The sequence below is a fragment of the Curtobacterium sp. MCBD17_003 genome, assembly GCF_003234885.2.
Classification (GTDB): Bacteria; Actinomycetota; Actinomycetes; order Actinomycetales; family Microbacteriaceae; genus Curtobacterium.
This window is the reverse complement of sequence record NZ_CP126275.1, coordinates 732861-788605: the sequence shown is the minus strand read 5'-3', so window position 1 is coordinate 788605 and position 55745 is coordinate 732861. Positions and strand designations below refer to the sequence as shown.

Genomic DNA, 55745 nt, shown 5'->3' with positions numbered 1-55745 from the left:
AACCGGATCCCGTAGTGCGCCCACTCGACGGCGAGCGACATCGTCATCGCGTTCACGGCGGCCTTCGACATCGCCGACGGCACGACGTAGGCCGAACCGGTCTCGACCCACGTGGTCAGGAGGGACACGACGGCGCCGGGGAGGCCCTCGCGGATCCATCGGCGACCGACGGCGTGCGTGACGTGGAACGAGCCGTTGATCACCGTCGAGGTCACCGCGGCGAACGCGCGTGCGGACAGCGACTCGGTCGGGGCGATGAAGTTCGCGGCGGCGCCGTTGACGAGCCCGGTGAGGGGACGACCCCCGGCGTGCATCCGGTCGACCGCGGCGTCGACGGCCTCGGCGTCCCGCACGTCGACCGAGTCGACGACGATCCGCGACGGGTCACCGAGCATCGCGATCTCGCTCGCGGCGGCGTCGAGCACGGCACGGCGGCGGCCCCAGAGCACGACCTCGGCCCCGTGGGCGACGAGGGCGCCGGCGATCGCCTTGCCCAGGCCGGACCCGCCGCCGGTCACGAGGATCCGATCGCCCTCGAGGAGGGTCGGCGAGTAGGGATCGCGCCGCTCACCGTCCGCTGGTCCACGTGCCAAGGTCCACCACCGTTCCGGTCCACCTGGCAGCCGGTGTCGTTCGGGTCGACACCGTGTCACTGCCGTTCAGCACGCTACCAGGAGGGCGGTCCGCGCCCGTCCGGTCACGGGCCGGTGACGACCACCTTGCCGAGGGCGTCGCGGGACTCGATGAGGCGCATCGCCTCGGCGGCCTCGACGAACGGGAACACACGCCCGACGACGGGGTGGATCCGTCCCGCCGCCATGAGGTCCTGCACGGCGTCGCGGACCATGCGCAGCGTGCCGGGGTACTCGGCGTCCATGGTGTCCATCGAGATCCCCGTGACGGACAGGTTCCGCAGGAGCAGCCGGTTCACCCGGACCTCGGGGATCGAACCGCCGGCGAACCCGATGACGACGAGCATCCCACCCGTGCGGAGCGCCCGCAGCGAGTCGGTGAAGCGGTCGCCGCCGACGGGGTCGAGCACGGCGTCGACCCCGTGGCCGTCGGTCAGGCGCAGGACGTCGTCCTTCCAGGGGCCGTCCGACCGGATGACCTCGTCGGCACCCGCCCGGCGCGCGAGCTCCGCCTTGTCGTCCGACGAGACGACCGCGATCGCGCGGACGCCGAAGGCGTCGGCGAGGTCGAGCAGGGCTGTCCCGACGCCGCCGGCCGCACCGTGGACGAGCACCGTGCCTCCCGGACGGACGCCCGACCGGTGCAGCGCGAACCAGGCGGTCGAGTAGTTGAGGTACACCGCCGCCCCCTGAACGAACGACATGTCGTCGGGGAGTTTCGCCGTGTAGTCCGGCGCGACGACCGCCCGCTCGGCCATGCCGCCCCAGAACACGATGCTGCCGACGCGGTCGCCCACCGCGAAGCCACTCGCCGGGTCCGCCTCGACCACGACACCCGCGATCTCGCTGCCGAGCACGTAGGGGGTGGGCGTGCCGTACTGGTAGCGGCCCCGGCTCTGCAGGACGTCGATGACGCTCAGGCCCACCGCACGGACCTCGACGACGACCCGGACGCCGCCCGCACGGTGGTGGTGGTGTCCGGGTTCCGGGACGTCTCGGACGACCGCCGCGTCGGGACCGTCCAGCCGCTCGATGACGATCGCCTGCACCCGTCGAGCCTAGCCGCGGCTCCGAACACGGCGGGACCGCTCGTTGGAGGATCACCACCGTCCGGTCGCCGAACCGTGGTGGGACCTCCACCGATTCGACCCCCGGACCCGCTGCGAGGATGGACCGCATGACCAGCACCCGCGTCGCCGTCACCGGCCTCGGCGCCGTCTCCCCCGTCGGCGCCGACGCCCCGAGCACCTGGGCGGCGTTCCTCGCCGGTCGCTCCGGTGTCGCCCTGATCGAGGACGACTGGGCGGCGGACCTGCCGGTCCGCATCGGTGCGCGCGTCGACGCGGACCTCGGCGCGCACCTGACGGTGCGCGAGACGAAGCGCATGGACCGCGCGGAGCAGATCGCCATGGTCGCCGGCCGGGAGGCGTGGGCCCACGCCGGGTACGACGGCCCCCTCACCGACGACGACCGGGACCGCGCCGCCGTGGTCGTGGGCACCGCGATCGGCGGCCTGCACTCGACCATCGAGCAGCAGCACGCGCTCGAGCGGTCGGGATCCCGGAAGGTGCTCCCCCACACCGTCACGATGATGATGGCGAACGGCGCGGCGGCCTGGCTCTCGATGGCGATCGGCGCCCGCGGCGGAGCCAGTGCGCCCGTGTCCGCGTGCGCGTCGAGCACCGAGGCCCTCGGGCAGGCGCGGATGCTCATCGCGTCCGGCGCGGCCGACGTCGTGCTCGCCGGCGGCACCGAGGCCTGCGTCGAGGGCCTCACGCTCGCGGCGCTCGCCCAGACCCGCGCGTTGTCGCGGCGGCAGGACGACCCGAGCCGTGCCTCCCGGCCGTTCGCGGCCGACCGCGACGGCTTCGTGCTCGGCGAGGGGGCGGCGATGCTCGTGCTCGAGTCCGAGGACCACGCCCGCGCACGCGGCGCCCGGGTGCTCGCGTGGCTCGACGGGTCGGCCGTGACGAGCGACGCCCACGACATCGTCCAGGCCGACCCGGACAACCAGGCGCGCACCATGACGCTCGCCCTGCGGGTGGCGGGTGTCCCCGGGTCCGAGATCGGGTTCGTGCACGCCCACGCGACCTCGACGCCGCTCGGGGACCTCAACGAGTCACGCGCGATCCTGTCGTCCGTCGGGGCGCACCCCGTCGTGACGTCGACGAAGTCCATGACGGGGCACCTGCTCGGGGCGTCCGGCGCGCTCGGGGCGGTGGCCGTGGTCGAGGCCCTGCGGACCGGGACGGTCCCGCCGACGACGAACGTCGACGCCGTGGACCCCGAGGTCGAGGTCGACGTGGCGACGACACCGCGGACGGTCGACACCGGGGTCGCCCTGCTCAACTCGTTCGGCTTCGGCGGCCACAACGCGTCGCTCGTGTTCGCGCGGGCGTAGGGCGGGCCTCCCGCGGAGCTACCGCGCCACGTCGTCGCCGAGCCCGAACACGCGCCGTGCGTTGCCGCTCGTGAACGCCTCGCGGTCGGCGTCCGAGTCGAACTCGGCGAGGAACCGCTCGACATCCGCGCGCGTCGGCCGCTGGAACGGGTAGTCGGTCGAGAACACGAGGCGGTCGACCGACGTGACGGTCAGGGCGTGCCGGAGGAGCGCGGGGTTGAACATGCCCGACGTCGTCACGACCACGTTCGACCGCAGGTACTCGACCACCGGGCGGTCGAGCCCAGCGGTGCGCGCGAGGCTCTGGATGCGGTCGACCCAGAACAGCAGGAGTTCGCCCCAGTGCCCCAGGACGATCTGGAGGTCCGGGTGCCGGTCGAACGTGCCCCGGGCGATCAGACGGAGCGCCGCCACCGCGGCCTCGAGGTGCCAGCCCCACCCGAAGGTCGACAGCGCGAGGTCGGTCATCGGGTCGAAGCCGGAGTAGGACGCCTCGCGCACGGCCCGCGGTGGGATCTGCGGGTGGATGAACACCGGGAGGCCCCGGGCGGCCGCCACGGCGAACAGGTCGTCGTACCGTGGGTCGTCGAGGGGGACGTCGCCCGTGCGGCCGTAGACCATCGCCCCGACGAACCCGAGGTCGGCGGCTCGCTCGAGCTCGGCGACGACGGCGCTCGGGTCCGCCATCGGGAGGGTCGCCATCGCACGGAAGCGGTCGGGACGGCGTGCGACCGCGGCGGCCGCCGCGTCGTTGAGGTCGCGGCTCGCCGCCACCGCGTCGGCGGGGTCGAGTGGTCCGGTCGCGGGCGGGGCCACGGACAGGACCTGCAGGTCGACGCCCTGCTCGTCCATGACGGCGAGGCGCGCGGCGTCGAGGTCCTCGAGCAGGGCGAGGGTGTCCCCGTGCTCGTTGAGGACGAGGCTGTCGTCCCGACGGTCCCCGGGGAGCCGTTCGAGGGCCTGGCGGAGGTCGGGGGTCGTCCAGTGTTCTTCGATGGCGATGACGGTCACGCTCCGGAGCCTGCCACGTGCGCGCCTCGCGGGTTCGTCGCGCGCTCAGCCCACGGGGACGCCGACCCGACGTCGCCCGACCCGTGCATCGGGGTGCCGACGGTCAGCGGCGGTGCGCGACGATCGTGCGTGGTGCCGGTGGGAGCGACGCATTCGACCGGGAGGCCCGGAACGCGTCGAGCGCGAGGGTCGCGGACCGCCGCGCCACGGCCTCCCGGTCGGCCGTCGCCACGGACGGGGCGGCACGTCCGGCAAGGAGCACGAGGACGACGTCGTCGACCCCCACGTCGGTGCGCAGTGCGCCGACGAGCTGCGCCCGCCGCACGAGATCGGCGATGATCCGGAGCAGTGCCGTGCGGTGGGTGTGCAGGGCCTCGCCGGACGGGTCGGCCGCGGTCATCGCTTCCGTGAAGCCCCGGTTCCGCGCGTTGAGCACGGCCAACGCGACGACCATCGAGCAGAAGCCGTGCCACGGGTCCGGGTCGGCCGCGCCGTCCTCGACGGCCGCACGACAGGCGCGGAGCTCGTCAGCGAAGGCAGCGTCCACGAGCGCCTGCTTCGTCGGGAACCGGCGGTAGAGGGTCGCCGGCCCGACGTCGGCGCGCCGAGCGACCTCGCGCATCGTGACCGCGAGGCCGCGCTCGGCGAACAGCGCACGCGCGGCGTCGAGTGCCCGATCGCGGTTGTCCTGGGCGTCGGTCCGCAGGATGTGAGGCAATGGGTCCCCCGTGGTTCCCACTTCGACCAAGTGGACGGGAGCGTCCACTACCGTCCCGAGCGTACCGCGGGTGCGGTGCCGGGAGCGGAGGACGACGTGCGTGCAGTGGTGATCGAGCGGTTCGGCGACCCGGACGGGATGGTGGTGGCGGACCTCCCGGCCCCGGTCGCCGGACCGGGGCAGCTCGTCATCGGGACCGAGGCGATCGGCGTCGGCGGGGTCGACGCGGTCATCCGGCGCGGCACCCTCGGCGGCCGCGGAGCCGCGGGCGGCCTGGTGCCGGGCAGCGAGGTCGCCGGCACCGTGACGTCCGTCGGCGACGGCGTCGACACCGCGTGGATCGGCCGCCGGGTCTGGGCGTTCACGGGCCGCGGGGGCGGGTACGTCGAGCAGGCCGTGGCGAGGATCGGGGACGTCGTCGCCCTGCCGGCCGACCTCACCTCGACCGACGCGGTGACCCTGGGGAGCGCCGCCCCTGTCGCGCACTTCGCGCTCGAGCACGCCCGGCTGGTGCCGGGAGCGTCCGTGCTCGTCCGCGGTGCGGCCGGGAGCATCGGCATCGCCGCGGTGGAGCTCGCCGTCCGTGGTGGTGCCGGCACCGTCGCGGTGACGACGTCGTCGGCGGAGCGGGGGCGGCGACTCCGCGCGCTCGGGGCCACCCATGTCCTGGATCGCGCAGGCTCGGGCGATGCTCTGGCGCCCGACGCGTTCGACGTGGTCCTGGACGTCGTCGGCGGCGCGGACGTCGGGCGGTTCATCGACCTGCTGGCCGCGAACGGCCGCATGGTCATGGTCGGCGCCGTCGCGGGGATGCCCCCTGCTGACTTCGGTACGGCGCTCCTGCGGTCGTTCCAGCGGTCACGCTCGTTCGCGACGTTCAGCCTCGACACCGTCCCGACCGCGGCACGGGACGCGTTCCGCGCCGACGCGTTCGCGGCGGCCGCGCGCGGGGAACTCCATGCCGTGGTCGACACGGTGCTGCCGCTCGGACGGGCCGCGGAGGCGCATCGGCGGATGGACGCCGGCAGCGTCTTCGGGCGGATCGTCCTGACACCCTGACGGCACCCGCCCGACCTCGTGGTGTCGGTGGTCGGGGCCACGATGGAGGCGATGACCGGCACCACGACGACCGCCCCGCGGCAGCTCCTCGACGTCCGACGCATCTACGCCGAGCCGGCCGCGCTCGCGATGCCGCGCGGGGCCGAGATCCTTGCCGAGTGGCCGGACGCCGAGGTCGTCGAGGTCCCGTCGCACTGGCATATCCCGGAGGTCCACGGCGACGAGACCAACGTGCGCCGGTGGGTCCGGATCAAGACCGAGGCCCTCGTGCTCGGCGTCAAGAAGTCCCTGGTCACCCGACCGAACGGGCGCAGCGCCGACTTCATCGCCCCGTCGACGGCGAACGGGTGCGCGATGGCGTGCGCGTACTGCTACGTCCCGCGGCGCAAGGGGTACAGCAACCCGATCACCACCTTCGTGAACATCGAGCAGATCCAACGGCACATCGCCCGCCACGTCGCCAAGCAGGGGCCGAAGGTCGAGCCGAACCAGTGCGACCCGGAGGCCTGGGTCTACGACATCGGCGAGAACTCGGACTGCTCGGCCGACGCCCTGGTGAGCGCGAACGTCCACGACCTCGTCGACCTGTTCCGCATGATGCCGACCGCCAAGGCGTCGTTCGCCACGAAGTACGTCAACCGCGACCTGTTGGACTGGGACCCGATGGGACGCACGCGGGTCCGGTTCTCGCTCATGCCGGCCGAGCTCGCCAAGCTCACGGACATCCGGACGTCACCCATGGCCGAGCGCATCGCGGCGATCGACGACTTCGTCGACGCCGGGTACGAGGTACACCTCAACTTCTCGCCGGTGATCCTCACACCGACGTGGGAGCAGGACTGGCAGGCGCTGTTCGAGCACCTCGACGACGTCCTGTCCCCGCGGACCAAGGCGCAGCTCGCGTGCGAGGTCATCATGCTCACCCACAACGAGGGTCTGCACGGGGTGAACCTCGGTTGGCACCCCAAGGCCGAGGACGTCCTGTGGCGCCCCGAACTGCAGGAGACGAAGGTGTCCGAGAACGGCGCCGTGAACGTGCGGTACCGGCGGGAGCTGAAGCGGGCTGCGGTGGACCGGTTCACGACGCTGCTCGCCGCGACCATGCCGTACTGCCGCGTCCGCTACGCGTTCTGACGGGCCCGGCCCCGCGCCTCCCGTCCGTCCGTCCGTCGTCGGTTCGCGACGAACGCTGCGTCAGCCCCCGACGAACGCTGCGTCCGTCGCGGCGAGCACCCGGAGCACGTTGCCGCCCGCCAGCGCGCGGAGGTCGTCGTCCGACCAGCCGCGCCGCCGGAGCTCGTCGGCGAGCACCGGGTACCGCGAGACGTCGCGGAGGTCCGGTGGCAGGACGGGCGTGCCGTCGTAGTCGCCCCCGAGCCCGACGTGCTCGATGCCCGCGACCTGGCGTGCGTGGTCGACGTGGTCCGCGACGTCGGCCACGGTGACGATCGGGCCGTCGGCCGGGCGGCTCGGCGGGTCGGCGGCCTCCCACGCGGCCCAGGCCGCGGAGACGAACGCCGGCACGAACGTGATCATGACGACTCCGCCGTTGTCGGTGAGTCGGGCGAGCACGTCGTCGGGGACGTTCCGCGGGTGGTCGTTCACCGCGGTCGTCGACGAGTGGCTGAACAGCACCGGGGCGGTGGCGACGTCGAGCGTGTCGCGCATGGTGTCGGGGCTCGTGTGCGAGAGGTCGACGAGCATGCCGATCCGTTCCATCTCGGCGACGACCTCGCGCCCGCGGTCGGTCAGGCCGCCGTGCGCGCGCGCCCCCGTCGCGGAGTCCGCCCAGGCCGTGTCCGCGGTGTGCGTCAGCGTCATGTACCGGACGCCGAGCCGCGCGAACGTCCGGAGCACGGCGAGGTCGTCGCCGATCGCGTGCCCGCCCTCGGCTCCGAGCAGGCTCGCGATGCGTCCGGCGGTCACGGCCGCGCGGACGTCGTCGGCCGTGCGCGCGAGCCGGAGGTCGTCCGGGTAGCGGGCGATGAGGCGGTGGACCAGGTCGATCTGCTGGAGCGTCGTGCGGACGGGGTCCGGCTCGTCGACGTCGACGTACACGGACCAGAACTGGCCGACGACACCGCCCGCACGGAGCTTCGGCAGGTCGGTGTGGAGCGTGAGCGCGGTGCCGTCGACGCCCTCGACGGACGAGCTGCGCCGCATCTGACACTCCCACGGCAGGTCGTTGTGGCCGTCGATCACGGGGAACGGCAGGGTCGCGAACGGGTCCGTCATGCTGCCGACGGTACTGGAGGCACGACGACCCTCCGCGAGATCGCGGTCGGTGCCGTTCTGGCACCCTCCGGAACGACACCGACCGCGATCTGGCGGGCGGGGTGCGCCTGCGGCGCGTCAGCCGGCGTCGACGCGGGCGCGCAGCTCGTCCCGCCAGGCGCGGGTGGCCGCCTCGGTGCCGAGCGTCGGCGCGGACCCCACGAGCAACTGCGTGTACGGGTGCTGCGGGTCGTTGATGATCGCGTCCGTCGTGTTCGTCTCGACCACCCGACCGCGATACAGCACGACGACGCGGTCGGTGATGCCGGCGACGGAGCCGAGGTCGTGCGAGATGAACAGCAGTGACACGTCCGGCCCGGCGAGCCCCTGGAGCAGTTCGAGGATCTGCACACGGTTCGCCGAGTCGAGGGCGCTGACCGGCTCGTCGAGGATGAGCAGCCCGGGTCGGGTGACCAGGGCTCGGGCGATCGCGATCCGCTGCCGTTGCCCGCCGGAGACCTGCCCGGGAAGCCGGTCGAGCAGGCGCTCGTCGAGCCGCACCTTCGCCAGGTACTCGCGGACCGTCGCCGCGATGGTCGTCCGGTCGTACCGGCCGCTCGTCACGAGGGGTTCCGCGATCGACTGCTCGAGGGTGAAGCCGGGGTCGAGGCTCCGCATCGGGTCCTGGAACACGTACTGCACCCGGCCGGAGCGGCGGAGCCCCTGCCGCTGCTTCGCGCTCGCGCGGGTGACGTCCTGTCCGTCCAGGATGATCCGGCCCCCGCTCGCCGGCACGAGTCCGAGCACCGCGCGCGCGAGCGTCGACTTGCCGGACCCGGTCTCGCCGATGAGTCCGACCACCTCGCCAGGTGCGATCGTCAGGTCGGCGTCGTGGATCACCTGCTGTCGCCGCGCACCGCGTCCGTACGACACCCGCAGACCCTCGATCTGGAGGACCGGGGCGGCTCCGTCGGCGCGGGTGGCGGTGCCACCCGCGGTCGCGTCGGTCGTGGTGCTCATGCAGGGGCCTCCGTCCGGGAACCGCGGCCGACGCTGGCCGCCGGGTCATCTCCGGGGGCCCGGAGGAACCGCTCGAGGCCGAACCGGTGGTGCTCGTCGAGCAGGAGCTGCGTGTACTCGTGCTCCGGCCGGTACAGGATCTGCTCGGTGGGGCCCTGCTCCACGACGACGCCGTTCCGCATGACGAGCACCTCGCCGCAGAGCTGCGCGACGACCGCGAGGTCGTGCGAGACGACGATGAGTGCGAGCCCGAGGCGGTCCTTGAGGTCGGTGAGCAGGTCGAGGATCTCCGCCTGCACGGTGACGTCGAGCGCCGTGGTGGCCTCGTCGGCGATGAGCACCGCGGGTTCGCAGGCGACCGCGGCGGCGATGAGGATGCGCTGGAGCATGCCGCCGGACAGCTCGAACGGGTACTGGTGGAACACGAAGTGCGGGTCGCGGATGCGCACGGCCTCGAGCAGGGCGACCGCGGCGTCCTCCGCCTGCCGCCGGGGCACGCCCTTCTTGACGCGGAGGATCTCCTCGAGCTGCTTCCCGACCGGGATCGATGGGTTGAGGTAGGTCGCGGGGTCCTGGAACACCGCGGAGATCGTCGTGCCGCGGAGCGCCGTCCAGTCCTTCCGGCTCAGCGTGGCGGTGTCGCGGCCGTCGATCGTGACCGAGCCGGCCGTGACCTCGAACAACTCCGGGAGCACGCCGAGCAGCGCGCGGCACGTGATCGTCTTGCCGCTGCCGGACTCACCGACGATGCCGAGCGCCTGCCCGGGGCGCAGCGAGAACGTGACCGACTCGACCGCGACGACGTCCTGCAGGTGGTCGTGGATCCGCAGGCTGTCCACGACGACGACCGGTGCGGCGGTGTCGGTCGTGTCGGGCCTCCCGGCCGTGCCGTCGGTGGACGCGCGCGCCCCGCCGGACGTGGGAGCGGGGCGGGGCGTGGGAACGGACATCAGGAACCGGCCTTCCGGGCGACGGGGGCGACGGGGGTCGCGATGCCGCGGGCGCGACGCCGAGCTCGCTCCAGGGCGCGTCTGCGGAGCATCACGCGGCCGGACTCGCCCGACGCGTCGCGGAGGACGTCCGCGAGCAGGTTGAGGGACCACACGGTCGCCATGATGAGCACGATCGGCCACACCGGCGCGTACGGCTGGTACGACAGGTACCCGAGGTCGGACGCGAGCATCCCGCCCCAGGTCGGTGCCGGTGGCTGCACGCCGATGCCGAGGAACGTCAGGCTCGCCACGATGACGAGTCCGACCCCGGTCGCGTTCGCGAAGGCGATCCCGACCGGCGCGACGACCTTCGGTGCGATGTGCTTCCGGAGCACCCAGCCCGTGGACGCGCCGCTGAGCACCGCCGCCTCGACGAACTGCGAGCCCGACACGGACAGCGCTGCCGCGCGCGAGACACGGTAGAACATCGGGGCGAGCAGGATGCCGACGCTGAACATCGCCTGCGCGAGCCCGTTGCCGAGCAGGGCCGTCATGGCGACCGCGAACACGAGGAACGGCAGCGCGATGAGGGTGTCGACGACGCGGAGGCTGAGCCACTCGAACACGCGCCCCAGGTACACGGACAGCAGGCCGGGGACCGTGCCGACGACGAGCGCGATGGCGGCCACCTCGAACGCGCTGAGGACGCTCGCCGGGGCGCCGGCGAGCAGGCGACTCAGGACGTCGCGACCGAGGTAGTCGGTGCCGAGCGGATGCGCGGCCGACGGTGCCGCCAGGAGCCGCGACCCACCCTGCAGGGGATCGTGCGGCGCGAGCAGGTGGCCGAACACACCGAGCAGGACGACGAGTGCGAGGACCCCGGTGCCGACCCAGAACGACGGGAGCCGGATGAGGCGAGCGAGCATGTCAGACCCCTCTCGCGGCGGACGGCTGGATGCGGTTCAGCGCGATGTTGACGAGCAGGTTGAACCCGACGACGAGCACGATCGACACGACGAGCACCCCCTGCACGCTCGGGACGTCGCCGTGCAGCGCGGACGTGCTCGCGAAGACGCCGTACCCGGACAGGCCGAACACGGTCTCCGTGACCACCGCACCGCCGAGCAGGTTCGGGAACGTCAGTCCGAGGAGCGCGAGGGCCGGCCCGCCGCCGTTCCGGAGGACGTGCACGAAGAAGATCCGCCGCGGACTGAGCCCGTGCACGGTGGCGCCGAGCACGTAGTTCTCGTCGTACGCCGACACGAGTCCCGCGCGGAGCTGCCGTGCGATGCCGGCGACCATGTCGAGGCTCAGGGCGATCGCGGGCATGATCACGTGCGACAGCCAGGGTCCGAAGCCCTGGCTGAGCGGGATGAACCCCGCGGACGGCAGCAGGTGCAGCTGGACCGCGAACACGGCGACGAGCACGATGCCGACGGTGAACGGGGGCATCACCGAGATGAACGACGTGAACGCCGTGATCGTCCGGTCCACCCAGCTCGTCGCGGTGACCGCCGCGAGCGCGCCGAGCAGCGCCCCGACCAGCACGCCGATCACGAGTGCGACGAGCGCCACGGACAGGCTGATGAGGATCCGCTGACCGATGAGCGTCGAGACCGGGATGCCGTCGAGCCAGCTCGTGCCGAGGGACCCGTGGAGCAGGTCGGTGAACCACGTCCAGTACTGGACGAGGAACGGCTTGTCGAGGCCCCACTGGTGGTTGAGCCGGGCGACCGCCGACGGTGTGGCGGCGTCGCCGAGTTGCACGTACGCGGGGTTCAGGCCGGTGATCGCCCCGAGCAGGAACGTGATGAACGTCCCGAACACGAACACGGGCACGAACACCGCGAGGGGGCGGAGCACCGCCAGGACGACCCGTTTCCAGCGCAGGCCGCCGGCCGACCGCGCCCGGAGCGCGGGGACGCTCCGGACGCGGGGCAGCTCGATCTCGCTCGCCATGTCAGCTCCCGCTGATGGTCACGCCGGTCCAGGTGATGTACGCCGGGATCTTCGGGATGCTCGAGACCGCCTTCGTCTTGACGAGGATGTTCGGCACGCTGTCGGTGAACACCAGGCCCGTGTTGGCGAGCCCCGCGGCGGTCGCCGCCTTGATGTTCCCCGCGTAGTCGGGCGAGTCGAGCGGTGTCGCGAGCGCCTTCGAGACGGCCGCCTGGAACGCACTGCCGGCGTCGACGCCCGACGAGTTCAGCGCGCCCTGCGCACCGAAGTGCGCCTGCAGCGTCTGGATGGGCGAGTCGCGGCCCGTGGTGCTGTAGGTGGACAGCGGCAGCTTCTTGGCGAAGAACGAGGTGGCCCAGTTCGGGTCGACCTTCAGCGTCGCGTCGATGCCCACCTTCTTGAGCTGCGCCTGCACGAGTTCGTTCTCGGCGCTGTTGTTGAGGACCGTCATCGTCACCGTGACGCCGTTCGGGTAGCCAGCCTCGGCGAGGAGCTGCTTCGCCTTCGTGGGGTTGTACGGGTACTCGTTCGCCGACGCGGCATCGTACGCGATGTAGCCCTTCGGGAACGGCTCACTCGTCGCGGACCCGTAGCCGAAGTCGACCTGCTTGACGATCTGGTTCCGGTTGATGGCGAAGTTCACCGCCTGGAGCACCTTCGGGTCGTCGAACGGCGCCTGCGTCGTGTTCACGCTGACGTTGGCCGCGTTGAACCCGGGCTGGAACACGACGTCGAGACCGGCGGACTTGGCGGACTTGACCTGGCTCGCCGCGAGGTCGGCGAAGTTGTACACCCCGCTCTGCAGACCCGACACGATGCTCGAGGCGTCGACGCCGAACGAGACCGTCACGTTCTGGATGTGGATGTCCTTCGCGTCCCAGTAGCGGGGGTTCTTGACGAACGTGGCCTTGGAGCCGGCGACGATGCTCACCGGCTTGAAGGGACCCGCGCCGTCGGGCTTCTCGTTGAGCTCGGTGGTGGTCTTGTCGGGATTCGTGATCTGCCCGACCCGCTGCGCCAGGACCAGCGGCAGCTGGTAGTCGGCCTGGCTCAGGTGGAGCACGACGTCGGTCGCGTTCGGGGTGTCGATGGACTTGATGACCGAGATGCCCTCGCCGACCAGTGCCGAGTTCTCCTGGGTCTGCGCACGGGTCAGGTACTTCGCGACGGCGGTGGAGTCGAGCGCGCTGCCGTCGTCGAACGTCAGACCCTTCCGCAGGTGGAACGTCACCTGCGTGCCGTCCGCGTTGTAGTCCCAGCTCTTGGCGAGTCCGGGCACCGCCTCGCCCTTGGTGTTCGTGTTCGTCAGGGACGCGTAGGCGAGCGCGGTGATCCGGAAGGACGCGCCACTGCCGTTGACCACGGGGTCCCAGCTCGACGGGCCGTACGATGACGCCCAGTTGAGCGTGCCGGTGGCGGCGCCGGACCCGGAGGCGGAGCTCGAGCTGCCGGTCGCGGTGGAGGACCCGGAGGAGCATCCGGCCAGGACCGTCGCGGCGACGACGGCCCCGGCACCGAGTCCGAGGATCCTCGCCCAGGTGGGTCGGGAGCGGAGGTGTGTTCTCACTGACGTCCTTCGGGGGTTGGGGTGGTGGTCAGGCGGTCGCGCCGGCGGTGGCCGGCTGCTGGGTGGCGTCGACCGGGAGGGACGGTGCGGTTCCGTCCGCCGTCCTCCGTGCCGCGGTGTACCGGTTCTCGGGGATCGGCAGTCCGAGGTTGCCGCGGAGGGTCGAGGCCTCGTACTCGCTGCGGAACAGCCCGCGCTCGCGGAGGATCGGCACGACCTCGGCGACGAAGCGGCGGAACTGGGACGGGGCGGCCATGTGGAGCAGGAACCCGTCGGTGCCCCCGCCGCGGAACCACTCCTCGAGTCGGTCGGCGACCGTCGTCGCGCTGCCGACGAAGTACCCGGGCTTCGGCGCGCTGACCCGTTCGACCGTCTGGCGGAGGGTGAGCCCCTCGGCCTCGACGAGCGCGCGGATGCGGTCGGTCTGGGTCTTCCAACTCGTCTCGCCGAGTGCGGAGGTCTCGGCGGGGAACGGCGCATCGGGGTCGTACTGCGAGAAGTCGTGCCAGCCGAACGAGCGGCCGAACTCGGCGAGTGCGCGGTCGAAGTCCCAGTCGCGGGCCTGCGCGGCGCGCTCGAGCTCGCGGCCGTGCTCGTCGGTGTCGCCGATGAACCACTGGATCCCGGGCAGGACGAGCACCCCGTCGGCGTCACGGCCCTTCGCCGTGGCGCGGGAGCGGATGTCGTCGCGGAACGCCGTCGCCTGCTCGAGCGAGCTCGCGTGGGTGAAGACGCCCTCGCCGATCGCGGCGCCGAGGTCCCGGCCCTGGTCGGAGTCGCCGGCCTGGAAGATCACCGGCTGCCCTTGCTCGGATCGCACGATGTTGAGCGGGCCCTCGACGTCGAGGTACTCGCCGTGGTGGTCGAGCCGGTGCTGCTTCGTCGGGTCGAGGAACTGCCCGGTGGCGCGGTCGCGCGGGAACGCGTCGTCCTCGTAGGAGTCCCAGAGGCCGCGGACGACGCCGACGTGCTCGTGCGCCCGGCCGTAGCGGTGGTCGTAGTCGTAGTGCTCGTCGCGGCCGTAGTTCCTGGCCGTCCCGCCGTCACCCGTCGTGACGACGTTCCAACCGGCCCGGCCGTGGCTGATGAGGTCGAGCGACGCGAACTGCCGCGCGAGGGTGAACGGTTCGTTGTACGACGTCGTGGCCGTGCCGACGAGGCCGATGTGCGTCGTCCGGGCGGCCAGCGCCGACAGGAGCGTCAGCGGCTCGAGCCGGTTGAGGTAGTGGGGCGGCGACGACGGCGTGATGAACTGCGAGTCGACGATGAACACGAGGTCGAACCGGGCGTCCTCCGCCAGGCGTGCGTACTCCGTGTACCAGTCGACGTCGACGCTCGAGTCGAGGGGCAGGTCCTCGTCGAGCCAGGTCTTCGGGTGTCCCGGGCCGCCGGCACCGGTGAGGACGACCCCCAGCTTCATCGTGGACTGCGTCATGGTGTCTCCATTCCCGCTCATCGGTGCTTGTGATCGCCGATCGCGCTTCTCGATCAAAGACGGTACGGCGGATGGGTAAGAATTTCCTCAGGTCGGCGATGAACACGTCATGAACCGCAACACAGCGCCGCCCGGGCCGGGCCGGCGGACTCAGATCGTGCGGATCCCCGCCTCCGGCGTGCGCAGCCGCTCGACGTACTCGACGACCGCCGCGGCGACCGTGCGGTGTGTGACGTCGTTGAGCACGTCGTGCCGACCGCCCTCGACGACGCGCACGCCGCCCGGAGTGCGGCCGACCGCCGGAACGAGCACGTCGAGTGCGGCGTCGACCGGACTGACGCGGTCGTCGGTGCCGTGGAAGGCGAGCACCGCGACGGGCAGCGCGGCGAGCTCCGCCCGAGTCACCACGTCCTCGGCCTCGGGACGGGTGAGCTGCCCAGCGACGAGCACCACGCCGTCGCGGAGCCGTGCCCCGTGCACCGGGCAGGCCGTCCGTGCCGCCACCTCGTCCTCGTCGTCCGACACCGACACCGCCGCGTCGGTGAGGACCCCGGCGAGCACGACACCGTCGACGCGGACCGCGCCGCCCAGGACGGCACGCACCGCGCGCGCGGCCCCGGCGTCAGCGCCCACGAGCACGGCGGGACCGGCACTCCGTTCGTCGAGCCAGGTCCCCGCCGCCACGAGCTCCGCCGGGTCGTCGGCCCGGACGGCGAGGACCGCGTACCCGTCGAACGCGATCCGGGTGGCGAACCGTTCGTACACGTCGGGGTGCTCACCGCGGCCGGTGAGGACCACGAGGCGACCTCGCGCCGGTGTCGTCGGGGAGCGCAGGAACGGAGCGGTCGCGATGGGGTCAGCAGTCGTCATGGCCGCGATGCTGGACCCCCGGGCCGGACCACCGCACCGATGTGACGCGTCCGTCGTCACCGTGTTACGGACCGTGACCGTCCTCGTCGTGCCGAGCCGCGCCTCCCGGCCAGGGTGGGGGCATGACGACAACCGAGCAGATCGCGACGACGCAGATCCACGGCGGGGTCCAGACGCCCGTGGCGCAGAACGCCGTCGCGCCGGCGATCTACCAGACCGCCGCGTACGAGTTCGCGTCGACGGCGCACGCGCGAGCGGTGTTCGCGCTCGAGGAACCGGGCAACCTGTACAGCCGCAACGCCAACCCGACCGTGGCCGTGCTCGAACGGCGGATCGCCGCGCTCGAGGGCGGGGTCGCCGCGGTCGCCACCGCGTCCGGGCAGTCCGCCGTCGCGGTCGCGCTGCTCACGCTCGTCCGCGCCGGTGGTCACGTCGTCGCCGCCCGACGCCTCTACGGCGGGACGGTCGACCTGTTGACCGACGGGTTCACCGACTTCGGCATCGACGTGACGTTCGTCGAACAGGACGACCTCGACGCGTGGCGCGACGCCGTGCGCCCCGAGACCCGGGCGTTCTTCGCCGAGACGATCGGCAACCCGCTCGCCGACGTGCTGCAGGTGCGTGAGGTCGCCGACATCGCGCACGCGGCCGGTGTGCCGCTCGTCGTCGACGCGACGCTCGCCACCCCCGCCCTGCAACGCGCCGGCGACCACGGCGCCGACGTCGTCGTGCACTCCGCGACGAAGTTCCTCGGTGGGCACGGGACGTCACTCGCCGGCGTGCTCGTCGACATCGGGTCGTTCGACTTCGGCGCCGACCCCGCGCGCTGGCCGCAGTTCACGGGCCCCTACCCGCGGTTCGGGGGCATCGTCCTGTGGGACCGTTTCGGTCGGGGTGCGGGCGGCAACGGCAGCGCGTACACCGTCCTCGCCCGCACGAAGTGGGTGCACGACCTCGGCCCGTCGCTCGCGCCGTGGAACGCGTTCCAGATCCTGCAGGGCGTCGAGACCCTCGAGCTCCGGGTCCTCCGCCAGGCGGCGTCGGCGCTGCGGATCGCGGAGGTCCTGGCCGAGCACCCGGCCGTCGCCCGCGTGCACCACCCGGGCCTCGCGGGCTCACCCGGGCACGACGCGGCCCGGCGGTACCTGCCCCGCGGTGCGGGCGCCGTGTTCTCGTTCGACCTCGCCGCCGGACCCGACGCCGTCGCGCCGGTCGTCGACGCGCTCGAGCGGTTCGCCCTCGTCGCGAACATCGGCGACGTCCGCTCGCTCGTCATCCCGCCCGCGTCGACCACGCACGGGCACCTGTCGCCCGAGCAGCTCGCCGCCGCGGGCCTGTCCCACGCGACGATCCGGCTGTCGGTGGGCCTCGAGGACCCGGACGACCTCGTCGCCGACCTGGTGCAGGCACTCGACGCCGCCCACTGAACCGACCAGCACCTCGGAGGAACGACATGGAACTCGGCTACTGGACCCCCGTCTACGGCGGGTTCCTCCGCAACGTCGGCGACGAGGGCATGCCCGCGACCTGGGACTACATCCGTCGCGTGTCACGACAGGCAGAGGACCTCGGGTTCACGACCACCCTCGTGCCCGAGCTCTACCTCAACGACCGGAAGGGCGTGGAGGCGCCCTCGTTGGAGGCCTGGTCGCTCAGCACCGCGATCCTCGCCGCGACGGAACGGCTCCGCGTCATGACCGCGGTCCGCGCCGGGTTCCACCTGCCGACCGTCATCGCCAAGGCCGCCGCGACGATCACCGACATCGCGGGCGGTGATCGGTTCGCGCTCAACGTCGTCGCCGCGTGGTGGGCCGAGGAGGCCCGGCAGTACGGCGGGGTGTTCGCTCCGCACGACCGCCGGTACGAGCAGGCGGAGGAGTTCGTCGACGTGCTCCGGGCGCTGTGGACGGAGCTCCCGGCCACCCGACGTGGGTCGTTCTACGACGTCGTCGACGCGGTCTTGTCGCCGAAACCCGCCGTGCCCCCGCGGGTGTTCGCCGGCGGCGAGAGCGACGCCGGCCGTGAGTCCATCGCCGGGTTCGCGGACGCCTACGTCACCCACGGCGGCACCGTCGAGGAGCTCCGCGAGAAGGTGGCCGACGTCAACGCTCGTCGCGAGCGGTTGCAGGGCGCCCCGTTCGCCGAGATCGGCATGGCCGCCTACGTCATCGTGCGCGAGACCGAGGCGGAGGCCCGCGCCGAGCTCGAGCGCATCACCACCGTCGATCCCGCGTCACCCGGGTACGCCTCGTTCGAGGAGTTCCGGGCGAACTCGAACCTCGACGTCGAGCTGTCCCGCCGCGAGTACTCCGTCGGGACGCGGGGGCTCCGTCCGGACCTCGTGGGGACGCCCGAGCAGGTCGCAGAGCGCATCCTGGCGTTCGCCGACGCGGGCGTGACCCTGCTCCTCGTGCAGGCGTCGCCACTCCACGAGGAGCTCCCCCGCATCGCGCGGGACGTCCTGCCGCTCGTGCAGGCGGGGTCGCCCCGGCTCGCGCTGACCTGACGGGCCCGCTCAGGCGGAGACGGCCGCGACCGTGTCGAGGGCCCGATCGGCGACGCGGTTCGCGATGATCCGGATCTCGCCGATCGCCGTCGTCTCCCACAGCGCCCCGCGCAGCGCGTGCCCGATCGCCAGGAGCCGCCCGTCCACGTCGCCGTGGTCGTCGCGGACCGCGCCGGACCAGTCGGCGTCCAGTCCGAGTCCGAGGGGCTCGGGCAGGATCCTCCCGCGCTCGAGCAGCGCATCGACGACGGGACTCCAGCCGGGTGTCGTCACGGCGGTGGGGCCGGTGCAGAACACGACGGCGTCGAACCCGGACGGGTCGGCGTCGGCCACGAACCGGAGGACGCCGCCGTCGACGAGGCCCTGGAGCTCGGCGTGGACCGACGGCGCCATGCGGTGCCGGTGGACGTCCCACCGGCGCGCGAGGTGCTCGACGAACCGGCGGCGGTCGGCTTCGTCCATCCCCGTCCAGTGCTCCATGAGCCGAGGGCGCATGCCGTCGATCACCGCCTGCCACGGCGTGCCGGCGTCGACGGCGGCACGGAGCTGTACGCCGAGCTCGTGGGCGAGTCCGCCGAGCGTCGACACGGTCGGGTCGAGGCCCGGCCCGGGTGCCACCGGAGCCGACAGGTGCTCCGCCGGGAGCAGGAGGTGGCGACTCGTCGCGGTCATGGTGATCCCGGCCTCCCGGCGGGCGAGCGACGTCGCGACGTCCACCATCGTCAGGCCCGTCCCGACGAGCAGGACCCTCGAGCCGTCGGGCACACGGTCGAGCGCACCGGACGCCCACGGGTCGTCGATCTGGACCGCCGCTCCCGTCGGCCAGGTGGCAGGCGGCGGGTTCCCGAGCGCGAGGACGGCGACGTCGGCGACGATCGTCGAGCCGTCCGCGAGAGCCACGTGCGCGCCGTCGTCGTCGGTCGTGCAGCCCACCGCCTCGCCCTGCACGACGTGCACCGGGTGGTCCGGGTCGGCGACGAGGTGCTCCGCGACATCGACGAGGTAGTCACCGAACAGCCGGCGCTCGACGTAGTCCCCCGGCGCGACGTCGTACCCGTGGTCGGCGCACCACCGGACGAAGTGCGCAGCGTCGCCCGCGGAGACGCTCATCTTGCCCGCAGGGCTGTTGAGCCGGTGGTGCGCCTCGGCGTGCCCGTACGCCAGCCCCCGGCCGACCGGCGTCTCACGGGCGACGATCGTGACGTCCGGTGCGGGCAGGTCCCGCGCTGCGGCGCGCTCGCGGAGCGCGACGGCGACGTACACCGCGCTCGCACCGCCTCCGATGACGACGACCGACGTCCCTGTTCCACTCACGAGCACGCTCCTGTCCGGCACGCGCTGTCCGTCGGCGTGCTCACCTCGACGCTAGCGGGTGCACCACAAGAGCCCGATGCGTGCACGCGGAGGGCGCTCGTCGAGGCGGTGTCGACGCACTCACACGGCTGCCGTCCGCGCTCCCACCCGGTGGGACGCGCCACGGTGCTCGTCCGGCAGCCGGTCGCCCCGGCCGAACAGCTTGTCGCGCAACGGCCCCGCTCCGGATGCCTCCGGATAGGCCCCGCGGGCCCGGAGCTCGGGCACGACGAACTCGACGACGTCCTCCCAGGTCCCGGGGGTCACCGCGTAGGCGAGGTTGAAGCCGTCGACGTCGGTCTCCCGCACGATCTCCTGGAGGCGGTCCGCGATCGTCGCGCCGCTGCCCACCTCGACGGGGCCGAGCCCGCCGATCGCGGTCCGTCGCGCGATGTCCCGGACGGTCCACGTCGAACCGTCCTCGCCGGTCGCGGCCGAGAGGTTCGCGGCCGCGGACTGGATCGCGTTCGACTCGATGTTGCCGAGCGGCTCGTCGAGGTCGTACTGCGCCAGGTCGACGCCCATCCACCCGGAGTTGAGCACGAGGGCGCCGACCTCGGACGCGTAGGACAGGTAGTCCGCGTACTTCGCCCGTGCGAGTTCGTCCGTGGCGTCGGTGATCACGGTCAGCAGGGTGTAGACGCGCGCGGCGTACCGGTCGCGACCCGCCGCCTCCAGCGCGTCCCGGATCTTGCCCACGGTGGCCGCCAGCTGCGGGATCGTCGGCGCGCCGACGAAGATCGCCTCGGCGTGCTCGGCCGCGAACCGGATCCCCCTGGGGGACGCACCGGCCTGGTAGATCACGGGCGATCGCTGCACCGACGGTTCGGACAGGTGGATGCCCGGCACGTCGAAGTGCCGGCCGTGGTGCTCGATCGGGTGCACCTTCGCGGGGTCGGTGAAGACGCCGGTCTCGACGTCGGCGACCACCGCGTCGTCCTCCCAGGAGCCCTCCCACAGCTTGTAGAGGACCTCGAGGTACTCGTCGGCGACGTCGTAGCGGTCGTCGTGCGCGAGCTGGTCCGTCTGTCCCATGTTCCGCGCCGCACTCGGCAGGTACCCGGTCACGACGTTCCAGCCGATCCGGCCCTTCGTCAGGTGGTCGAGCGTCGACATGCGTCGGGCGAACGGGTACGGGTGCTCGTAGGCCGTCCCCGCGGTGATGCCGAAGCCGAGGCGCTCGGTGACGGACGCCATCGCCGACACCAGGAGCATCGGGTCGTTCACGGGGACCTGCGACCCCGTCCGCAACGCGGCCTCGTTCGATCCGCCGTACACGTCGTACGTGCCGAGCACGTCGGCGATGAAGATCCCGTCGAAGTCCCCGGACTCGAGCAGCCGTGCCAGGTCGGTCCAGTAGGAGAGGTCCTTGTAGTGGCGGGAACGATCACGCGGGTGGCGCCACAGCCCGGAGGACTGGTGCGCGACGCAGTTCATGTCGAACGCGTTGAAGCGGATCCGTCGGACGTCCTGGGGTTCGGTCACGCTCCGACGCTACGGCCGCCCCCGACCCCGCTGCCGGGTGTGTGACCCCGTGTGACGGGACGGCCGGCCGGGAGGGACGGGTCGGGTCAGCGCGCCGCGGCCAGCTCCGCGGACGCCTCGGTGGCCACCCAGGCGAGCATCGCGCACTTGACCCGCATGACGAACTTCGCGACCCCCTGGAACGCGACCGCGTCGCCGAGGAGCTCCTCGTCGGGCTCACCCACGCCCCGCGACCGCAGCATGGTCCGGAACGCGTCGGCGAGCGCCGTGAACTCCGCGACGGTCCGGCCCGGCGCCATCTCGGCGAGGACGGACGCCGACGCCATCGAGATCGAGCACCCGGCGCCCTGCCAGCGGAGGTCGGCGATGCGGTCGGTACCGGGCTCGAGCCGGATCCGCACGGTGATCTCGTCTCCGCACGTGGGGTTCCGCTCGTGGTGCTCGGCGTCCGCGTCGGGCAGCGGACCCTCGCCGGTGCGGGCCTTCGCGTGGTCGAGGATGACCTGCTGGTAGAGCCCCGCGAGCGCGTCGCTCATCGGTCCACTCCGACCTCGACCGGCGCGCCGGCGTCCGCCCGGCCGTCGACGTCCGACAGCCCGAAGTACGCGCGGACGCCCGCGACGGCCTCGAGGAACCGGTCGACCTCGTCCTCGGTCGTGTACACGTACGTGCTCGCACGGCTCGTGGCCACGAGGCCGAGTCGGCGGTGCAGCGGCTGCGCGCAGTGGTGGCCGGCGCGGACGGCGAACCCCTGCGCGTCGAGCACCTGCGACACGTCGTGCGCGTGGACCCCGTCGACGTCGAACGCCGCCAGTCCCGACCGCGGGACGCCCACCCCGGGCCCGACGACGCGGACGCCCGGGATCGCGGTGAGTCCTCCGACGAGGCGCTGGGCGAGGGCCTCCTCGTGCTCGCGCACGCGCTCCATCCCGATGCCCTGCAGGTAGCGGACGGCCTCGGCGAGCGCGACGGCCTGCGACACCGGCTGCGTCCCGGCTTCGAACCGCTCGGGCGCGGGCATGAACTCGGTGTGCTCCATCGTGACCGTCGTGATCATCGACCCACCCGTGCGGAACGGCGGCAGCGCGTCGAGGAGTTCCCGGCGTCCCCAGAGCACGCCGATGCCGTTCGGGCCGAGCATCTTGTGCCCGGAGAACGCGGCGAAGTCGACCCCGAGGGCGCCGACGTCGAGCGGCCGGTGGGGTGCGGACTGACAGGCGTCGAGCACGACGACGGCGCCGACGCCGTGGGCGAGCGCGACGACCTGCTCGACGGGCGCGATCATCCCGGTGACGTTCGACACGTGCGCGAACGCGACGACCCGGGTCCGCGGGCCGATCACGGCGGCGGCGTCCTCGGCGGTCCAGCAACCGTCGTCGTCGACGGGGACCCAGCGGAGCGTCGCCCCGGTCGCGGCGGCGAGCTCCTGCCACGGCACGAGGTCGGCGTGGTGTTCGGCCTCCGTGACGACGATCTCGTCGCCGGCGGCGAGCCGGAAGCGCTCGGCCGCGGGCCCGCCCCGTCCTCGGCTCGCGTTGCCCATGCCGTACGCGACGAGGTTGAGCGCGTCGGTGGCGTTCGCGGTCCACACGACCTCGGTCGCGGCAGCGGCGCCGATGAACCCGGCGACGGTCGCCCGGGCGTCCTCGTACGCGTCGCTGGCGAGCGCGGCGAGCGTGTGTGCTCCGCGGTGGACGGCGCTGTTGCTCGTCTCGAGGAACCGCCGTTCGGCGTCGATCACCTGCGACGGCCGTTGCGCGGTCGCCCCGGAGTCGAGGTACACGAGCGGGACGCCGCCGACCTCCTGACCGAGGATCGGGAAGTCGGCGCGGATGGCGCGGACCTCGGCGTCGGTGAGCGGGGCGGTGGTCACGGTCGTCGTCACGGTGGTGCGGTCCTCCTGGCGCCCGGGTGGGCGGTGTCGCTCGGCACGGTGCCGGCGACGTCGTCACCCGAGGGCGACCCGTCCATGGTCCCCGCTGTTCCGGATCCCGTCCAGTCGGTGACCGCGGTCAGGCCTTGTGCTTGCCCGATCCGTCGCCGTGGTGCGGTCCGCCGTCGTGCTCCTGGTCCGGTGCGCCGTGCGCCGCGTGGCCCCCGTGACCCGCCACGCCGTGGTCGCCGTGTGCCTGCGCGTCGTGCCCCCGGTCGTCCCCTCCTGGCCCCACGACCTTGCCGATGTGCTTGTCGGCCTGGTCCCGCGCGCCCTTGAGCTGGTCGCTGTACTTGCCGCCGGTGGCCTTGTCCACCGCGCCCTGCACCGCGTCGAGCACCTTGTCGCTGAGGCCCTCGGCCTGCTCGCTGCGGAGGGCGTTCTTCACCTTGTCGTTGCCCAGGAACTCCTGGGCCTTCTTGCTGATGTCATCGAACCCGGCCATGCGCGCGATCCTAGGCGCGATGCCCTGGACGGACACCCGCCGTACGGAGCAGACTCGGGGCACACCCCGAACGAACGAGGACGCCCATGCGCAACGAGCGGTCCGCACGCGTCGCCCGCCGCGAGCGACCTCCCCGGCTGACCATGCCGCTCGAGGAGGCCGAGCGGATCTCGACGAACGCGGCCGACGGGCTGCTCGACACGTCCGATCCGGACGTCGCGCGGGTCGTCGCGCAGGCCAACCGGGTCGTCACCCGGTCGCAGATGTGGGGCTCGACCCCGGACCTCCCGACCCGCCGCTGGCGGCGCCTGACCGTCCTGGGTGGCCTGCTCTTCGTGCTCATCTGGGTGGCCGGGCTGATGCTCCCCCTGCTGGCGTCGCTCGGGAAGTAGGCCGCGCCGGCCCCGGCGCCCAGCGAGGACCCCGCCGTCACGAACGGCGCACCTGTGGTCGCTCCGGCGCTACGCCACCCCGACCAGGCGACGCCGCCCGAGGACGTACCCGACGGCCACGGCACCGCCGACCGCCAGGAGCGCCGGGATGAGGATCGTCGGCCCCTGCCCGGTGAACTCGACGACGAGGACGAGCGCCGTGAACGGGGCGCGCATCGTCGTCGCCAGGAACGCGGCGGCGCCGATGAACGCGAACGCGGCGAGCCCCGACCCCGGCCAGACGAGCAGCCACGCGCCGCCGAGGAACGCCCCCGCGGTCGCACCGATCGCGATCGACGGGGTGAGCGTGCCACCGGCGGCCCCGGCACCGATGGTCGCTGTCGTCGTCGCGGTCTTCGCCAGCGACAGGACGCCGACCAGGAGGACCGGGGCCAGTCCGAGCACCGCCGCGTCGTGCAGGTGGGTGCCGAACGCCGCCTGTCCGAGGGCGCGACCGTTGCCGAGGACCTGGGGGAACCAGATCGCGACCGCTCCCACACCGGCGAACACGACGGGCATGACGATCATGACGCGCCACCCGCGCGGTCGTGCGGTCTGCAGCCGGTTCGTCAGGCGGACGAACCCGATCCCGGCGAAGCCGAGCACCGGTCCGACGAGCACCGCCCACACGACGAGCGACGGCGACAGGGTGAGCGTCGGCACCGTGTAGAGGGTCTCGACGGGCACGACGGCCCGGGCGACGAGCGCGGCGATCGCACTCGTCGCGAACGCGGGCAAGGCGGTGGCGAAGGTGATCTCGCCGAGCAGGACCTCGACGGCGAACAGCGCTCCGCCGAGCGGCACGTCGTACACGGCGGCGAGTCCCGCCGCGGCACCGCAGGCGACGAGGATCCGCGTCTCGCGGCGGGTCAGCCCGGCACGGTCGGTGATCTGCTGGCTGAGCCAGGCCCCGATCTCACGCGGTGCGACCTCCTTGCCGATCGAGGCTCCGAGTCCGACGATGACGATCTGGATCCCGGCGTTCGCGACCGTGACGAGCGACGGCATGTGCCGGCCGTCGACCGCGCCCTGCACGGCGACGACGGGGCGGCCCCACCGGCGGAGCGCCCACCACGCGACCCCGGCCAGGAGGCCCGCGGCGAAGACCGCCAGGAACCGGTGCAGGGCGTCCGGCTCGTCCGCCGCCTCGTCCCCCGTGTGGAACGGGAACCCGAACGCGACGACCTGGATGAGGTGCAGCGCGACCCACACGCTGATGCCGGCGACGCCGCCCGCGACCCCGACGAGCGCGGTGACGACGACGATGCGGAGGGTCCAGTGCGGCGTGGAGTGCGCGCGCGGCCCGGCTCCGGTCAGAACCACCGCTTGACCTTGAACACGACGAACAGGACGACCGCGAACACGACCATCGCGACGATCGACAGGGGGTACCCGTACCGCCAGTGCAGCTCGGGCATGTTCGTGAAGTTCATGCCGTAGATCGCGGCGATGAGCGTCGGGGCGAACAGGATCGCGGCCCACGCCGAGATGCGCTTGGTGTCGTCGTTCTGCTTCTGCGCCGCCAGGGTGGCGTCGACCGTCAGCGCGTTCTGGAGCAGCGCACGGAACGTGTCGGCGCGGTCCGTGATCCGGATGACGTGGTCGAGCACGTCGCGGAACCGCCGCTGGAGCTCGAGGGGCATGTGGTACTTGTCGGCGCCGCGGTGCAGCGCCTCGAGCATGGCGACGAGCGGCCGGGTCGCGCGCTGGAAGTCGACGACCTCGCCGAACAGCTCGTAGATGCGTCGCGACGTGTTCGCGACGCCGGCGAACAGCTGGTCCTCGATCTGGTTGATGTCCTCCTCGAGCCCGTCGGCGACGGGACGGTACCCGTCGACGATGGAGTCGAACAGGGCCCAGAGCTGTGCCTGCGGTCCCGCGCCGACCAGGCCGGACTTGTGCGCCAGGCGGGTGAGGGCGGTGGTGATGGCGACGGACCCGCGCGGGTCCTCCTTGACGACGGCGACGAAGAAGCGGGGACCGACGAACGCGTGGATCTCGCCGAACCGGACGACCTCGTCGGCGTCGACGTAGAGGGCGGGACGCAGCACCGCGAACAGGGTGTCCCCGTAGCGTTCGAGCTTCGGCCGCTGGTGCCCGTGGGCGGAGTCCTCGACGGCGAGTTCGTGCAGCCCGAACGCCACGGCGACGTCCCCGAGCTCCTCGGGCGTGGGGTGGTCGAGGCAGAGGCACGCGGCGGCCTGGTCCTCCGCCACCATCCGGAAGGTCTCCTCGAGCGAGGTCGAGGAGATCGGGGCGATCTGGTCGACGAAGACGGTGTTGAGCGCGACGGGCATGGGTCCTCCGCCCCGAAGCGTACGGGACCGCTCGCGCTGGGTCGGACCACCCACGCCCCAGCGGTCAGGCCGTGGCGACCTCGAGGCCGTGCGCAGCGGCGACGGCCGCGTTGACGACGGCGCCGGCGTGCACGTTGAGGCCCTTCGCGAGCGACGGGTCCGCGGCGAGCGCCCGCTCCCAGCCGGCGTCGGCGATCGCGACCGCGTACGGCAGGGTCGCGTTCGTCAGCGAGATCGTGCTCGTCCGCGGCACCGCGCCGGGCATGTTCGCGACGCAGTAGTACATCGAGCCGTGCACCGCGAACGTCGGGTCGTCGTGCGTGGTGGGCCGGGAGCCCTCGAAGCAACCGCCCTGGTCGATCGCGATGTCGACGAGCACGGAGCCGGGGCGCATGTCCGCGACCATGGCGTCGGTCACGAGCTTCGGCGCGGCGGCCCCGGGGATGAGCACCGATCCGATCACGAGGTCCGCGTCGCGCAGGGCCTCGGCGATCGCGTAGCTGCTCGAACGGAGGGTGGTCACGCGGCCGTCGAACCGCGCGTCGAGGGCACGGAGGCGCGGGAGCGCGATGTCGATGACGGTGACCTCGGCGCCGAGCCCGAGGGCCATCGCCGCCGCGTGTTCGCCCGCGACCCCGCCGCCGATGACGACGACGCGGCCCTTCGGGGTCCCGGGCACGCCGCCGAGCAGCAGGCCGCGACCGCCCGCGGTGCGCATGAGCTGGTTCGCGCCGACCTGTGCGGCGAGCCGCCCGGCGATCTCCGACATCGGCGAGAGCAGGGGCAGCGACCGGTCGGGCAGTTGCACCGTCTCGTACGCGATCGCCGTTGCGCCGGACGCCCGGAGCGCCTCGGTGAGCGGCCGGTCCGCCGCGAGGTGCAGGTAGGTGAACAGCACCTGGCCGGGCCGGATGAGCGGGTACTCGCTCGCGACGGGTTCCTTCACCTTGAGCACCATGTCCGCGGCACCCCAGACGGCGGCGGCGTCGGGGACGACCTCGGCACCGGCGCCCGCGTACTCGTCATCGGTGAAGGCACTGCCCGCGCCCGCGCCACCCTGCACGAGCACCCGGTGACCGTGCAGGGTGAGCTCGGCGACGCCCGCCGGGGTCACGGCGACCCGGAACTCGTTGTTCTTCACCTCGGTGGGGACACCGATCAGCATGGGGACTCCTCGTGGTCGTGCCCGCGGCGGCCCGCGGGGTCGAAGTCATTCAGGCATCCGTTTCGAACGGCCGTGTCACAGCAGCACATCGTTCGGTTGCACGCGCTGATCGTGCTCGCCAATTCGGTCCGGGGCGCCCCGCACGGGCGTGCGCCGAAGGATCGACCGGTGGCGGGCCTCCCGGCCGGACTGTCCCCCGTTCACTGCGCGACCGGGCAGTCCGGTCCGGGTACCGTCCAGGCCACTCGACGACGAGCCGTCGAGGGGAAGGACCTGTGATGACCAACGAGGAACTCGCGATCCCCGACTTCGACCACGTGCCGCTCGGGGCGCTCCGGGAACGGATCGTCGCTCTCGATCGCTCGGACCTGCAGGCACTGCTCGACCACGAACGGGCCCACGGCGACCGCCTGCCGGTCGTCGAGGTCCTGCGCCACCGGCTCGAGGCCCTCGACGCCGGCGCCGAACCCCACGGCTCCGTGCCGGACCACCTGCCGGAGGTCCAGGCCGGCGTGCCCGGGGGCGGCGTGACCCCCGCGACCTCCGGGCCGCCGATCAACCCGCCGTCACACGGCGATCCCACCAACCCGGCCATGCCGCGCTGATCAGGAAGGAACTGCCATGTCCGACTCCTCCGCCCACCCGCCCTACGCCGCGACCGCCGTCCAGAAGGGCGCACTGATCGTCGGGATCGTCTTCCTGGTCGTCGGGATCGCCGGGTTCATCCCGGGGATCACGACCGGCTCGCTGAGCGGTGCCGGATCAGGCTCGATGGCGATGTTGCTCGGCCTGTTCCAGGTGTCCGTGCTCCACAACATCGTGCACCTGGCCTTCGGTGTCGTCGGTGTCATCGCCGCCCGCGGTGCCGGTGCTTCGCGCGGGTACCTGATCATCGGCGGCATCGTCTACGCCGTCCTCTGGATCTACGGCCTGTTCACCGCGAACCACACGAGCGGGGCGAACTTCGTGCCGCTCAACACGGCCGACAACTGGCTGCACCTCGTGCTCGCCGTCGGCATGATCCTGCTCGGCTTCGTGCTGCCGCGCTCGCGCAGCCGCCGGGACGACCGCATCCGCACCGTGGGCTGACCCCCCCGGACGCACGACAGCGGGCCCGCGACGATCGTCGCGGGCCCGCTGTCGTCATGGTGACGGTCAGACCGGGTCGGCCGCGACGTCCGTGGCGGGCAGCTCCGGCTCGGTCCGGAAGCCGATGATCTTGTGCGTCCCGTCGCAGTACGGCTTGAGCATCGACTTGCCGCACCGGCAGAGCGCGACCGTGCGCCGGCGGCGGGGCAGGTCCTCGCCGTCGGGGTTCGTGATGCGGACGTCGCCGCGCACGAGGAGCGGCCCGTCGGGGCACGCGACGATCTCGATGTCGGGGTCGTGGGTCATGGGCGGGGTCCCTCCGTCGGGGTGTCGGTCACGGAGCCGACACCGGCGAGGCGTCGGCGGAGCAGCGGCAACGGGCTGGCCGCGCGCGGGAGCCGTTCGCCCGCGTACCGCACGCCGCCGCGGGCCCGGGCGACGACGGCGAGCCAGGAGCACACCGCGCGCTCGGCGAGCCACAGCGGCGACCACAGCGCCGCGGTCGGCGGGAACACGGCGGTCCCCCCGGCGCGGCGGCGGCCGAGTTCGGCGAGCCCGACCACGGCGACCGCCCCGCCCACGAGCCACCGCGGCCGACGCACGGCGAACAGCACCGCGGGCAGGACGGCGAGTTCCAGGGCGAGCCGGAGCGGTTGCGCCCACGAGTCGTACGCCTGGCGCACGCGTTGCCCCAGGAAGTGCCGGACGGTCGGCGGACGGCGGGAGACGAAGCAGTCGTCGAGGCGGACCTGTCGGCCCCCGACGGCCAGCACGGTCCGGACGAGCTCGCAGTTCTCGAACAGGACGTCCCCGTCGTACCCGCCCGTCGCGAGCAGCACCCCGCGTCGGACGCCGAGCGTCCCGGGCCAGTCCGACCCGAGCGCGCGGTTGAGCAGCGTGCGGCCGGTGTCCCAGCGGGCGTGCCACGGCGACGGGTGGAAGTGGTTCTGCGGCCGGACGACCTCCGCGTCAGCGAGCTGCGCGACGACACGGGCGAGCGCGGGCTCGTCGTACCGGACGTCGTCGTCCGCCACCACGACCGCGTCGTGCCGCGCCGTCTCGACACCGGTGACGACCCCGCGGACCTTGCCGTTCCTCCCGGCCCGGTCCCGTGGCGGCAGCAGCCGGACCCCCGGCGGGAACGCGGCGCGGTGCCGTTCGACCGCGACCGTCGACGAGCCGTCGACGACGGTGACGTCGACGACCCCGACGAGGCGCGCCAGGTAGGCGGCGAGTTCCGTCGGGTCGGTGTCGTCGTCCCACCGGAGCGGCAGGACGTACTCCGCCGGCAGGCGCTCGGCGCCGCCGTCGGCGGCGTGGCCGACGGGACGGGGACCCCCGCCGCGTGCGGTCATCCGGCCTGGAGGGACGGTGCGGCCACCTGCACCGGTGCGCGGAGCGAGGACCGCCCGGCCTGGTACGCCTCGAGCAGTTCGGCGGCGGCCCAGCCGTCGACGGTGAGCGACGCGGCGGCGCCGAACAGCACGTCGTCGAGGAGCGCGGGCTCGGCCTCGACGAGGCCGCCCGCGAGGTCGCGCCCGGCGATCTGCTCGTGGACCGCGTCGGCCTCGACGTGCTCGTCGAAGTACCACGTGGCGTCCTCGTCGAAGCCGAGGCGCCGGAAACCGTCCCCGTACAGCTTGTTGGGGATGGACGAGGTCATCTCGTACGCCGCCAGGTGTCCGACAGTCGCACCGCGCAACCGACGGTGCTGCCCGAACAGGCTCATCATCGTGTTCGTCGCGAGCGTCAGCGCCGACACGGCGTCGACGTACGCGCCGTAGGAGTCGTCGAGTCCGGCGGCACGGACGGTGCGGGCGAAGATCGCGGAGTGCATGCGCTTCGGCCGGCCCCCGCCGTACTCGTCCGACTGGATCTCGACGAGCGCGGCCTTGGCGCGGCCGGTCAGGCGCGGGATCGCCCAGGAGTGCGGGTCTGCCTCCTTGAGCGTGTAGACCGTCCGGTTCACGAGGAGGTCGCGGACCTGCTCGAGCGTGGCCTTCCGCGCGACGTAGCGCGAGAGGCTCGGCCCCGAGTCGGCGGAGGTCATCGCGAACAGGGCCGCCGCGACGGCGTCCGCGGTCGGCTCGGGTCGCTCGGGCATCGGCACCCTGCGGCGGAGCTCGGCCTCGAACGCCTCCTCGAGCACGGCACGCACCGCGAGGAGGTCCGGGTCCCACTCGAAGCGGTCGTCGACACCCTGGATGCCCCCGTAGGCGAGCTCCTGGAGCACGAAGAGGCTGCTCTGCACGTCGTCGTCGCGGATGAGGTCCTCGGCGTCGGCGATCGCGCGGCGAGCGGTGTCGGTGAGCGCGGATCGGTCGGCGTCCGGACGCTCGGTGAGCACGGCGCGGATCGCCTCGCCGAGCGGCCCGCGCGGTGCCGGGTACGGCATCGGGGTCTGGGTGAGGACGTCGGCAGCGTCGAGGACGGCCATGGAGGGCTCCTTGCGTGGTCGGACAGCTCGCCATGCCTACGCCCGCCCAGCTGGGAACACGTCCGGGTTCGTCCCCCGACCCGTGTCCCCCGACGGGTCCCCCGTGACCCGGCTTCGGCGGTCGGCCTCCCCGTCGCTCAGGAGCCGAGCAGCGCCTGTCCCGCGCTCTCGTCGACGATGAGGTCCGTCACGAGCCCGGCCGCCAGCGCCCCCTCGAGGCTCGTGACCTTCGAGCGCCCCGCGACGACGCAGATCCGCCGCGGCGCGCGCTTCAGGGTGTCGAGGTCCGGCGCACCGGCGCGGGCGTTCAGGCCGATGTCCCGCCAGGAACCGTCGGCCCGGTAGAACACCGTCGTGACGTCGCCGACGACGCCGTCGCGCTTGAGCTCCTCGCGGTCGGCCGGGTCGAGGTACCCGCCCGAGTACACGTGGCTCGGGACGAGGGCCTGGGGCGAGCCGACCCCGAACAGCACGAGGTCCATGCGCTGGTGCAGGTCGAGCACCGGGCGGAGGCTCCGCTCGCGGAACAGCGCGGCCTTCGTCGCCGGGTCGTCGAAGAACGCGGGGACCGGGAACTGCTGGACGACCGCCCCGTACGCGTCGCCGAAGCGGCGGAGGATCTCGCTGGCGTAGACGATGCCGGTCGTGCGTGTGTTGGCAGCACCGTTCACCTGCACGATCGTCGAGCCGTGCGTCGCCTTCGGCACGAGGTACCGGCTGATCGCACTCACCGTCGAGCCCCACGAGATCCCGATCACCATGTTCGAGTCGATGTACTGCGTCAGGATCCGGGCGGCGGAGAGCGCGACGCGTTCGAGCCGGTCGACGTCGCTCGTGTGGTCGGGCACGGGCACGACGTGCGCGTGCACGTCGAACCGGGTGCGCAGGGCACGGCTCAGGGCCGCGGCCTGGTCGAGCGGGGACCGGATCTGGATGTCGACGAGCCCGGTGTCGCGGGCGTACTTGAGCAGCCGCGAGACGGACGACCGGGACGTCCCGAGTTCGTCGGCGATGGCCTCCATCGTCAGGTCCTGCATGTAGTACAGGTGCGCGGCGCGGAGCGCCTGTTGCGTCCGCACCGCCTGTGCCGCGTCGCTCATCGTGCGTCCTCCGCGTTCGTGTGCCGTGCAGCGGCACCAGCGTCGCGCGGCACCATGCTCGCGCGCCCTGCACGCACGTGCAGGGCCGCTGGCTCCATTCTCGCCCCCAGCGGACACGCGTTGCCACCAGTCGTCGCCGCTCTGGAGGCCGGGTGCACGTTCGTGCAGGCGGGTTGCCCCTCCTGTCAGTGGCGCGCACCATCGAGGAGTCGCCGCGGCGAATCCGGCCGCGTCGCTGAGGAGGAAGACGAACCACATGTCGAAGAAGACCGCGCTGCGACCGAACGTCGCGGCCATCACCGACCGGCCCACCGCCCAGGTCCTCGTCGTCGGTGGGGGCATCAACGGCATCGCGACCTTCCGCGACCTCGCGCTGCAGGGCGTCGACGTCGTGCTCGTCGAGCGGAACGACTACGCGTCGGGGGCCTCGGCCGCGTCGAGCCACATGATCCACGGCGGCATCCGCTACCTCGAGAACGGCGAGTTCCGGCTGGTCCGCGAGTCCGTGCAGGAGCGCAACGGCCTCATCAAGATCGCCCCGCACTACGTCAAGCCGCTGCAGACGACGATGCCGGTGTTCTCCACGTTCTCGGGCATCATGAACGCCCCGCTGCGGATGCTGACGCACAAGCAGCGGTCCACCAAGGAGCGTGGCGCGGCCCTCATCAAGATCGGCATGACGCTCTACGACTCGTTCTCGCGTGACGGCGGATCCGTGCCGAAGCACCGCTTCCTCACGAAGAAGGCCGCGCTCGAGGACATGCCCGCCCTGAACCACGACCTCAAGTACACGGGCACCTACTACGACGCGTCCGTGCACGAGCCCGAGCGCCTGGCGCTCGACGTCCTCAAGGACGGGCTCGCCGCGGGTACCGGGAACGGCAGCGCCGCGACCGCCCGCTCGGCGAACTACGTCGAGGCCGTCGGCACGCGCGACGGCGGCGTCCTGCTCCGCGACGTCGAGTCGGGGACCGAGTTCGTCGTCACCGCGCCGGTCGTCGTCAACGCCTCCGGGCCGTGGACCGACCTGACGAACGCGGCGTTCGGGGGCGAGACGGCGTACATGGGCGGCACGAAGGGCTCCCACATCGTCGTCGACAACCCGGAGCTGCTCGCGGCGACGAAGGGCCGCGAGATCTTCTTCGAGAACGACGACGGCCGCATCGTGCTCATCTACCCGCTCAAGGGCCGGGTGCTCATCGGCACGACCGACATCGACGCCGACCCCGCCGAGCCCGCCGTGTGCACCGAGGAGGAGGTCGACTACTTCTTCGCCCTCGTCCGGCACGTGTTCCCGCAGATCGCCCTCGACCGCGAGCACATCGTGTACCGCTACTCGGGCATCCGGCCGCTCCCCCGGCACGAGGACACCGCCCCCGGGTTCGTCTCACGTGACTACCGCATCGTCGAGACGCCGATCGACGGCCTCGGGTCCGCCACGGTGCTCTCGCTCGTCGGCGGCAAGTGGACCACGTTCCGCGCCCTGTCCGCGCACCTGTCGACCGAGGTGACGAACCGCCTCGGTGTCACCCGGAAGGTCGACACGACGGGTATGCCGATCGGCGGCGGCAAGGACTTCCCGACGACCGACAGCGACCGCGCCCTGTGGGTGCAGACGCACCGCGACGGGCTCGACCCCGCAGCCGTGGACCGGCTCCTCACCCGGTACGGCACCCGGGCGACCGAGGTCATCGACGTGCTCCTCGACCAGCCCGTCGTGCCGCTCGAGACCGACCCCGAGCTGACCACCGCCGAGGTGGCGTTCTTCGCCGAGCGGGAGCACGCCGTGCACCTGTCCGACGTCGTGCTCCGCCGGACGAACCTGGCGTTCGTCGGCGGCGTGACGATCGAGCTCCTCACCGAGCTCGCCGACGTCCTCGCGACGGCGCTGCAGTGGACCTCCGACGAGCGCGACGAGGAGATCGCCGCGACGCTCGAGGAGCTCCGCGTCGCGCACGGCGTCGTCGTCCCGCTCGGATCGACCCCGGTCGCGGCGCGCTGACCCTCGCCCCGGCCGGCCCCCGACGCCCGTCTCCCGATCACCGGGAGGCGGGCGTCGCTCCGTCCGGCGGCGTGAACGCCTCGCCCGTGGGATCGGGCGCGCTGCGGTCCGCGACCTCGTCGCCACCGACGGGCTGCCCCTCCCAGCGGACCACGGTCCACCCGCTGGCGGGGTCGCCGTCGAGCTCGACGATGCCGGTGTTCTCGAGTGTGTGGCGCGCGAGCGCGTGGTCCGCGAGGTTCGTCGCGGTTCCACCCGCCCAGCTCCGGATGGCCGCGCCGTGGCTGAACGCGGCAGCGGTGTCGGCGCCGCCCGCGGCGATCGTCGCCACGGCGGCGTCGAAGCGCGCGAAGAACGCGTGCCCGTCCGGTCCGCCCGGCATGCGCCGGTCGCGGTCCCCGTCGAGCCATGCGGACACCGTGCCCATGTACTCGAGGACGGAGGCGCGGTCGCGCTTCCCCTCGAGGTCGCCCGCGTCGATCTCGTGGAGTCCCGGGAGCTCGACCGGCTCGAGTCCGAGCGCCTCGGCGAGCGGTGCCGCCGTCTCGTGCGTCCGGACCATGTCCGAGACGAACACCGCGCCGACACCGCGGTCGCCGAGCGCCTCGGGCAACCGGGCCGCCTGTTCCCGGCCGAGCGCGGTGAGGCCCGGCCCGGGCACGAGCGTGTCGAGCACCCCGTCGACGTTCGCGGGAGTCTGACCGTGGCGGATGAGCAGGAGACGCATGCGCCGAGCCTACGGACCCCGGTGAACGGGCGGGCCCCGGTACGGTAGCGTCCCGCCATGCCGATCGAACCCGACACGAAGAACTGGACCTGGGTGCTCGAGGACCGGTGCCCCGAGTGCGGGTTCGACGGTCGCACCGTGACGTTCGACGAGGTCCCGGGGCTCGTCCGCGCGAACGCCGCCGCGTGGCCGGCCGAGCTGGCGCGCGACGACGTCCGCGAGCGTCCCGACGACGCGACGTGGTCACCGCTCGAGTACGGCGCCCACGTCCGCGACGTGCACCGCGTGATGGCGGGTCGGCTCGAGCTCATGCTCGCCGAGGACGCGCCCCGGTTCCCGAACTGGGACCAGGACGCCACCGCTGTGGAGGACCGGTACGGCGAGCAGGACCCGGCCGTCGTCGCCGAGGAGCTCCTGGCCGCCGCGGGCCGGACCGCCGCCGCCTTCGCCGCGGTGCGCGACGACCAGGTCGACCGGCCGGGCCTCCGCTCGGACGGCAGTGCGTTCACGGTGGAGTCTCTCGCCCGGTACTACCTGCACGACCCGGTCCACCACCTGGCGGACGTCCGCCGACCGCGCGCCTGATCCGCACCTCCACAGCGGACGTTCGGGCTGTGGACGTACCGTCAGCGGACCTGCAGTCGAAGGGGATGCGTCATGAAGAAGAAGTCGACCTGGCTCCCGGCCGTCGTCGCGCCGGTCGTCGTCGCCGGGGCGGTCGCCGCCCCGCTCGCCGCCAGCGCCGCGACCCCGTCCCCCGCCACCACCGGCAGCCACCCCACGGCGGCGCAGGTGCTCGCGAGCGTCGCACACAGCGACACCCTGTCGTACTCCGGGCGGATCAGCCAGACGAGCGACCTCGGTCTGCCGTCGCTGCCGTCGACGAGCGGCTCGTCCGGGGCGTCGAGCGCGCAGTCCGGCGCATCGGACGTGCTCGATCTGCTGACCGCGTCGCACGAGGCGCGCGTCTACGTCGACGGTCGCAGCAAGGCCCGCGTGCAGGTGCTCGACCAGCTCGCCGAGCGCGACGTCATCCGCAACGGGCGCGACGTCTGGACCTGGGACTCCAAGGCGGACAAGGCCGTGCACGTCACGCTCCCGTCGTCCGCCGCGGCCGCGAACGGCACTGACACGGGGTCCGCGTCGCCCGCCGACATCGCCGCGCGGGCGATCGCCGGGATCACGCCGAGCACCCGCGTCGGCACGCCGACGACCACCTCGATCGCCGGGCACGCCGCCTGGCAGGTGCGACTGACCCCGAAGTCCTCGTCGACGCTCGTGCACGACGTCGTCATCGCGATCGACAAGTCCACCGGCCTGCCGCTGAGCGCCCGGATCGACGCTCGCGGGCAGTCCACGGCAGCGGTGTCGGTGCGGTTCAGCGCGCTCTCGTACGGCACACCCAAGGCGTCACTGTTCGACTTCACGCCGCCGAGCGATGCGAAGGTGACGACGAAGGACCTCTCCGATGCCGCGGAGCACAGCTCGACGGCCAAGCACCCCGGCCTCGTGGCCCCCGGTGACGTGCGGGCCTCCGGCGCACCGACCCCGAGCGTCCAGGGCGACGGCTGGTCGAGCATCGTGACCCTGCCCGCGGGGACGTTCCCGAAGCGCCAGCTCGACGCCGACGGCTCGCAGCTGTTCGGGCAGCTCACCAAGGCGGTCGACGGCGGGCGCGCGGTGCAGACCTCGCTCGTGTCGATCCTCATCACGGACGACGGCCGCGTCCTCGCGGGCGCGGTGCCGGTGTCGGCGCTCGAGGCCGCAGCCGAGTGAGCACCGCGGACCTCGCGATCCGCACCCAGGGTCTGCGCAAGGTCTTCCGACGGCAGCACGCCGTCGACGGCATCGACCTGGCGGTGCCGCGCGGCTCGGTGTTCGGGTTCCTCGGCCCGAACGGCTCCGGCAAGACCACGACGATCCGCATGCTCCTCGGCCTGACCGCGGCGAGCGCCGGGACGATCGAGGTCCTCGGAGAACGCATGCCTCGCGCGCTCCCCAGCGTGCTGCCGCGGGTCGGCGCGCTCGTCGAGGGACCGGCGTCCTACCCGTTCCTGTCCGGGCGGGCGAACCTGCACCGGTTCGACGCCGCCGATCCCCGCTCCGATCCGACCTCGCGCACGCGCCGGGTGGACGCCGCCCTCGACCGCGTCGGGCTCACGCACGCGGCCGACAAGAAGGCCGGCGCCTACTCCCTCGGCATGAAGCAACGGCTCGGCCTCGCGAACGCGCTCCTCACGCAGCGTGACCTCCTCGTGCTCGACGAGCCCACGAACGGGCTCGATCCGCAGGGCACGCGTGAGGTCCGGAACCTCATCCGGTCGCTCGCCGACGACGGCACCACCGTGTTCGTGTCGAGCCACCTGCTCGCCGAGATCGAGCAGGTGTGCACGCACGCCGGTGTGATGCGCGCCGGCAGCCTCGTCGCCCAGGGTTCGCTCGACGAGCTCCGACGGGTGGGCACCGCGCGGGTCACGGTGCAGACCCCGGACCGGGGCGATGCGCACATCGTGCTCACGCGGCTCGGCCTCCACGTCGACGCGACGAGCCGGTCCGACGGACTCGTGGCGGACCTCCCGGACGAGGTGCCGGCCGAGACCGTCACCGCCGCACTGGTCGAGGCCGGCGTCCGCGTGCGCGGCATCGCCGTCGGCGGCGGCACGCTCGAGGACCGCTTCGTCGCGCTGACCGGGGAGGGTTTCGATGTCGCAGGGTGAGGCAGCGGGCACGGGCCACCGCGCCGCTGACGGGGGCGCGGTCGCGGTGGACGGCACCGCCGTCACGCCGACCGGGAGGCCCGACACCGGTCGCCGGGGCACGCGCGCCACCGCGCTCCTCGGCTCCGAGGTGCGCGTGCTGTTCCGCCGCTGGCGCACCTGGGCGATGCTCGGCGCGCTCGCACTCGTACCGATCCTCATCGCGGTCGCGGTCCGGGTCGCGACGCATCGGACGTCGGGCGGCCCGGCGTTCCTGTCCGACATCACGAACAACGGGCTGTTCGTCGCGTTCACGGCGCTGACGGTGTCGATCCCGCTGTTCCTGCCGCTGACGATCGGGGTCGCGTCCGGCGACACGATCGCGGGCGAGGCCAACCTCGGCACCCTGCGCTACCTGCTCGTCGCGCCGACCGGCCGGCTCCGGCTCGTACTCGTGAAGTTCGTCGGCGCCGGCGCGTTCGCCCTCGCCGCGACCCTGACGATCGTCGTGGTCGGTGTCGCGATCGGGGCGGCGCTGTTCCCGATCGGTCCGGTGACGCTGCTCTCCGGCACCCAGGTCGGCGGCGTGCAGTACGCCGTGCGGGCGCTGTTGCTCGTCGCCTACGTGACGCTGTCGATGCTCGGGCTCACCGCGATCGGGCTGTTCGCGTCGACGCTCACCGCGGTGCCCGTCGGGGCGATGGCCGCCACGGTCGTCCTCGCCGGCGCCTCGCAGATCGCCGACGCGCTCCCCCAGCTCGACTGGCTCCACCCGTTCCTGTTCTCGCACCTGTGGCTCGGGTTCGGGGACCTGTTACGCGACCCGCTGTCGTTCGAGTCGTTCCGGCACAACGCGCTCCTGCAGGCGGCGTACGTCGTGGTCTTCGGCGGCCTCGCCACACTGCGGTTCGTGCGGAAGGACGTCCTGAGCTGACGTGGACCCGGGCATGCGTCCGCGCTGACGCAGGGGTACGCCTCCGCGGAGGCGCTCGCGCTCGTGCTCGTGCTCGTGCTCGTGCTCGTCAGCGTTCCGCCATCGTGCGCGCCTTCTCGGAGCGGTACCACTCCTGCCGCATCCCGGTCTCGACGGGCTGCATGCCGACGACGACCTTGCCGCGGGAGTGGCCCGCTGCGAGGTCCTCGTAGGCGTCGACCAGGTACTCGAAGGGGTAGAACCCCGACACGAGCACCCGGAGCTGGTGCGCCTCGATGCGCCGACCGAGGTCCTGCATGATCGTCGCGGGGTCGGTGTCATCGCCGCCGGCCTGCACGAAGTACAGCTCGACGTCACGGCGCCGCTCGAGCGACACGAACCGCGCCGGGTCGACCCCGAGCGCCGTCGACAGGGCCGCACCGTCGCCCCGGTTGTCGACGAACGCGGTGACCGGGTGCCCTGCGGCAGCCTGACGGATCCGCTCGACCATGCCATCCCCGTACGTCACCGGGAGCACGCCGATCTGCCGGAGGTAGTCGTGGTTCCGCTCACCGCAGGTGCCGATGACCCGGGCGCCTGCTGCGAGCGCCAGCTGCGCCTCGATGTGCCCCACCCCACCGGCGGCGGCGGCGATCATCACGACGTCGTCCGCGGTGATCGCGAGGTCGTCGATGATCCGCCAGGCCGTCGTCCCGGCCAGGTACAGACCGCCGGCCACCTCGAACGGGATGTTCTCCGGCTTGCGCACGATCGCCGCCGCCGGGACGCACACCCAGCTCGCCTGGGCGCCACCACCGACGGCGTGGCCCATCACGGCCTGCCCGGCGTGCACCCCGCGCACCGACCGCCCCTTCGCCCGGACGATGCCCGCGAAGCACGATCCCTGCCGCGAGGGGAACACTGTCGGAAGCCGGTCCGCCAGGGCCCCTTCGCGGGTCGCGATCTCGATGTGGCTGAGGCCGGCCGCCACGACCTCGACGACGACCTCACCGTCCGCCGGGGTCGGTCGTTCCTGGTCGACGAAGTGGAGCTCGTCGGTCCCGCCGTACCGGTCGAACTCGACCGCTGATCCCACACGCATGGCACGCTCCTGCTGTCGGCACCGTCGCCGTCGCCGTCGCAACCGTGATGCGGTACCGCCGAGCATGCGCTCCCGTGCCTGGGTCCGCGGCCGGTTCGCTGCGGCGGCTGCGGCTGCGGCTGCGGCTGCGACTCGCCGCGCCCGCCGGGGCCGTTCAGCGGCGCGGGCCCGACTCCGCCGCGATGCGTGCGACCCGCGCCTCGTCGAACGTGAAGAGCTCACGCCCCTCGTCCGGCACGGGGACGTGCACGGGCGTCGAGAGCACGGTGCCCTCGGCGGGGACGTCGACCACGAGCGCTCCGGCGCCGGCGAGGATGCGCTCCCGCTCGTAGACGCCCGCGATGTCGGTGTCGTTCGCGACCCCGGGCGCCACGAGCACGGGGACCCCCGTGATCGTGCCGACCATGTGGTGGTGGTAGTGCCCCGCGAGGACGACGCGCACGTCGCTCCCCCGCAGCGCATCCGCCAGCTCGTCCGGGTTCTGCAGTCGTAACGCCTCGTGCAGGGCGGTCGGCGCCGGCAACGGCGAGTGGTGCAGCACGAGGACGGTCCCGTACGGAGCGGGATCGGCGAGCAGCTCGCGGAGCCGTTCGAGCTGCTCGGGCCGCAGCAGGCCGTACCCGGCGCCGGGGACCGAGGTGTCGAGCGTGATGATCCGGCGCCCGGCCACCATCGAGACGCCGTCGACCGGGACGCTCGGCGCAACGTGCTGCAGCGTGTGCGCGACCGGTGCCCCACCTTCGGCGAACACGTGGCCGTTCCCGAGGACCTCACGGAACCCGGCGCGCCCGTCGTGGTTCCCGGGCACGGCGACGACGGCCGAACCGTGCGCACGCGCCCAGGCCCCGACGCGGTCGAGCAGGGCCTGGTACGAGGCGGGCGTGCCGTCGTCCGAGCAGTCCCCGGAGACGACGACCAGGCCGACACCGGGGACGTCGGCGACCCGGGCGAGGACCGCGTCGAGTGTGGCCGCGGTGTCCACCACGCCGTTGTGCAGCGAGCCGTCACCGGTCAGGTGGGTGTCGGACAGGTGGAGGACGCGGAGGGCGCCGGGCGCGACGGGCAGCATGCGGTCACGATAGCGACCGCCGACGACAGCAGCGATGACGGTGGACGCGGCTCCTCGCCCTCGACTCGTGCTGCGCGGACACGCTGCGTCCGTCCTCGACGTGGCCGCGCCCAGCGGCAGAACCTACCCTGGGCGGATGCTCTCGCGACGCGACGCCGCCATCCGGCTCGACATCCCCCTCGAGATGGCGGCACACCACGGGATCCCTCCGCGCCTCAGCGAGGCCGACCTCGCGGCGATCGAGCAGGATCCGCCTGCCTGGCTCGTGCAGTCCCGGGCCAACCGCACGGGCAAGAAGGTCTGGGTCCACCTCGAGTGCGTCGTCTGCGGCTTCACCGAGGATGCGCGGCCCAAGAAGTGGTGGCCCGACTGGGACTTCCTGATGTGTGACTACCACGCGGGGTACCAGGCGCCGGAACCGGCCGCGGGGCGCGTGCGGCGCGAGGTGGATGGCGTGGGCACGAGATTCGTCGCCCTCGTCGACGAGGAGCCGTAGCCGCTCGTCAGCCCAGCATCTGGACGACAGCGGCGGCGAACAGCACGAATGCGACGCCGGCTGCGCTCGAGCGGAGGACGTCGATGCGTTCCCACCGCATCACGACGCGCTTCCAGTCTGCTGGCGGGTCGGTCGGATCCCAGTCGTTGACGCCGATGTTGATCGGGACCGTGCCGAGGAACGAAGCGAGCACGAACACCACCAGTGCCACCATCGCGGCGATCCGCCACCCGAGACCGTCGTCTGCCCCGGCGATCACGAGGACGGCGACCGAGGCCAGCAGGGCCGGGACCATCAGGATCGGCACGACGACCTTGAGCGACTTCACCAACGCGATGCGGGTGCGGAGATGCGCATCATCGGGCAGCGTCCTGATCGCGGGCTGGATGCCCCATCGGACGATGAACTCCTCACCCGCGAGCAGACCCACGAGCACCAGTTGGACCACGAGCACCACGTTCACGGTGTGCCGCCGACCTCGCGGACCAGCGCCCGCGCTGCCCGCTGCGCTGCGGCGATGACGTCCGCGTCCGTCACCTCGGCGTGCACCGCGGCCTGCACGGCTGCGTTGATGCTGAGGACCGCCATCCGCACCAACAGGCCGTCCTGCTCGCGACCGCTGGGGACGAGCGCGGTGAGTTCGTCCACGATCGCGTTCAGCGGCGCACCGATGCTCCGCCCGCTCGAGTCGGCGAGACCGCGGATCACGAGCGGGTTCGCGGTCATGAACCGGATCGCGGCGAGCTTGTCGCTGGTGAACGTGTCCACCCAGCGCAGCACGGTCTCCTCGAGCAGCCTCGGAGTCCGTGGCTGCTCGCGGAGCCATGCGAGGAGCTCCTGGGCCTCGGTGCCGCGCTCGTCGAAGAGCGACTGCAGGATCGCTTCCTTGCTCGCGAAGTGGTGGTACAGCGACGCCTTGTTGATCCCGAGCTCGTCGGCGATCTCCCGCAACGAGGTCGATTCGTACCCCTGCCGGGTGAACAGCTGCAGCGCAGCACGTTGGGCGCGTCGACGCGTGTCGCTCCCGCGCCGGCTGACGGCCGCCGCGCGTCGGACCGGTTGTGTCATGAGTACAGTCTACCTACCGTTCGGTAGGCGGAGCAGTGTCCGAGTGGGTCGCGCTAGCTGAACTTCGGCGTCGTCGCTGAGCACGCAACACGCCCACCTGGAGTCGTGGACGTCTCGGTCGCGATCACGCGCTTCCCGTCGAGCAGGATCCGGCAGGTCGCCGTGGCACCCTTCCCGGGCGTCGCGGTGACCGACGCTCGTTGCTCGGTCAGGACCACGACGTCGTGCGTCCACCGCGACCCGTCACCGTCCGTGGTGCCCGTCGTGACGGATCCGAGCCGCTGGACCTCCGGAGCGTCACCACGCTCCCTGGCACCCTCGGCCTTGACCTCGGTGAGTTCCGCGCCGGTCGGCCGGTCGACGTGGACCTCGTAGGTGACCGCCCACGCGTCACCGATCTGCTGGTCGACGTAACTGCACCCGGTGCCGAGCAGTGCGACCGACGCGGCGATGGCGGTCGCGGTCATGAGACGGAAACGGGACGTGCTGGATCCAGACATACGACCAGCCTCCACGTGCGGCCACCGCCGCGTCGACCGCCAGCAGGAGCACCTCCGTCCGACGACCGGCGGATGCCGGCTCCACCGCTCGGTGGAGGACCCTCGATGTCGACGAGCGGTGCTCGGGCTCCGGCGGCGATCACATGTCGTCGATGAGGCGGAGCGTGTCGTCGTCGGGCACGGTCCGGTGTTGGAAGTAGTGGTGGAAGATCCGTGCCGCCTCGTCGGCGTCGACGTGCTGCGGCCAGGCCAGTCCGTGATGTACATGGCTCCTCCTCTCGGAGAGCGAGTCCCCGTTGATGCAGTGAGCTGGTGCGATCAGGCGGAGCACGTGCGGGAGCCGATCGACGGCTGCACGTCCGTGAGGACTCGCGACGCCGTCGGCTACTCGACGTGGGGCCATCCCTTCCGAACGTGATCGAAGATCTCGTGCAGCGCCTGGCCCGGGCGCGGGTGAGCGCCGGCGATCTGCGGCGACTCGAGGACGAATCGGGCCAGGGCGTCCACGGCGGCCGGAGAGCCGTACCCACCGACCTCTGTGAGCGTCCTGGCGAGCACGTCCTGGCATCGGACCCAGCGCTGACGTGCGTACTCGGTCAATGCGGGCGTGATGCGGATCAGATCGAACACGGCACTGGTCGCAGTGTCCCGCTTCCCGTCGAACGGGCCGTGCGCGGCGATGAACTCCTCGACCGCGGTGAGGGCATCCTGCTCGACCGGTCGACCCTCGATGGCCTGTGCGAGGCTCGCCGCGCGGTCCCCACTGCCTCCGAACACGAGGGCTTGCTTCCCGTCGGGAAAGTGGGCGAACAGCGTGGTGAGCGCGGTGTCTGCTTCCTCCGCGACCTCGGCCACGGTCACGGCGTCGTAGCCGCGAGCGAGGAACAGCCGCACGGCGGCGTCCGTGAGGCGTTGGCGAGTCACGGCCTTCTTCCGCTCCCGCCGCCCCTGTTCATCTCCCATGCCGCCATCCTACCGAGCTGTAGTGACTATGAACTCCTAGTGACTAGTGCTACCGTCCCGACCATGAACGTGCAAGAACGGCCCGCGGTCGCCGTCGTGGGAGCAGGACTCAGCGGCCTGGTCTGTGCCCGGATCCTGCAACGAGCCGGCGTGCCCGTCACCATCCACGAGGCCGACACCGCTGCAGACGCACGCCGACAAGGCGGCTCGCTCGACATCCACACCGCGACCGGGCAAGAGGCACTCCGTCAGGCCGGCGTGTTCGATCAGTTCCGCGCGCTCGTTCGCCATGGAGGTGAAGCGACACGGGTGATGGACCGCCACGCGCGGCTGCTGGTGGACGAGAGCGAAGTCGACGGCGGGAACGGCCGCCCGGAAGTCGAGCGGCAGGCACTCCGGCAACTGCTCGTGGACGCACTCGAGCCAGGAACGATCAGGTGGGGCGCGAAGGTCACCGGGGTCCGAACGAACGGTCCGGTGCGGGAACTGCAGTTCGTCGACGGGAGCACGGTCACAGCAGACCTCGTCGTCGGCGCCGATGGCGCGTGGTCGAGGGTCCGGAGCACGGCGCTGACATCGACCGTGCCGGAGTACACGGGCATCACGATGGTGGAGCTCCGGCTCTCGGACGCGGTCCGTGCGCACCCTGAGGCGCTCCGCACGACCGGGCACGGGACGTTCTTCGCCCTCTCGGACAACAAGTCGATCGGCGGCCATGGCGGAGAGGAGATCGCACTGGGGCTCGGTCTCCGCGTGCCGGAGGACTGGGCCGCCACCAGCGGCATCGACTGGACCGACCCGATGGCGGCGCGTGCGGCGCTGCTGCGGGAGTACCGGGACTGGGCCGGACCGCTGACGGACATGATCCGTGACAGCGACGACACCATCTGGCCGCGTCCGATCTACGCACTCCCGATCGGCCTCACCTGGCGCCGAGTACCAGGAGTGACGGCCGTGGGCGACGCCGCGCACCTGATGTCCCCGTTCGCCGGCGAGGGCGCGAACCTCGCCCTCATCGACGGCGCAGACCTCGCCCGCGCCGTCATCGAGAGCCCACACCTCGACCGTGCACTCGGACGCTACGAGCGGAAGATGTTCCGCCGAGCGAAGGCATCAGCATCAGCATCAGCACGCGGTCTCGCCATGATCTTCAACGACGACGCACCCCGGCAGATGGTCTCGTTCTTCGAACGCGCGGCGCTCCTCGCACGCCTCACCCGGCCCCTCACACGGCTGCTGCCAGGACGACCATGACCCCTGGGGTCGAGCATCGAGCCGCTGGCGCCGCGACGCCGTACCAGTGGATCGAGCCGCGTCGGCGACGCGCCTCCGTTCGGGTCAGCGGGCCGTCCAGCCCCCGTCGATCGGCAGCGCGGTTCCGGTGATGAGCGAGGCCCCCTCGCCTGCGAGGAAGGTGACGGCGGCGGCGACCTCGTGCGGCTGTCCGATGCGGTGCAAAGCGGCGATGCGGTCCACCGTGTCGTCCCGGAACGCGTCGTCGGACAGGGCTGGAGCGGTGCCGTCCGTCTCGATGAAGGTCGGCGCAACGGCGTTCACACGGATCCCGTACTGGCCCCACTCGACTGCCAGGCACTTGGTGAGATGGATCACGGCGGCTTTGCTGGTGCAGTAGGAGGACTCGCCAGGCAGCGCGACGAGGCCGGCTTGCGAAGCGATGTTCACGATCGAGCCTCGGCCCACAGTCCGCATGTGGCGAGCGACGTACTGCGAGATGAAGAACGTCGACTTCGTGGTGAGCGACCAGACGGCATCGAAGTGTTCCTCGGTGACGTCGAACGCATCCTCGACGATGCTCCCGCCGGCGTTGTTCACCAGGATGTCGATGGTCCCGAATTCCGCAGCGACGCGATCGACCGCCTCCCGGCATGCAGCGAGGTCGGTCACGTCCATCGCGACGACGGCCACGCTCCTGCCCAGCGCGCGGATCTCGTCCGCGAGCGCCGCGGCACCTTCCGGGTCGCGCACCCCGAGGGCGACGTCGGCACCGTGTTGGGCGAGGTCGAGCGCGATCGATCGCCCGATCCCGCGAGCGGCTGCGGTCACGAGCGCGACGGATCCGCTCAGGGGTTCGGCTTTCATGGACTGTCCTCCGCATCGGTGAACGGTGTCGGCGACCGGAGCCGGACGTGAGCCGCCTGCTGACCACCGTTGGGCCTCCAGTCTGCCGGTCGCACGCGGAGCGGTCGTCGATGCTCAGGGGTCTGCGATCCTCGGCGATCGCAGGGCGTTCACCAGCTGAAGAAGCGGACCACCGCGCGGAGCGTCTTCGCGGCCGTCGACGACGCAGCGCGCGCCGACGCGGTCCACGGTCGGAGCATGCCGGTCATGCAGGGTGTTCGAGCCAGCCGTCTTTGACTGCACGGGCGGGCAGTCGCAAGGGTTGCGTCATGCAGACATCTCGAGTGCGCGCGCTCGCACGTTCCGTCGTCGCAGCGATCGCCGTCCTGGCCATGGCCGGATGCTCCGGCGTGGACGACGCACACCGGGCGGTGGGACCGACGTCATCGGTCACGTCCGAGCCAGACGAGGCACGAAGCGCGGCGGCGACGACAGCACCGGCGTTCGACCGTCTGCAGCAGACGTACGGCGCGACGCTGGGCGTCTTCGCGCTGGACACCGGAACCCGGCAGACCGTGGCCTACAACGCCAACCGGCGGTTCGCCTACGCGTCCACCTACAAAGCGCTCGCCGCCGGCGTCCTGCTGGCCGACCCATCGACCGATCTGGACGCGCACGTCGACCTCGCGCAGGACGAGATCCTGGCCGGTTCGCCGGTCACCTCGCAGCACGTCGAGTCCGGGATGCGCCTCGGCGACGTCGTCGCGGCGGCGTTGGAGCAGAGCGACAACACGGCCGGCAACATCGTGTTGCAGCGAGTCGGGGGCCCCGCCGGGTTCGAGACCGCGTTGCGGAGAATCGGGGACACCACCACGCGGTCGGATCGGACGGAGCCCGACCTGAACGCGGCGGTGCCCGGCGACGACCGCGACACCTCGACACCTCGAGCGCTGGCGCTGGATCTCGATCGGCTGGTGCTCGGCAGCGTGCTGCACGCATCGGAGCGCGCCCGACTGACCGTATGGATGCGCGCGAACACCACGGGGGACGACCTCGTCCGCGCCGCCGTTCCGGCGGGATGGACGGTCGCCGACAAGACCGGCACCGGGTACTACGGCGTCCGCAACGACATCGCCGTGGTGTGGCCGCCCTCGGGTGCGCCGATCGTCCTCGCGATCCAGACCACCAAGAGCACCCAGGCAGCCGAACCCAGTGACGCGCTCGTCGCTGCCGCGGCGAAGGAAGCGATCGGGGCCCTGCGATGACCCGCCGACACGCCGCAGCGGCCGGGGCATCACCCCGTCTGGACGAACCTGCCGTGCCGTTCGGTGTCCGTTCTCGGGTCGTGCGAGCCACGGCCGCTCGCGGAACGACCGCACGGACGCACCCACCATGACCAGCTCAGACGCCCGGTCGGGAAGCGGTTCCGATGAGCCTGCCCTGCCCCATCCGGGACTCGCGACCGAGGAGGCCCAGGCGCTGTCCCCACCGCGGCCCAGCCGCACCCCGGGTCGGATGCGGAGCGCCACGACCAGTCGGAGTACCGTCGTCGGGTGCCCATCGACCTGCGTTCCGACACCGTCACCCGCCCCACCGCCGCGATGCGCGCCGCGATGCTCGACGCCGAGGTCGGCGACGACGTGTACGGCGAGGACCCGGAGGTCAACGCGCTCGAGGCCGAGGTCGCCGACCTCCTGGGCTTCGAGGCGGGGCTCTACGCGCCGTCGGGCTCGATGGCGAACCAGCTCGGACTGCGCATGCTCGTCGCCCCGGGCCAGGAGCTCGTCTGCGACGTCCAGGCCCACGTGGCCCGAGCCGAGCTCGGCGCCGCCGCGGTGTTCTCGGGGATCACGACCCGGACGTGGGCGACGCCGTACGGCCGCCTCGACCACCGGGCGGTCGAGCAGATCGCGGAGCCGGACGCCGGGTCGTACATGGTGTCCACCGCTGCGATCGCGATCGAGAACACCCACAACTTCGGCGGTGGCACCGTGCAGCCCCAGAGCGAGGTCCGCGCCGTGCAGGAGTACGCGCGGAGGAACGGGCTCGCGGTGCACCTCGACGGCGCTCGGCTGTGGAACGCGCACGTCGCTTCGGGCACGCCGTTGCGCGAGCTGGCCGCCGGGTTCGACACGGTCTCGGTCTGCCTGTCGAAGGGCCTCGGCGCCCCGGTCGGGTCGGTGCTCGTCGCCTCGCAGGAGCGCATCGACGCCGCCCGCATCTGGCGCAAGCGCTACGGCGGCGGCATGCGGCAGGTCGGGATGCTCGCCGCGGCCGGCCGGTACGCCATCCGGAACCACGTCGACCGCCTCGCCGAGGACCACGTGAACGCCCGACTCCTCGCCGCGGCCGTCGGGGTCGACCCCGCGACGGTCGAGTCGAACATCGTGTTCGCGGACGTGTCCGACGCGGCGCGGTTCGCGCACGAGGCCGAGGCCCAGGGCGTGCGCGTGATGCAGTCCGGCCGGACGCGCATCCGCATGGTGACGCACCTCGACGCCACGGGCGACGACATCACCCGCGCGGTCGACGTCCTCCGCGGCATCGAGCGGTAGGCGAGCGGTAGGGGCACCGAGCGGTAGGGGCACCGAGCGGTAGGGGCACCGAGCGGTAGGGGCACCGAGCGGTAGGGGCACCGAGCGGTAGGGGTCCGCACCGGCCACGCAGGCGGGCGCCGCCGGGCGCCGGGAACCCGCCGGCGAGTAGGCAGGTGGCATGGCAGATGACGAACGGCCCACGTCGGAACCGAGCCGGGAGGGACGGGTCGCGCTCGTCACGGGCGTCACCGGTGGCATCGGGCGGGCGGTGACCCGGGGCCTCCTCGACGCGGGGTACGCGGTGGTGGGCACAGTACGCGACCGCAGCCGCGCCTCCACGGCCGAACTCGACCCGGGGCGCACGGGCCGACTCGTGCTCGTCGAGGCGGACATGACGGACACCGAGCGGCTGCACGCGGTGGCGGAGGCCGCCGCGGACCCGTTCGGACCGGTCGACGTCCTGCTGCCGATCGCCGGCGTCGGCGACGTCCGCGCCCTCGACGAGATCAGCCCGGAGGACTGGGAGCGCGCACTCCGCGTCAACCTGACGGCGCCGTTCGTCCTCGCGCAGGCACTCCTGCCCGGCATGGTCGAGCGCGGCTGGGGACGGATCGTCTTCACCTCGAGCGTCGCCGCGTTCACGGGCGGGTTCGTCGGCCCGCACTACGCCGCGTCGAAGGCCGGGCTGCACGGGCTCGTGCACGCGCTGTCCGCGAGGGCCGCCGCGCACGGGGTCACGGTGAACGCGATCGCCCCGGCACTCATCGCGGACACGGCGATGATGGACGGCATGCCCTCGTCGGTCCCGACGCCGCCGGTGGGACGGCTCGGGCGTCCGGACGAGGTCGCCCAGCTCACGCTCGCCGTGCTCGGGAACGCCTACCTCACGGGGCAGGTGCTCCTGCTCGAGGGCGGCTCGCGTCCGTCCTGACGTGCGCGGTCCTGCTGTCCGCGTCCAGCGCGGTGTCGCACGACGCCGAATGCACGGGAGGCGCGGTGCGGGACGGACCCGCACCGCGCCTCCCGGACGGCGGACGACCTGATCAGGCCATGACGGCGCGCTTGTCCGGCACGCAGTGCGTCATGAGCAACCCCTCGACGTCGCGCGGGCCGTTGTGCCCGAGGTTCGCCAGGCGGGCGAGCTCGTCGTCGGACAGGGTCTGGGACTGCAGCGGCGGCAGGTCGGCGACCTCCTCGAGGGTGATGCCGAGGCCCTCGCCCACGCGCTGCCCGAGCTCGTCCTCGACCATGTAGAAGTGCCAGAGCATGCGCTCCTGCACCGGGCGGGCCGCCTGCGAGATGAGCGTGACGAAGTTCTGGACGAGGTCGTCCCGCTCCCAGTCCTCCATGAGCCGGAAGCGCTGCCCGGCCTGCGTGTAGTCGTTCGTGCGCGGGATTCGCTTGCGCGTCAGCCGCCCGACGATCTCCGGCCCCTGCTCGTCGTGCGTCGGGTACTCGGCCTCGCGGAGGCTGCCGTCCGTGATCGAGGGCTCGTAGTTGACGTGCGGATTGGGTCCGCCGCCCTGGTGGTAGGCCATCTGCCCGTCGCGCTGGTTCGTGTGCACGCGCGCGTTCTTCGGCTGGTTGACCGGGAGCTGCAGGTAGTTCGGCCCGACGCGGTAGCGCTGCGTGTCCGAGTACGAGAACGTGCGGCCGACGAGCATCTTGTCGTCCGAGAAGTCGAGGCCGTCGACGAGCACACCGGTGCCGAACGAGATCTGCTCGTTCTCGGCGAAGAAGTCCGACACGTTCCGGTTGAGCACCATCGTGCCGACCTTCTTCGGCGGGAACTCGTTCTCGGGCCAGAGCTTCGTGTCGTCGAGCGGGTCGAAGTCGAGCTCGGGGTGGTCGTGGTCGTCCATCATCTGGACGCGGAGCTCCCACTCCGGGTACTCGCCGCGCTCGATCGCCTCGTGGAGGTCCTTCGACGCGTGGCCGAGGTCGCCCGCCTGGACCGCGGCGGCGTCGGCCTCGGTCATGCTGCTGACGCCGACCGACGGGATCCAGTGGTACTTGACGAGCTTCGTCTCGCCCTCGGCGTTGACCCACTTGTAGGTGTTCACGCCGAAGCCCTGCTGCGTCCGGTAGTTCGCCGGGATGCCGCGCGGGCTGAACAGGTTGACGAGCATGTGCATCGACTCGGGTGTCTGCGACATGAAGTCGAAGATGCGGGCCGGCTCCTGGCGGAACGTCTGGGGGTCCGGCTTGAGGGAGTGGATGACGTCCGGGAACTTGATGGCGTCGCGGATGAAGAAGACGCCGAGGTTGTTGCCGACGAGGTCCCAGTTGCCGTCCTCGGTGTAGAACTTCACCGCGAAGCCGCGCGGGTCGCGGGCGGCCTCGGAGGAGTCCCGGCCACCGATGACGGTCGAGAAGCGGATGGCGACGTCGGTGCGCTTGCCGGCCTCCTGGAACAGCTTGGCGCGCGTGTACTGCGCGATCGGCTCGTCGCCCCACTGGCCGGTCGCCTCGAAGTACCCGAAGGCGACGAAGCCACGGGCGTGGACGACGCGCTCCGGGATGCGCTCGCGGTCGAAGTGGCTGATCTTCTCGAGGAACTGGTAGTTCTCGAGCGTCGCGGGCCCGCGGGCGCCGACGGTGCGCTGGTTCTGGTTGTCGTAGACCGGGTGGCCCTGACGGTTGGTGAGGACCTCGCGGTCGTCACCCTCGGCGGGAGGCTGGGAGGAGACGTCGGTCACGGGTTGTTCCTTTCCTGGACGGCTGCCTTCCCAGTGTCCTCCATCGGCCCCCGGGCGCCTGCACGGCCGGCACCCGGGCGTGCCGCAGCCGGCCGCCCGTCCCCCTGTCCGCGAGATCGAAGTCCCTGCCGCTCTGGCTCCGGTGAGAACGGCAACGCCCGCGATCTCGCGCTTCAGGCGCCCTCGGGCGGATGGACGAGCAGGTCGACGCGGTCGGCGAGGTACTGCGCGAGCGGCAGGGCATCACCGTCCGCGACGGCGGGGCTCCAGCGGACGACGACCTCGCCGTCGCGCACGGACAGGGGACCTGCGGCGCCGCGCAGGTGTTCGTCGAGCGGGATCGGCACGGTGCCGTGGTTGACGGTGTCGCCCGCGCGGAACCCGCCCTTGACCGCCGCCGCACGGTACGCCCGACGGATCTCCGCCGACGTCGACTGGTACTGCGGTCGGCCCGGCTCCGTCACGCGGGTGATCAGGCCCGTCGCGCGGACGGTGCCGACCCGGTCGACGAGCAGCACCCCGAGCCGCCACGCGCGCCCCAGGTCGCGCATGGTCGGCTCCCGCCGGATCCCGAGCACGCGGCGCGGTTCGACGTACTCGCCGACGGCCTCGTCGCGCGCACCGGCGGCCCCGAGCCGCTGCACGGCCTCGGCGATCGCGGTGCGGGCGCGGTTGATCGCGCCCGCGTCGTCCGTCGTCGCATCCACGCCGACGAGCGTAGGCCGGGTGGCGGGAGCGGGACGCGCCTCCCGGAATGCGACCACGCTGGATGCGGTTGCATGGACCGGTGCGGTCCCGACTCGTGGACCCGGAGTGGAGCAACATGGCGTTCCTGCGGTGGCTGTTCGACGCGCAGCTCGTCATCGGCGACCAGACCGTGCTGTGGCGCGAGATCGTCGGCAACGTGTTCGGCCTGCTCAGCGCGCTCGGCGGCATGCGCCGTCGGGTGTGGGCCTGGCCCGTCGGCATCGTCGGCAACGCGCTGCTGTTCACGGTGTTCATGGGCGCGGTGTTCGACACCCCGAACCCCGTCAACCTGCTCGGTCAGGCCGGGCGACAGATCATGTTCATCGTGGTGTCCGTGTACGGGTGGTGGCGGTGGACGCGGCGACCCGAGCCCGGCGACGCCGTCGTCGAGCCGCGGTGGGCCTCGTGGCGGACGCGGGCCCTGCTCGCTGTCGGCATGGTCGGCGGGACGCTCGTGCTCACCCCGATCTTCCGGGCGCTCGGGTCGTACGAGCCCGTCTGGAGCGACGCGTGGATCTTCGTCGGGTCGCTCCTGGCCACCTACGGCATGGCGAAGGGCTGGGTCGAGTTCTGGCTGATCTGGGTGGCGGTCGACGTCGTCGGCGTTCCCCTGCTGTTCTCGGCCGGCTACTACGCCTCAGGTCTCATGTACGTGTTCTACGGGGTGTTCACGCTCACCGGGTTCTTCGTGTGGCGGCGCACCCGGACGAAGCCGCCGGCAGCTCCGGTGACGGTCGGCTGACCGCGCCGCCCCTCGGCGAGATCGCAGTCGTCGCCGCTCTGACCGATCCCAGAACGGCAACGACTGCGATCCCGCGGAAGGGGGCAGCGCGCGGTCGGTAGCGTGGGCACGTGGACCAGAGCAGCTTCGACGACCGCTACACCATCCGCCGGTTCGCGCCCGGCCTGACGCCCGAGGGCACGGCCGACGCGCAGACCACCGCGTTCTTCGCGAGCGTCGACGCCGGGTTCCACCAGCCCGAGGTGGCCCCCGACCGTCTCGGGCGGATGGTCCGGCACGTGATCGACGACCGGACTGAGCTGCTCGGCGTGCACCGGCGCGACCCCATGCCCGACTCGCTCGAGGTCGACGCTCCCGTCGGCACGTTCGGCAGTCTCCCGAAGCGCCTGAGCTGGGGCGACGGCACCGAGATCGACACCTTCGCGATCGCGTCGGTGACGGTCCGCCCGTCCGAACGCCGGCGCGGGGTCCTGCGGCGCATGATGACCGACTCCCTGCACCGCGCGGCGGACGATGGGTACCCGCTCGCGAGCCTGACGGCGAGCGAAGGCACGATCTACCGCCGGTTCGGCTTCGGCGCCGCGATCCGCGAGCGCACGATCGACGTCGACCGATCCGCGGCGCTCCCGCTGCTGGTGCCGGCCAGGGGCGAGATCGCCCCGGTCGACACCGCCGTCCTGGCCCAGGGGCTCGCCCGACAGGTGTACGAGCGGTTCCACGCGCGGACGCCGGGCTCGATGACCCGGAACGAGGGCACCTGGAACGCCCTCCTCGGTCGCCAGGGCGACGGTGAGCCGAACCGGGCGGTGCGCGCGGTCGTGCACCGGCCCTCCCGGTCGGAGCCCGTCGACGGCTACGTGACGTACAAGGCGGAGCAGACGGAGCGGCACGCGGTGCGGCTCGAGATCGTCGACCTCGTCGCCGCGACGGACGAGGCGTACATCGCGCTCTGGCACCACCTGCTCGCCGTCGACCTCGTGCGCGTGGTCCGGTACGGGACGGCCCGCGTCGACGACCCGGTCCTCCACGTGCTCGCCGACGACCGTGCGCTGTCCACCGTGTTCGAGGAGGACCACGTCTGGTTCCGCGTGCTCGACCCGGTGGCGACGTTCGCGTCCCGCCCGTTCGCGGTGGACGGCACGGTGACGATCGGCGTCCACGACGCACTCGGGTTCTCGGACGGGACGCTGCGGTTGTCGGTGGTCCAGGGCCGTGCGACGGTCGAGCGGACCGCGGGCGGACAGGACGAGGCCGACGTCGAACTCGACGTCGCGGAACTCGGCGCACTCGTGCTCGGCGCGGTGGACGTCGGCACGCTCGTCGCCGCCGGCCTCGTCCGTGCGGAAGCCGGGTCGGCCGCGCGGCTCCGCGCCATGCTCGTCCCCATCCGGACCCCCCACCAGATCGCCTACTTCTGACCCCGGCGACGGACGGGAACGCTCCGCGCAACCCCTTGTCTCCGGACCTGGACACACGTACAGTGCGCTGTTGGGACGGTGAATGCGGAACTCGAACAGTTCCGGGTCGGCGTCTCACCGACAACCACAGACGTTCCTCGCGGCCGATCGGGTCGCGAAGGCCGACCATCCCCGTTCCGGTCGGCGCCTCCCGTGTCCCTGGACCACCAGCAGGACACGGCGGCGAACGGCGGGTGTCCTCCCGTGACCCGAAGCGGGAGGACACCCGATCCTCGTCGTCGGACGGGAGGAGCGGTGCGGGTCCGCACCGCTCCTCCCGTCGCCGGTCCTACGCCTCCTCGAGCTGGCGCTCGATGTCCTCGAGGCTCCGACCCTTGGTCTCCGGCAGGATCTTCCACATCGTGATCGTGCCCGCGATCGCGAAGACCGCGAACGCCCAGAACAGGGTCGTGGCGCTGAGGCCCGAGATCACGCTGAGGACCACGAGCGAGATGATCAGGTCGAGGCCCCAGTGGGTGACCGTGCCGAAGGACTGCGCCTTGCCACGGACCCGGTTGGGCAGGACCTCGCTGTTGACGAGCCAGATCGCGATGCCGAGGCTCGCGGCGAACACGCCCTCGTAGATCATGAGGCCGATGACGAGGAGCACGCCGACCGTCGACGACTGCGGGAACAGGTAGAGCGCACCGATCGCGGCGAGCGCGATGGCGACGATCAGGGTTCCGCCGATGAGGAGCCAGCGGCGGCCGAGGAAGTCGACGAGCAGCAGTCCGATCAGGGTGAACAGCAGGAATGCCCCGCCGATGCCGACCGAGCTGAGGATCGCGGACGAGTCCCCGAACCCGGCGGACTTCAGCATGGTGGGCGCGTAGTAGAGGATCGCGTTGACGCCGGACAGCTGGTTCGTGGCCGCGACGACGACGCCGATCACGATGCCGCGACGGACACCGCGGGTCCGGAACAGCGACCGGTAGCTGACCGCGTGCTCGGACTTGATCGCGCTGGTGATGTCACCGAGCTCCGCCGCGGCCTCGGCCACGGTGGACCGGATGCGCTCGAGGACGGCGCGGGCGTCGTCGACCCGGCCCTTCGCGGCGAGCCAGCGCGGGCTCTCGGGCAGCGGCAGGAGGCCGACCAGCATGACGACGGCCGGCACGGCGGCGAGGCCGATCATCCAACGCCAACCCTCGATCGGGGCGAACGCGTAGCCGACCAGGTAGGACACGAAGATGCCGAGCGCCACGAACAGCTGGTTGAACGACACGAGGCGCCCACGGATGCGGGCCGGGGCGATCTCGGCGATGTACATCGGCACGACGAGCGAGGACGACCCGACGCTCAGGCCGAGCAGGAACCGCGACACGTAGATGAGCGGGAGCCAGCCGATGAGCGAGCTGCCGAGCGCGCCGACGATGTAGATCGCGGCGAGCAGGATCAGGGTGCGGCGTCGACCGAGGCGGTCGACCACCGGACCACCGCCCATGACGCCGATCACGGCGCCGGCGAGCAGGATCGCCACGAAGAACTGTTGTCCGAACTCACCGAGGTGGTACTCGGGCGCCACGTACAGCAGCGCGGCCGACACGATGCCCGTGTCGTAGCCGAACAGGAACCCTCCGAGCCCTGCGATCACCGAGGCCCACACCACGATCCCCCTGCGGTGGTGCCCGGTCGTCCTGCGGGCGTCCCGCGCGGTCATCTCCGTCGATGTCATCACAACTCCGTCGTCATCCCATCCGCCGAGTCCGGTTGGCTCGGCGGCCCGGTCGAGTGTACGTCGAGGTGAGCGCTCACAGTGAGCGCTCACTCCTCGTTTCGAACGCTGACGGCGAACGTGACTGGCGATGGGCCGTTCGACGCAGCGTTTTGTCCAGAGCACGCCGGGACGGCTGCGTGGTCGTTCAGCCGGGCCGCCACAACCGTCCGTC

General features: G+C 72.3%; 56 protein-coding genes (1 of these 56 only partly in view). 20 read left to right on the top strand and 36 right to left on the bottom strand.

Features of this window, described 5'->3' with window-relative positions:
• Together DEI88_RS03850 and DEI88_RS03845 are read right to left on the bottom strand one after the other, a co-directional pair.
• Window positions 1-593, bottom strand: partial view of an SDR family oxidoreductase gene (locus DEI88_RS03850; RefSeq protein ID WP_111013799.1) — the 5' portion only. The gene continues 352 nt to the left of window position 1, outside the view; the window shows 593 of its 945 coding nt (coding positions 1-593); the start codon lies at window positions 591-593; its stop codon lies beyond the left edge, outside the window.
• 104 nt (window positions 594-697) lie between these two features.
• The gene (locus DEI88_RS03845; RefSeq protein ID WP_111072231.1) at window positions 698-1681 is read right to left on the bottom strand and encodes an NADPH:quinone oxidoreductase family protein; all 984 of its coding nucleotides are present in this window, start codon (window positions 1679-1681) and stop codon (window positions 698-700) included.
• Window positions 1682-1809: 128 nt separating this feature from the next.
• Here DEI88_RS03845 and DEI88_RS03840 point away from each other — a divergent pair, with 128 nt between their 5' ends.
• Window positions 1810-3033: a beta-ketoacyl-[acyl-carrier-protein] synthase family protein gene (locus DEI88_RS03840; RefSeq protein ID WP_111049442.1), complete on the top strand. Its 1224-nt coding sequence runs from the start codon at window positions 1810-1812 to the stop codon at window positions 3031-3033.
• Window positions 3034-3051: 18 nt separating this feature from the next.
• Here the strand turns inward: DEI88_RS03840 and DEI88_RS03835 are convergent, their stop codons facing one another.
• Window positions 3052-4044, bottom strand: coding sequence for an amidohydrolase family protein (locus DEI88_RS03835; protein ID WP_111072232.1), 993 nt, complete (start codon window positions 4042-4044; stop codon window positions 3052-3054).
• A gap of 103 nt (window positions 4045-4147) precedes the next feature.
• Window positions 4148-4762: a TetR/AcrR family transcriptional regulator gene (locus DEI88_RS03830; protein WP_111072233.1), complete on the bottom strand. Its 615-nt coding sequence runs from the start codon at window positions 4760-4762 to the stop codon at window positions 4148-4150.
• Window positions 4763-4858: 96 nt separating this feature from the next.
• Between DEI88_RS03830 and DEI88_RS03825 the strand changes: the two genes are divergently transcribed.
• Window positions 4859-5821 carry a zinc-binding dehydrogenase gene (locus DEI88_RS03825; protein WP_111072301.1) on the top strand — a complete coding sequence of 321 codons (963 nt, stop codon included), beginning with the start codon at window positions 4859-4861 and terminating at the stop codon, window positions 5819-5821.
• A 51-nt stretch (window positions 5822-5872) separates the two neighbouring features.
• Window positions 5873-6955, top strand: coding sequence for a spore photoproduct lyase family protein (locus DEI88_RS03820; protein WP_111072302.1), 1083 nt, complete (start codon window positions 5873-5875; stop codon window positions 6953-6955).
• A gap of 60 nt (window positions 6956-7015) precedes the next feature.
• Here DEI88_RS03820 and DEI88_RS03815 read toward each other — a convergent pair whose 3' ends face one another.
• From DEI88_RS03815 to DEI88_RS03780, 8 genes are all read right to left on the bottom strand, one after another.
• Complete coding sequence (locus tag DEI88_RS03815) at window positions 7016-8056, bottom strand: dipeptidase (protein WP_111072234.1); 1041 nt, start codon at window positions 8054-8056, stop codon at window positions 7016-7018.
• Between the two features lie 117 nt (window positions 8057-8173).
• Window positions 8174-9055 (bottom strand): ABC transporter ATP-binding protein, encoded by an 882-nt coding sequence (locus DEI88_RS03810; protein WP_111035583.1) that lies wholly within the window; start codon window positions 9053-9055, stop codon window positions 8174-8176.
• Window positions 9052-10005, bottom strand: a complete 954-nt coding sequence (locus DEI88_RS03805) for an ABC transporter ATP-binding protein (protein ID WP_111072235.1) — start codon at window positions 10003-10005, stop codon at window positions 9052-9054. The genes DEI88_RS03810 and DEI88_RS03805 overlap by 4 nt, the downstream gene beginning before the upstream one ends.
• Window positions 10005-10913 carry an ABC transporter permease gene (locus tag DEI88_RS03800; protein WP_111072236.1) on the bottom strand — a complete coding sequence of 303 codons (909 nt, stop codon included), beginning with the start codon at window positions 10911-10913 and terminating at the stop codon, window positions 10005-10007. The genes DEI88_RS03805 and DEI88_RS03800 overlap by 1 nt, the downstream gene beginning before the upstream one ends.
• Before the next feature lies 1 nt (window position 10914).
• A complete protein-coding gene (locus DEI88_RS03795) occupies window positions 10915-11946 on the bottom strand; it encodes an ABC transporter permease (protein ID WP_111013808.1) in 1032 nt (343 codons plus the stop codon).
• A gap of 1 nt (window position 11947) precedes the next feature.
• A complete protein-coding gene (locus tag DEI88_RS03790) occupies window positions 11948-13513 on the bottom strand; it encodes an ABC transporter substrate-binding protein (RefSeq protein ID WP_111013809.1) in 1566 nt (521 codons plus the stop codon).
• Window positions 13514-13541: 28 nt separating this feature from the next.
• Window positions 13542-14948, bottom strand: a complete 1407-nt coding sequence (locus DEI88_RS03785) for an NtaA/DmoA family FMN-dependent monooxygenase (RefSeq protein WP_111013810.1) — start codon at window positions 14946-14948, stop codon at window positions 13542-13544.
• Between the two features lie 150 nt (window positions 14949-15098).
• Window positions 15099-15818 carry an alpha/beta hydrolase gene (locus DEI88_RS03780; protein WP_111072303.1) on the bottom strand — a complete coding sequence of 240 codons (720 nt, stop codon included), beginning with the start codon at window positions 15816-15818 and terminating at the stop codon, window positions 15099-15101.
• 122 nt (window positions 15819-15940) lie between these two features.
• Between DEI88_RS03780 and DEI88_RS03775 the strand changes: the two genes are divergently transcribed.
• Window positions 15941-17245 (top strand): O-acetylhomoserine aminocarboxypropyltransferase/cysteine synthase family protein, encoded by a 1305-nt coding sequence (locus DEI88_RS03775; protein ID WP_111035579.1) that lies wholly within the window; start codon window positions 15941-15943, stop codon window positions 17243-17245.
• A gap of 26 nt (window positions 17246-17271) precedes the next feature.
• Window positions 17272-18324, top strand: a complete 1053-nt coding sequence (locus DEI88_RS03770) for an LLM class flavin-dependent oxidoreductase (protein ID WP_111035578.1) — start codon at window positions 17272-17274, stop codon at window positions 18322-18324.
• 9 nt (window positions 18325-18333) lie between these two features.
• Here DEI88_RS03770 and DEI88_RS03765 read toward each other — a convergent pair whose 3' ends face one another.
• The 5 genes from DEI88_RS03765 to DEI88_RS03745 form a co-directional block, all read right to left on the bottom strand.
• A complete protein-coding gene (locus DEI88_RS03765; RefSeq protein WP_181435065.1) occupies window positions 18334-19638 on the bottom strand; it encodes an FAD/NAD(P)-binding protein in 1305 nt (434 codons plus the stop codon).
• Between the two features lie 120 nt (window positions 19639-19758).
• Window positions 19759-21162 carry an LLM class flavin-dependent oxidoreductase gene (locus DEI88_RS03760; RefSeq protein WP_258375113.1) on the bottom strand — a complete coding sequence of 468 codons (1404 nt, stop codon included), beginning with the start codon at window positions 21160-21162 and terminating at the stop codon, window positions 19759-19761.
• Window positions 21163-21248: 86 nt separating this feature from the next.
• Window positions 21249-21698 carry a Fe-S cluster assembly sulfur transfer protein SufU gene (gene sufU, locus DEI88_RS03755; protein WP_111009976.1) on the bottom strand — a complete coding sequence of 150 codons (450 nt, stop codon included), beginning with the start codon at window positions 21696-21698 and terminating at the stop codon, window positions 21249-21251.
• A complete protein-coding gene (locus DEI88_RS03750; RefSeq protein WP_111072237.1) occupies window positions 21695-23047 on the bottom strand; it encodes a SufS family cysteine desulfurase in 1353 nt (450 codons plus the stop codon). Before DEI88_RS03750 ends, sufU begins: the two co-directional genes overlap by 4 nt.
• A gap of 127 nt (window positions 23048-23174) precedes the next feature.
• Window positions 23175-23540 (bottom strand): Rv0909 family putative TA system antitoxin, encoded by a 366-nt coding sequence (locus tag DEI88_RS03745; protein ID WP_111013816.1) that lies wholly within the window; start codon window positions 23538-23540, stop codon window positions 23175-23177.
• A gap of 86 nt (window positions 23541-23626) precedes the next feature.
• Between DEI88_RS03745 and DEI88_RS03740 the strand changes: the two genes are divergently transcribed.
• Window positions 23627-23932, top strand: coding sequence for a hypothetical protein (locus tag DEI88_RS03740; RefSeq protein WP_111009979.1), 306 nt, complete (start codon window positions 23627-23629; stop codon window positions 23930-23932).
• A 69-nt stretch (window positions 23933-24001) separates the two neighbouring features.
• On the opposite strand, the gene DEI88_RS03735 is transcribed toward DEI88_RS03740, so the two are convergent.
• The 3 genes from DEI88_RS03735 to ald all read right to left on the bottom strand — a co-directional run bounded on the left by DEI88_RS03735 (window position 24002) and on the right by ald (window position 27433).
• The gene (locus DEI88_RS03735) at window positions 24002-25294 is read right to left on the bottom strand and encodes a chloride channel protein (protein ID WP_258375114.1); all 1293 of its coding nucleotides are present in this window, start codon (window positions 25292-25294) and stop codon (window positions 24002-24004) included.
• Window positions 25285-26268 (bottom strand): magnesium and cobalt transport protein CorA, encoded by a 984-nt coding sequence (locus tag DEI88_RS03730; protein ID WP_111013817.1) that lies wholly within the window; start codon window positions 26266-26268, stop codon window positions 25285-25287. Before DEI88_RS03730 ends, DEI88_RS03735 begins: the two co-directional genes overlap by 10 nt.
• Before the next feature lie 64 nt (window positions 26269-26332).
• Window positions 26333-27433 carry an alanine dehydrogenase gene (gene ald, locus DEI88_RS03725; protein ID WP_111035576.1) on the bottom strand — a complete coding sequence of 367 codons (1101 nt, stop codon included), beginning with the start codon at window positions 27431-27433 and terminating at the stop codon, window positions 26333-26335.
• A 278-nt stretch (window positions 27434-27711) separates the two neighbouring features.
• Here ald and DEI88_RS03720 point away from each other — a divergent pair, with 278 nt between their 5' ends.
• Both DEI88_RS03720 and DEI88_RS03715 read left to right on the top strand, forming a co-directional pair.
• On the top strand, window positions 27712-28038 hold the full coding sequence (locus DEI88_RS03720; RefSeq protein WP_111009985.1) for a DUF8129 domain-containing protein: 327 nt from the start codon (window positions 27712-27714) through the stop codon (window positions 28036-28038).
• 16 nt (window positions 28039-28054) lie between these two features.
• Entirely contained in the window at window positions 28055-28522 is a 468-nt protein-coding gene (locus tag DEI88_RS03715) for a DUF4383 domain-containing protein (protein ID WP_111072238.1), read from the top strand.
• Window positions 28523-28588: 66 nt separating this feature from the next.
• Here the strand turns inward: DEI88_RS03715 and DEI88_RS03710 are convergent, their stop codons facing one another.
• From DEI88_RS03710 to DEI88_RS03695, 4 genes are all read right to left on the bottom strand, one after another.
• The gene (locus DEI88_RS03710) at window positions 28589-28828 is read right to left on the bottom strand and encodes a CDGSH iron-sulfur domain-containing protein (protein ID WP_111009989.1); all 240 of its coding nucleotides are present in this window, start codon (window positions 28826-28828) and stop codon (window positions 28589-28591) included.
• Window positions 28825-29877, bottom strand: a complete 1053-nt coding sequence (locus DEI88_RS03705) for a glycosyltransferase family 2 protein (protein WP_111013821.1) — start codon at window positions 29875-29877, stop codon at window positions 28825-28827. Before DEI88_RS03705 ends, DEI88_RS03710 begins: the two co-directional genes overlap by 4 nt.
• The gene (locus DEI88_RS03700; RefSeq protein WP_258372243.1) at window positions 29874-30959 is read right to left on the bottom strand and encodes an iron-containing redox enzyme family protein; all 1086 of its coding nucleotides are present in this window, start codon (window positions 30957-30959) and stop codon (window positions 29874-29876) included. The genes DEI88_RS03705 and DEI88_RS03700 overlap by 4 nt, the downstream gene beginning before the upstream one ends.
• 137 nt (window positions 30960-31096) lie before the next feature.
• On the bottom strand, window positions 31097-32059 hold the full coding sequence (locus DEI88_RS03695; RefSeq protein WP_111009993.1) for a sugar-binding transcriptional regulator: 963 nt from the start codon (window positions 32057-32059) through the stop codon (window positions 31097-31099).
• Between the two features lie 256 nt (window positions 32060-32315).
• On the opposite strand from DEI88_RS03695, the gene DEI88_RS03690 reads away from it, so the two are divergent.
• Window positions 32316-34061 carry a glycerol-3-phosphate dehydrogenase/oxidase gene (locus DEI88_RS03690; RefSeq protein WP_111072239.1) on the top strand — a complete coding sequence of 582 codons (1746 nt, stop codon included), beginning with the start codon at window positions 32316-32318 and terminating at the stop codon, window positions 34059-34061.
• A gap of 37 nt (window positions 34062-34098) precedes the next feature.
• Here DEI88_RS03690 and DEI88_RS03685 read toward each other — a convergent pair whose 3' ends face one another.
• Window positions 34099-34788 (bottom strand): histidine phosphatase family protein, encoded by a 690-nt coding sequence (locus DEI88_RS03685; RefSeq protein ID WP_111072240.1) that lies wholly within the window; start codon window positions 34786-34788, stop codon window positions 34099-34101.
• Window positions 34789-34845: 57 nt separating this feature from the next.
• Between DEI88_RS03685 and DEI88_RS03680 the strand changes: the two genes are divergently transcribed.
• The 4 genes from DEI88_RS03680 (at window position 34846) to DEI88_RS03665 (ending at window position 38418) form a co-directional block, all read left to right on the top strand.
• Window positions 34846-35373 carry a DinB family protein gene (locus DEI88_RS03680; protein ID WP_111013824.1) on the top strand — a complete coding sequence of 176 codons (528 nt, stop codon included), beginning with the start codon at window positions 34846-34848 and terminating at the stop codon, window positions 35371-35373.
• A gap of 72 nt (window positions 35374-35445) precedes the next feature.
• Window positions 35446-36564 (top strand): LolA family protein, encoded by a 1119-nt coding sequence (locus DEI88_RS03675; protein WP_220038164.1) that lies wholly within the window; start codon window positions 35446-35448, stop codon window positions 36562-36564.
• Window positions 36561-37505, top strand: coding sequence for an ABC transporter ATP-binding protein (locus tag DEI88_RS03670; RefSeq protein WP_111049459.1), 945 nt, complete (start codon window positions 36561-36563; stop codon window positions 37503-37505). The genes DEI88_RS03675 and DEI88_RS03670 overlap by 4 nt, the downstream gene beginning before the upstream one ends.
• On the top strand, window positions 37492-38418 hold the full coding sequence (locus tag DEI88_RS03665; protein WP_111072242.1) for an ABC transporter permease: 927 nt from the start codon (window positions 37492-37494) through the stop codon (window positions 38416-38418). The genes DEI88_RS03670 and DEI88_RS03665 overlap by 14 nt, the downstream gene beginning before the upstream one ends.
• A gap of 88 nt (window positions 38419-38506) precedes the next feature.
• On the opposite strand, the gene DEI88_RS03660 is transcribed toward DEI88_RS03665, so the two are convergent.
• Together DEI88_RS03660 and DEI88_RS03655 are read right to left on the bottom strand one after the other, a co-directional pair.
• The gene (locus tag DEI88_RS03660) at window positions 38507-39499 is read right to left on the bottom strand and encodes an NADP-dependent oxidoreductase (RefSeq protein WP_111072243.1); all 993 of its coding nucleotides are present in this window, start codon (window positions 39497-39499) and stop codon (window positions 38507-38509) included.
• A 154-nt stretch (window positions 39500-39653) separates the two neighbouring features.
• A complete protein-coding gene (locus DEI88_RS03655) occupies window positions 39654-40568 on the bottom strand; it encodes a metallophosphoesterase (RefSeq protein ID WP_111072244.1) in 915 nt (304 codons plus the stop codon).
• A 136-nt stretch (window positions 40569-40704) separates the two neighbouring features.
• Between DEI88_RS03655 and DEI88_RS03650 the strand changes: the two genes are divergently transcribed.
• Window positions 40705-41064 (top strand): hypothetical protein, encoded by a 360-nt coding sequence (locus DEI88_RS03650; RefSeq protein WP_111026459.1) that lies wholly within the window; start codon window positions 40705-40707, stop codon window positions 41062-41064.
• 7 nt (window positions 41065-41071) lie between these two features.
• On the opposite strand, the gene DEI88_RS03645 is transcribed toward DEI88_RS03650, so the two are convergent.
• The 5 genes from DEI88_RS03645 to DEI88_RS03625 form a co-directional block, all read right to left on the bottom strand.
• On the bottom strand, window positions 41072-41518 hold the full coding sequence (locus DEI88_RS03645; RefSeq protein WP_181441249.1) for an anthrone oxygenase family protein: 447 nt from the start codon (window positions 41516-41518) through the stop codon (window positions 41072-41074).
• Between the two features lie 5 nt (window positions 41519-41523).
• Window positions 41524-42132, bottom strand: coding sequence for a TetR/AcrR family transcriptional regulator (locus tag DEI88_RS03640; RefSeq protein WP_111072245.1), 609 nt, complete (start codon window positions 42130-42132; stop codon window positions 41524-41526).
• A gap of 53 nt (window positions 42133-42185) precedes the next feature.
• Entirely contained in the window at window positions 42186-42599 is a 414-nt protein-coding gene (locus DEI88_RS03635; RefSeq protein WP_111072246.1) for a hypothetical protein, read from the bottom strand.
• A gap of 172 nt (window positions 42600-42771) precedes the next feature.
• A complete protein-coding gene (locus tag DEI88_RS03630) occupies window positions 42772-42963 on the bottom strand; it encodes a hypothetical protein (RefSeq protein ID WP_111072247.1) in 192 nt (63 codons plus the stop codon).
• 53 nt (window positions 42964-43016) lie between these two features.
• On the bottom strand, window positions 43017-43595 hold the full coding sequence (locus tag DEI88_RS03625; RefSeq protein WP_111072248.1) for a TetR/AcrR family transcriptional regulator: 579 nt from the start codon (window positions 43593-43595) through the stop codon (window positions 43017-43019).
• A 63-nt stretch (window positions 43596-43658) separates the two neighbouring features.
• Between DEI88_RS03625 and DEI88_RS03620 the strand changes: the two genes are divergently transcribed.
• A complete protein-coding gene (locus DEI88_RS03620) occupies window positions 43659-44849 on the top strand; it encodes an FAD-dependent oxidoreductase (RefSeq protein WP_111072249.1) in 1191 nt (396 codons plus the stop codon).
• 84 nt (window positions 44850-44933) lie between these two features.
• On the opposite strand, the gene DEI88_RS03615 is transcribed toward DEI88_RS03620, so the two are convergent.
• Window positions 44934-45695 carry an SDR family NAD(P)-dependent oxidoreductase gene (locus DEI88_RS03615; protein ID WP_111010021.1) on the bottom strand — a complete coding sequence of 254 codons (762 nt, stop codon included), beginning with the start codon at window positions 45693-45695 and terminating at the stop codon, window positions 44934-44936.
• Window positions 45696-46003: 308 nt separating this feature from the next.
• Here DEI88_RS03615 and bla point away from each other — a divergent pair, with 308 nt between their 5' ends.
• From bla to DEI88_RS03600, 3 genes are all read left to right on the top strand, one after another.
• Window positions 46004-46939: a class A beta-lactamase gene (bla, locus tag DEI88_RS03610; protein WP_111072250.1), complete on the top strand. Its 936-nt coding sequence runs from the start codon at window positions 46004-46006 to the stop codon at window positions 46937-46939.
• Window positions 46940-47227: 288 nt separating this feature from the next.
• Complete coding sequence (locus DEI88_RS03605; protein ID WP_111072251.1) at window positions 47228-48229, top strand: threonine aldolase family protein; 1002 nt, start codon at window positions 47228-47230, stop codon at window positions 48227-48229.
• Between the two features lie 160 nt (window positions 48230-48389).
• The gene (locus DEI88_RS03600; RefSeq protein ID WP_111072252.1) at window positions 48390-49142 is read left to right on the top strand and encodes an SDR family NAD(P)-dependent oxidoreductase; all 753 of its coding nucleotides are present in this window, start codon (window positions 48390-48392) and stop codon (window positions 49140-49142) included.
• A gap of 112 nt (window positions 49143-49254) precedes the next feature.
• Here DEI88_RS03600 and DEI88_RS03595 read toward each other — a convergent pair whose 3' ends face one another.
• Both DEI88_RS03595 and DEI88_RS03590 read right to left on the bottom strand, forming a co-directional pair.
• Complete coding sequence (locus tag DEI88_RS03595) at window positions 49255-50910, bottom strand: catalase (RefSeq protein ID WP_111072253.1); 1656 nt, start codon at window positions 50908-50910, stop codon at window positions 49255-49257.
• 173 nt (window positions 50911-51083) lie between these two features.
• Window positions 51084-51617: a hypothetical protein gene (locus DEI88_RS03590; RefSeq protein WP_111072254.1), complete on the bottom strand. Its 534-nt coding sequence runs from the start codon at window positions 51615-51617 to the stop codon at window positions 51084-51086.
• A 116-nt stretch (window positions 51618-51733) separates the two neighbouring features.
• Between DEI88_RS03590 and pnuC the strand changes: the two genes are divergently transcribed.
• A complete protein-coding gene (pnuC, locus tag DEI88_RS03585) occupies window positions 51734-52399 on the top strand; it encodes a nicotinamide riboside transporter PnuC (protein ID WP_111010218.1) in 666 nt (221 codons plus the stop codon).
• 110 nt (window positions 52400-52509) lie between these two features.
• Window positions 52510-53817, top strand: a complete 1308-nt coding sequence (locus DEI88_RS03580) for a GNAT family N-acetyltransferase (protein ID WP_111072255.1) — start codon at window positions 52510-52512, stop codon at window positions 53815-53817.
• Window positions 53818-54145: 328 nt separating this feature from the next.
• On the opposite strand, the gene DEI88_RS03575 is transcribed toward DEI88_RS03580, so the two are convergent.
• Window positions 54146-55531 carry a sugar porter family MFS transporter gene (locus tag DEI88_RS03575; RefSeq protein WP_220038165.1) on the bottom strand — a complete coding sequence of 462 codons (1386 nt, stop codon included), beginning with the start codon at window positions 55529-55531 and terminating at the stop codon, window positions 54146-54148.
• Window positions 55532-55745: the final 214 nt, after the last annotated feature.

Excerpts from the sequence above, each read along its gene's own strand:
- DEI88_RS03665 (WP_111072242.1), top strand. The coding sequence starts at position 37,492 with ATGTCGCAGGGTGAGGCAGCGGGCACGGGCCACCGCGCCGCTGACGGG.
- DEI88_RS03640 (WP_111072245.1), bottom strand. The coding sequence starts at position 42,132 with ATGACACAACCGGTCCGACGCGCGGCGGCCGTCAGCCGGCGCGGGAGC.
- DEI88_RS03745 (WP_111013816.1), bottom strand. The coding sequence starts at position 23,540 with ATGGCCGGGTTCGATGACATCAGCAAGAAGGCCCAGGAGTTCCTGGGC.
- DEI88_RS03820 (WP_111072302.1), top strand. The coding sequence starts at position 5,873 with ATGACCGGCACCACGACGACCGCCCCGCGGCAGCTCCTCGACGTCCGA.
- DEI88_RS03620 (WP_111072249.1), top strand. The coding sequence starts at position 43,659 with ATGAACGTGCAAGAACGGCCCGCGGTCGCCGTCGTGGGAGCAGGACTC.
- DEI88_RS03675 (WP_220038164.1), top strand. The coding sequence starts at position 35,446 with ATGAAGAAGAAGTCGACCTGGCTCCCGGCCGTCGTCGCGCCGGTCGTC.
- DEI88_RS03655 (WP_111072244.1), bottom strand. The coding sequence starts at position 40,568 with ATGCTGCCCGTCGCGCCCGGCGCCCTCCGCGTCCTCCACCTGTCCGAC.
- DEI88_RS03810 (WP_111035583.1), bottom strand. The coding sequence starts at position 9,055 with ATGAGCACCACGACCGACGCGACCGCGGGTGGCACCGCCACCCGCGCC.
- DEI88_RS03815 (WP_111072234.1), bottom strand. The coding sequence starts at position 8,056 with ATGACGGACCCGTTCGCGACCCTGCCGTTCCCCGTGATCGACGGCCAC.
- DEI88_RS03770 (WP_111035578.1), top strand. The coding sequence starts at position 17,272 with ATGGAACTCGGCTACTGGACCCCCGTCTACGGCGGGTTCCTCCGCAAC.
- DEI88_RS03600 (WP_111072252.1), top strand. The coding sequence starts at position 48,390 with ATGGCAGATGACGAACGGCCCACGTCGGAACCGAGCCGGGAGGGACGG.
- DEI88_RS03780 (WP_111072303.1), bottom strand. The coding sequence starts at position 15,818 with ATGACGACTGCTGACCCCATCGCGACCGCTCCGTTCCTGCGCTCCCCG.
- DEI88_RS03840 (WP_111049442.1), top strand. The coding sequence starts at position 1,810 with ATGACCAGCACCCGCGTCGCCGTCACCGGCCTCGGCGCCGTCTCCCCC.
- DEI88_RS03685 (WP_111072240.1), bottom strand. The coding sequence starts at position 34,788 with ATGCGTCTCCTGCTCATCCGCCACGGTCAGACTCCCGCGAACGTCGAC.
- DEI88_RS03700 (WP_258372243.1), bottom strand. The coding sequence starts at position 30,959 with ATGGCCGTCCTCGACGCTGCCGACGTCCTCACCCAGACCCCGATGCCG.
- DEI88_RS03785 (WP_111013810.1), bottom strand. The coding sequence starts at position 14,948 with ATGACGCAGTCCACGATGAAGCTGGGGGTCGTCCTCACCGGTGCCGGC.
- DEI88_RS03660 (WP_111072243.1), bottom strand. The coding sequence starts at position 39,499 with ATGCGTGTGGGATCAGCGGTCGAGTTCGACCGGTACGGCGGGACCGAC.
- DEI88_RS03575 (WP_220038165.1), bottom strand. The coding sequence starts at position 55,531 with ATGACATCGACGGAGATGACCGCGCGGGACGCCCGCAGGACGACCGGG.
- DEI88_RS03720 (WP_111009985.1), top strand. The coding sequence starts at position 27,712 with ATGACCAACGAGGAACTCGCGATCCCCGACTTCGACCACGTGCCGCTC.
- DEI88_RS03740 (WP_111009979.1), top strand. The coding sequence starts at position 23,627 with ATGCGCAACGAGCGGTCCGCACGCGTCGCCCGCCGCGAGCGACCTCCC.
- DEI88_RS03805 (WP_111072235.1), bottom strand. The coding sequence starts at position 10,005 with ATGTCCGTTCCCACGCCCCGCCCCGCTCCCACGTCCGGCGGGGCGCGC.
- DEI88_RS03615 (WP_111010021.1), bottom strand. The coding sequence starts at position 45,695 with ATGAAAGCCGAACCCCTGAGCGGATCCGTCGCGCTCGTGACCGCAGCC.
- DEI88_RS03635 (WP_111072246.1), bottom strand. The coding sequence starts at position 42,599 with ATGACCGCGACCGCCATCGCCGCGTCGGTCGCACTGCTCGGCACCGGG.
- DEI88_RS03710 (WP_111009989.1), bottom strand. The coding sequence starts at position 28,828 with ATGACCCACGACCCCGACATCGAGATCGTCGCGTGCCCCGACGGGCCG.
- DEI88_RS03680 (WP_111013824.1), top strand. The coding sequence starts at position 34,846 with ATGCCGATCGAACCCGACACGAAGAACTGGACCTGGGTGCTCGAGGAC.
- DEI88_RS03795 (WP_111013808.1), bottom strand. The coding sequence starts at position 11,946 with ATGGCGAGCGAGATCGAGCTGCCCCGCGTCCGGAGCGTCCCCGCGCTC.
- DEI88_RS03800 (WP_111072236.1), bottom strand. The coding sequence starts at position 10,913 with ATGCTCGCTCGCCTCATCCGGCTCCCGTCGTTCTGGGTCGGCACCGGG.
- DEI88_RS03650 (WP_111026459.1), top strand. The coding sequence starts at position 40,705 with ATGCTCTCGCGACGCGACGCCGCCATCCGGCTCGACATCCCCCTCGAG.
- DEI88_RS03715 (WP_111072238.1), top strand. The coding sequence starts at position 28,055 with ATGTCCGACTCCTCCGCCCACCCGCCCTACGCCGCGACCGCCGTCCAG.
- bla (WP_111072250.1), top strand. The coding sequence starts at position 46,004 with ATGCAGACATCTCGAGTGCGCGCGCTCGCACGTTCCGTCGTCGCAGCG.
- DEI88_RS03705 (WP_111013821.1), bottom strand. The coding sequence starts at position 29,877 with ATGACCGCACGCGGCGGGGGTCCCCGTCCCGTCGGCCACGCCGCCGAC.
- DEI88_RS03625 (WP_111072248.1), bottom strand. The coding sequence starts at position 43,595 with ATGGGAGATGAACAGGGGCGGCGGGAGCGGAAGAAGGCCGTGACTCGC.
- DEI88_RS03695 (WP_111009993.1), bottom strand. The coding sequence starts at position 32,059 with ATGAGCGACGCGGCACAGGCGGTGCGGACGCAACAGGCGCTCCGCGCC.
- DEI88_RS03730 (WP_111013817.1), bottom strand. The coding sequence starts at position 26,268 with ATGCCCGTCGCGCTCAACACCGTCTTCGTCGACCAGATCGCCCCGATC.
- sufU (WP_111009976.1), bottom strand. The coding sequence starts at position 21,698 with ATGAGCGACGCGCTCGCGGGGCTCTACCAGCAGGTCATCCTCGACCAC.
- ald (WP_111035576.1), bottom strand. The coding sequence starts at position 27,433 with ATGCTGATCGGTGTCCCCACCGAGGTGAAGAACAACGAGTTCCGGGTC.
- DEI88_RS03690 (WP_111072239.1), top strand. The coding sequence starts at position 32,316 with ATGTCGAAGAAGACCGCGCTGCGACCGAACGTCGCGGCCATCACCGAC.
- pnuC (WP_111010218.1), top strand. The coding sequence starts at position 51,734 with ATGGCGTTCCTGCGGTGGCTGTTCGACGCGCAGCTCGTCATCGGCGAC.
- DEI88_RS03775 (WP_111035579.1), top strand. The coding sequence starts at position 15,941 with ATGACGACAACCGAGCAGATCGCGACGACGCAGATCCACGGCGGGGTC.